The organism is Moraxella cuniculi DSM 21768 (assembly GCF_900156515.1).
Taxonomy (GTDB): Bacteria; Pseudomonadota; Gammaproteobacteria; order Pseudomonadales; family Moraxellaceae; genus Moraxella; species Moraxella cuniculi.
The window spans coordinates 1-57,671 of record NZ_FTNU01000006.1 but is presented as its reverse complement, the minus strand read 5'-3'; the positions used below and the strand labels follow the sequence as shown (position 1 = coordinate 57,671).

Below are 57,671 nucleotides of genomic sequence, written 5' to 3'. Positions count from 1 at the left end.
ATTGGCTTTGTCCTGCCCTGCAATATCAGGTGCCGAGCCATGTGAAGGCTCATACAAACCCTTGCCATTCTCATCAAGGCTTGCCGATGGTAGCATACCAATAGAACCCGTCAGCATTGACGCTTGGTCGGAGAGAATATCGCCAAAAATATTGCCTGTCGCCACCACATCAAACTGCTTGGGAGCCTTGACCAATTGCATGGCAGCATTATCCACATACATATGGCTAAGCTTGACATCAGGATATTCTTTTGCAACTTCGTTAAAAATCTCTTTCCATAATTCTGTGGTTTCTAGCACATTTGCCTTATCCACACTGCACAGTTTTTTGCCGCGTTTTTGGGCAGCCTCAAAAGACACTTTGGCGATACGGCGAATCTCACTTTCGCTATAACGCATGGTATTAAAGCCTTCTTTTTCGCCTTTATCGTTGGTGATGATACCACGAGGTTCGCCAAAATAAATATCGCCCGTTAATTCACGCACAATCAGAATATCAAGTCCAGACACCACCTCTGGCTTGAGCGTAGAGGCATTGGCGAGCTCTTTATAAAGAATCGCTGGACGCAAGTTGGCAAATAAATTCAAATCCTTGCGAATGGCAAGTAGTCCCCGTTCTGGGCGTAATGGACGCTCCAAATTGTCATATTGTGGAGAACCCACCGCCCCAAGTAATACCGCATCGGCTTTACGCACGATTTCTTGGGTTTGGGCTGGATAAGGTGAGCCATACGCATCATAAGCCTCGCCACCCAATTTGGCATATTCGTAACTAACATCTAGCCCGTTGGCGATGAGTTTGTCAAGCACTTTGACGGCTTGGGCAACGATTTCAGGTCCGATACCATCACCGTTTAGGATTGCAATGTGTTTTGTCATAAGGCTTTCCTTTTCAATATCATCAATAAATAGAATCTGGATTGTTTGATTTTTCCCATGTTATCATTTCTTGGATAAGTTGCATTGACTGTGTATCTTCATTCCTTAAACGAGAAATGGTATTCGTCATTGTAATAGATTGATACTTATTCTTATTTGTTTCAAAGTCTGAATAATAAATAATATTATCCTTATCAATCTGCCTAAAATGACGAAACCAGATTCCCAATTCTGGAATAACTTCACGAATATAATTATAATTACTCGTTACTTTAACAACCGCAATTGGATTATGATGAGCAACAACCAAAACAATATCGCCAATCTTTATATCTTTTGCAAAAGGCAAATAAGTTTTTTGATAACCCAAACTATCATCATTTTGTAATGTCAATAAATCGCCAGCATTACTCTCTTTTTTAAAATCCAAACCAATAAAACCTTTGGCAATACTAGTGTGGGCATAAAAACTTGAAAATGTACTATCATCTGGGTGTAATTGCATACGCCAATATTGAATACTCATAAAAAGTCCTTATAAAAATCAAGCTGTCAATTCTTTAAACACCCACGGTCTGTCCGCACGGGCTTTTTCTTCAAACGCACGAATTTTATCAGCATCTTGCAAAGTCAAACCAATATCATCCAAGCCATTTAATAAACAATGTTTACGAAATGCGTCCACTTCAAAATTATATTCTTTGCCACTTGGCGAAATCACTTTTTGATTTTCTAAATCCACCGTCAGCTGATAGCCATCATTTGCCAAGCATTCTGCAAACAGTACATCAACCTCATTTTCGCCCAAAATCACAGGAAGCATACCGTTTTTAAAACTGTTGTTATAAAAAATATCCGCATAACTTGGTGCAATAATGGTTCTAAATCCGTACTCATTTAATGCCCACGGTGCGTGTTCACGACTCGAGCCACAGCCAAAATTGGCACGAGTAAGCAGGATTGTCGCACCAGAATAGCGGTCTTGATTTAATACAAAATCAGGATTTTTTGGGCGTTTGCTGATATCCTGCCCCAAATACCCTTCGTCCAAATACCGCAACTCATCAAATAAATTATCGCCAAAGCCTGTGCGTTTGATGGATTTTAAAAACTGCTTGGGGATAATCAAATCAGTATCCACATTGGCACGGTCAAGCGGTGCAACAATGCCAGTTTCGCTGATGTATTTTTTCATTATCTTTTCCTTTTAATCTTTTACCAACTATAATAAGCTGTCAAGCTGGCTGTTGCCAATACTTTGCCATTTAAATTGAAGCCCAAAACCGCAGGGCTGATGGTATTTGGCAAATCCAGCACTTCATTTAACGCGTATAGGGTAAAAATATAGCGGTGCGGTTTGTCGCCCTTTGGGGGAAATGCCCCAATAAAACCTGCCAAACCTGCATCATTTTGCAATTCGATAACGCCATTGCCAAAATCATTAGATTTGCCTTTTGGCAATTCACGCCAATCAGCAGGGATATTAAACGCATTCCAGTGCCAAAAACCCGAGCCTGTTGGTGCATCAGGGTCGTACATTGTCAGCACAAAACTTTTGGTTTCTTGTGGGGCGTTTTGCCATTTAAGATTTGGGCTGATGTTATTGCCTGCATACCCCCAAATGTTGGCAACATAGTCGTTTACCAGTGTGCTGTTTGGAGCAATGTCATCGCACGATAGTACCATTTCGCCTTGAATTTGTGCAGGTTGGCGGACTTCCAAATAAGGGTTTTGGGCTAGGTTGTTCATTGCACTATTCCTTTTGGTTGATTAACAAAATTTCGTTTATATAGCCGATGGCTTTCAATATTTGCCTGTGCATCTTTAATATCCCAAATTTGTAATTCCCAAGGATAATAAAAATTACTGGCGTTTTTAAAATAACTATGAATGCCAATATAGCCGTCCACATCACGCAAATACCAATTTTTGAGTTGATATTTATCTTTGTATTCGTCCAAATGCGTTAAAATTTCACCGATACATTCGGACGGCAGAATCACTCTTGCTCCAAAAATATCATTTAAGATATTATTAACAGGATATTGATTTTGTCTTGCCAAATAGCGGTTAATTTTATCAAAAATGCTTTCGGCAGTTTTTACCCGATAATAAAAATGAATGTCTTTGATATCAGCAAAAAACAAATAATCATTAATCGCTTCGTGCAAATTCAGCCGATACGACAAAATATGTTCGGTTGGCACATTGGCAAGTGTTCGTGATAAATTCACTTTCTCAACCTTGCCTGTTTCAAAATAATCGGTTGAATATTGGGCGTGAATTTGGTTAATTTCACGAATTAAGCGTTCGGTTTTTTCCAAATAATTCATTTTTATTTAAGATAAATTAAGCTCATCATCAAGACACTTTAACACATACCTTTGACAGTCATCAAGTGTTTTAAAATACTTAACATCATCGCCGTATAATCCCAATCCATTCATTTTTATTAATCCACATCTCATCACAATTAATGGTATTGAAGCGGGTAATTAATTTGGAGAAATTTTTTTGACTTTTGGGGTGATGGCATTAATTTTTAATCACAATATCCTGCCTAAACTCTGTAATCATTTTCATAAAACAAGCATAATTACATCTTTAATTTGTGCATTAAATACCGCACCATTTCCCCTCTCTAAATAAGACAATCATAGCACAGATTGTCTTATTTTTGCCTTATACCACCGCTCGCACATCCACAAAATGCCCATAAATCGCTGCTGCTGCTGCCATTGCAGGGCTAACAAGGTGCGTGCGTCCGCCATTGCCTTGGCGACCTTCAAAGTTGCGGTTGCTGGTACTGGCACAATGCTCACCTGCTTGCAATTTATCGGCATTCATCGCAAGGCACATTGAACAACCCGGCTCACGCCATTCAAAACCTGCGTCAATAAAAATCTTATCCAACCCCTCATCTTCGGCTTGTTTTTTTACCAAACCAGAACCCGGCACAATCATCGCTTGCTTAATGCTGGCAGCAACCTGCTTTCCTTTGGCAATCGCCGCCGCCTCACGCAAATCTTCAATGCGTGAATTGGTGCATGAGCCGATAAATACGCGGTCAAGAGCGATATCAGCAAGCGACTGCCCTGCCGACAGACCCATGTACTGATAAGCACGAGACCAGTCGTTTCTTTGTACATCATCTTTGGCATCTGCCAGTGTTGGCACGCTTTGGTTGATACCAATAACCATCTCAGGAGAGGTTCCCCATGATACTTGCGGCTCAATCTCTTCGCCCTGCATGACAATCACCGTATCAAATACGGCATCATCATCAGAATGCAAAGTATGCCAATAGCTGACAGCCTTGTCCCAATTTTCGCCCACTGGAGCATGCGGACGACCTTTGACATAGTCTATTGTCTTATCATCAACCGCCACCAAGCCCACTCTGGCTCCTGCCTCAATCGCCATGTTGCACACTGTCATGCGACCTTCGATGGACATATCACGGAACACCTGACCGCCAAACTCTATCGCATAACCTGTACCACCTGCTGTGCCAATTTTGCCAATGATTGCCAAAACAACATCTTTTGGCGTTACGCCCTTACCCAATTTACCATCAACACGCACCAGCATATTTTTCATTTTTTTGGCAACAAGGCACTGAGTCGCCAATACATGCTCAACCTCACTTGTGCCAATGCCGTGAGCCAAACAGCCCAAAGCCCCATGCGTGGCGGTATGGCTATCACCACACACCACTGTCATGCCCGGCAAAGTCAGCCCCTGTTCAGGCCCAACCACATGCACAATGCCCTGACGAATGTCATTGATGCCAAATTCGGCGATATTAAACGCTTGGCAGTTATCATCAAGCGTTTGCACTTGAATTCTTGAAGTATCGTCCTTGATGCCTGCGATGCCCTCTGCGCGCTCTTTTTGCGAGGTTGGTACATTGTGGTCTGGCGTGGCGATATTTGCCGAAATACGCCATGGCTTGCGTCCAGCCAATTGCAACCCTTCAAATGCCTGCGGACTGGTTACCTCATGCAACAAATGGCGGTCAATATAAATCAAACTTGAGCCATCATCACGGCTTGCCACCAAATGATCATTCCACAATTTGTCGTATAAAGTTTTGCCTGCCATATTAACTCCACGGTTAGCTAATCACTTAATTGTCAGTATAAGCGGTTTTTAATAATAAAACAAATTTATAATTTTTTAAAATTATAAAACTTTTTGGAATAATTTTCACCAGTTAATCCACATCATTATAGCAAATTTGCCCACACTTGACAAAAACACAGGCAAAAACAAAAAACCAAATCAATGACGATTTGGTTTTTTTGGCTTATTTTGGTGGTGGTCCGTATCTGTTTTCCGTCTGATCGCCTTCGATGGCAAGTAAGGCAATCAACGCTAAAGTACCAAACAATGGAATCAATGATAACAAATACCACCAGCCACTTTTGTTGGTGTCATGCAAGCGTCTTGCACCAACAGCAATTTCTGGTATAAAAAATGCCAAGCTTGCCAATATGGTAATAACAAAATTAAAATCAGGACAATCGTCAGATTCACAGTACTCCAGTGCATTTAAAAAAGCATCATTGAATAATATTGCATCTAAAAATATTGCTGCAATCATAATTAAAGAACGGGACAGAAAAAAGAACCAATATTCTTTGCGTCTTGCTCGACCGCGAAAATTGGCATAATTTTTCATGCATTTGACAAACCAATCAATAAGGTTATATTCCTCTTCCGATCTCTGCTCTTGGGACATCTGATTTAGTACAACCGCCCCTGTTTGCCCACCAAGTGCCTGATAAATATCTATCGCTTGCCAATTTTCACCGATGGCAAAATCAACGATCATGCCTCGCTGGGGGGGGTGGCAATACGCCATTGTTCGCCAGAGAACTTATAACGATTTCCGTCATCGGCAGTAATAATGCCCGTATTGGTTTGAATGGAATAGTCAAGTATTTTTCCTTGCATAATACACCTATGATTTGCTGTTAAGTAAAAATAAACTAAGAATACCTTAGCCTAACAATGCTAAGATACTTTTAGTATGAAGTCAAGCCAAATTAAGCAAATTTACCCCTATGATTTATCAAGCAGTCCATGGTATACCGCCAACCAAGACATTAATGCCAATCACCGCAGTTTTGGCTTCTCGTTGCCAATATCCACCGACACAAACAATTGCTTTTTTATAAATTCGAAAAAGCAGCACATGGTATTACTTGTGCTATAAAAACAGTTTTATTAAGTTGCACAATTATCAAATTATCGCCAATGGTGAAATATACGCTTGATAAATTTGCATTACCAAAAATTTTCATTGCAAAACTTTTTGGAATACTTTAAGCTATAGCCATCACTAAATATCTGTATGCTTATTTGTACGACTGGACACCGCCATGAACACCATCAATCTTGCTACTTTTGTTGCCGTCATGCAAACAGGTAGCATCTCTGCCGCTGCCGAAAAACTATACATCACCCAGCCTGCTGTCAGCAAACGAATCAAAAACCTAGAAGATGAATTTGGCACTGTGCTGTTTGATACCGTTGGTCGTAGCATTATTCCAACGGATGCCGCCCATGATTTATTGCCCTATGTGCGTCGCTGGCTTGATGATTACGAAACCTGCAAAGCAAGCCTACAGCACGCCAAAGAAACCGTTTCAGGTCGCCTAACCATTGGCACCAGTCATCACATCGGGTTGCACCATCTTGCCCCTGTGCTAAAGCGATTTATCCAAACCTACCCTGCTGTGCAGCTGGAGGTACGGTTTGTTGATTCTGAAGAGGCACACAAATTGGTGCTAGAAGGCGAGATTGCTTTGGCATTTTTGACACTGCCACCAACCTTTGACAGACGGCTCAATTATCACACACTGTGGAGCGATCCGTTGTATTTTGTTACAGGGACGCTTAGCCCTTTGGCACAAAAGTCCAAAGTCAGCCTAATGCAGCTGGCACATTATCCTGCCATCTTGCCCGCTGCCAATACTTTTACCAGCCAGATTACGCTGGCGGAATTTGCCAAATATAATTTGCGACCCTATGCCACCATGAGTACCAATCCGCTAGAATCCATTCGTATGCTGGTATCTGTCGGCTTGGGCTGGTCGGTGCTACCTGAGACGCTCATTAATCAAGATTTGATTAAAATTGACATGGCAGAAACCATTGAATTGCAGCGACATCTAGGGCTGGTTACCAATCCAAACCTAACACGCTCCGCCAGTATGCAAGCACTCTTATCCATTTTATCCATCGCACCATAATGTCGCCTAACAATTCATCGAGCAAACCTGTCGCCTATGGCAGTGATGAATAAAGCATATCGCAACAAAAACAGGCCATTGTCAGCCTGTTTTTTGGTTCAAAAGCCAGATAATTGACGCAGTGCCGCCTTTAGCAGAGCGGAAGTATTGGTAGCGTCCTCAACTTGGGCTTGGGCAAGTTTAATGGCAGCTTGGGCTTCTTTTTCTTTGTAGCCAAGATTTAATAAGGCACTTTCAACCTCGGCAATTGCCTGCATACCACCATCGGCAACATCGGTAAATAAATGCTCGTCAGTGGTTATATCGCTAGCAAATTCGTTGAGCTTGCCCTTAAGGTCTAAAATGATGCGTTGGGCTGTCTTTTTGCCAATGCCCGGCACACGCACCAATGCCACATCATTATCTCGCTCAACGGCTTGCCTGATTTCGGCAGCGGTCAAGGTTGATAGCATTGCCAGTGCCATTTTTGCACCCACGCCGTTAATCTTGATGAGTTTGCGAAACACATCACGGTCTTGTTTGTCAATGAATGCAAACAGACTCTCGGCATCTTCACGCACATGGTGATGCACATACAAAGTCAAAGTTGCACCAACGGTCAGCTGGTAAAATGACGGAATGGGCAACTCCAGCTCATAACCCACGCCACCAGTTGTCATCAGACAAGCAACAGGTGCATTCAGATATTGCACCTGCCCTGTGATACTGCCAATCATTTGTAATATTCAACCATTTTTTCTAGGCTGATTGGGCGAATCTTGCTGGCATTACCTGCTGCACCAAATGCCTCATAGCGTGCCTCACAAATCTCCTGCATTGCCTTGATTGAGGCTGATAGATATTTGCGTGGGTCAAATTCCGCTGGGTTTTCGTTCATGAATTTACGAATCGCCCCTGTGCTTGCCAGACGCAAATCGGTATCAATATTGATTTTGCGTACGCCATGCTTGATTGCCTCAACCAATTGCTCAACAGGCACGCCATAAGTTTCGCCAATATTACCGCCATTTTCGTTGATGACTTTTAGCCATTCTTGTGGTACAGAGCTTGAGCCATGCATGACAATATGCGTATTTGGCAAAGCAGCATGAATTTCTTTAATGCGGTCAATTGCCAAAATATCCCCTGTGGGTGGACGCGTGAATTTATAAGCACCATGCGATGTTCCAACAGCAATCGCCAACGCATCAACATTGGTATCAGCAACGAATTGACGAGCTTCTTCCACCGAGGTTAATAGCTGACTGTGGTCAAGCACCCCTTCGGCACCCACACCATCTTCCTCGCCTGCCATACCTGTCTCAAGACTGCCCAAAACACCAATCTCACCTTCAACCGATACGCCACACGCATGAGCCATTTTGACCACTTCACGCGTAACAGAGACATTATACGCATAATCAGCAGGCGTTTTGCCATCTTCTTTTAGTGAACCATCCATCATCACCGAACTAAAGCCAAGCTGAATCGAACGCTGGCAAACTGCTGGACTGGTACCATGATCTTGGTGCATAACAACAGGAATGTGTGGCCATTCTTCAATGGCTGACAAAATCAAATGACGCAAAAAAGGTGCACCTGCATATTTGCGAGCACCTGCCGATGCTTGCACAATCACTGGCGAATTGGTTTTGTCCGCCGCCATCATAATGGCACGCATTTGCTCAAGGTTATTGACATTAAATGCTGGCAAGCCATAGCCATGTTCAGCAGCATGATCCAGCAGTTGGCGTAATGAAACGAGTGCCATAATTCTCTCCCGAATTTAATAAGTAACTTGATTAAAATTTATCAAAATCTCTGCAAAATCATCAAAGATGAATGCCATTATTATACCACATCAATGGTATTTCATACAGTGTTTTCTACCCAGTTGATTGCCTGTACAAATACAATAAAAGCCAACAAAATGCTGGCTTTTTTATCAGAGCTTGAATCAGTACTGCTGATCTTCAGGTGCTCTTGCTTCGGCAGATTGACCATTTTCTGCGTTACCAGTTGCTTCGGTAACTGCAGCACCGATATTTTTGGCAGCTTCCGAAGCGGTTTCGGCAGCATTTTCTACAGCGTTGGTTGTTGTTTGAGCAGCATTTTGTGCAGCGGCTTCAGCCTCTTTGGCAACTTGTTCTGTGCTTGCTTTTACATCAGCGGCAGCAGAATCAGCAGTTTGTTTGGCTGAATCTTGGGTTTGTTGGCTGCAAGCTGCCAATAGCAACGCCGCCACTATTGCAAATAAACTCTTGTTCATACTTCATCTCTCTTTGCTTGCCCTGCATCGGCTTATGATACCCTTGGGTAGTTTGGCGATGATTTGGCAAAATTAACTAAATGCTATTAGTTTAGTCATACCCAACCAATTTGACAAGTACAATAGTAAAAATGCAACAAAAAATAACAAAGCATTAATTTACCATTAAGTTTGGCAAATATCTGGTGGCTTTTGTACAAAATTACAAGTGGATTAATGCCAACTTATCCAGCCTTGCTGTCTGATTTGGCATAAAACAACCACCCGCCTTAACTGGCTTGCAAGGCAGCAATTGCAGGCAAAGTCTTGCCCTCAACAAATTCCAAAAACGCCCCACCGCCTGTTGATAAATAATCAACACCATCAGCAACTTGATACTTGTCAATCGCTGCCAGCGTATCACCACCACCTGCGATACTAAAGCCCTGACTGTCTCTGACGGCAAACGCCAATATCTGCGTACCTGTGCCAAATTTATCCACTTCAAATACCCCAACAGGACCATTCCATAAAATTGTAGCGGCATTGTGAATATGCTGGGCAATCAACTCGGCACTGTCTTTGGCAATATCTAAAATCATCTCATCATCAGCAATATCATGCACAGATTTGACTTGGGCATCAGCCTTGTCCAAAGAGCCCAAAAAGTCATCAAAGTTGATTTGTGATTTTTTGGCAACCACGACCTCTGATGGCAGCAAAATATTGGTTTTTTGCATGATTTGCTTAGCGGTTTCTACCAAATCAGGCTCATATAATGACGCACCAACATTCACCCCTGTGGCAGCAAGGAAAGTATTGGCAATACCGCCACCAACAACGATACTGTCGCATTTTTCGGCAAGACTTAATAGCACATCAAGTTTGGTTGATACTTTCGAGCCACCAACAATTGCCAGCACAGGCGATTGCGGATTATCCAAAGCACGCGACAAAGCAGATAATTCAGCAGCCAGCAGATTGCCTGCACAAACCGCCTTGGCTTGACCCTTGGCGGCACGAATCACCCCTTCGGTTGAGGCTTGGGCTCGATGAGCCGTGCCAAAAGCATCCATGACAAACACATCGCACAAGTTGGCATACCGCTCGGCAAGTTTGTCGTCATTTTTCTTTTCGCCGACATTAAAACGCACATTTTCAAGCAAAACCAACTCGCCTGCAGCAATTTCCACACCGTCCAAATAATCTGTCTCAAAGCGTACTGGCATATCCAGTGCCGCCGCAAGATAGTCCGCCACAGGTTGCAATGAATATTTTGCCTCAGGCTCACCTTCAACTGGGCGACCCAAATGCGATGCAACCAACACGGCGGCATTTTTTGCCAATGCGTCTTTTAAGGTGGGCAGTGCCGCCTGCAATCGCACATCACTTGTGATGACGCCGTCTTTGATTGGCACATTCAAATCCTCACGAATCAGCACGCGTTTGTTTGACAAATCTAACTCATTCATGGCAACGATGGTCATAGGTTATCCTTATAAATTAATAAAGCAAAACTAATGAAATGATATAATACAATCAATCCGATTATAAAAAATTTTTATAATCCTTGCAACCGTTGTTTTGGGCATAACTGATAAACAAGCAAAAATCATCAATGCAAATTATCAAGCCCAATATCAACCAATTATAAAAATAAAATTCACTGATTGTTTAATTTAACTAAACCTGAAAAATCGCCCCGTCCGCCAAGCGATATGCCACCAAATTACCGCCCCAAACACAACCACCGTCCAAAGCACGCACAAATTTGGTGTCTATTTCGGCTCGCAAAGCTGCCCAATGCCCAAATAAAATACGCCGCTCACGCACCACAAACCATTCAAACCACGGACGAAAATCAGGTGGCATATCATCATCAAGCGTCTGCTTGAATGAAAATTCCAACAGCCCTGATTCGCTGCACAGACGCATACGGGTTAAGTAGTTGGCGATGGCACGCATTCTTTTGTAGCCGTTTAATTTATCCGACCATTCATCTGATTTTTTGCTGTATAAATTAGGCAGCAGTCTATCAAGCTGCTTTAGGCTGCCGCTAAGCTGATTTTGTAGCTCTTTGGCGTATTTTGCCGCCTCGCTGATGCTCCAATTGGGCGGTATGCCAGCATGCGTCAGGACGGTTTTGTTGTCAGGAAAAACAAGCAGTGACTGGTTGCGTAACCAATTAAGCAGCTCATCGCAATCTTTTGCTGCAAAAATCGCCTCCGTCTTGTCTTTGGGCTTGACTGGCAAGATGCCTCGCCATGTGGCAATTAAAGTAATGTCATGGTTGCCAAGCACTGTGGTCAATGCCCCCATGTCGGACAATTGCTTGGCTTGGCGTAAAGTTGCCAGCGAATCCTCACCTCGTGCAACAATATCACCTGCAAGCCACAATTTATCACAGCCTGCATCAAATTGTATCACCTCAAGCAGCCGATTAAACGCTGCATGACAGCCTTGTAAATCACCGATAACATAGTGATGGCGGTATTTTTTTGTATGATTTTTCATGGATAGTCTGTATTTGTTCGGTGAACCAAGTCAATTGATACGCTTGGCAACCAAGTCAGCAAGTGCAACAAATTCTGCCACGCCCAAGGTCTCGGGTCTGGCTTGTGGATTGATGGCAATCTGCTCAAAATCTGTCTCGTCAAGCGTTGGCAATAAGGCACTCGCCTTAAAAATAGCACGCAAAGTCTTACGGCGATGATTAAACGCCTCACGCACCACAAGCGAAAACACTGCTTCATCTTTGGCAGTGATGGGCTTATTGGCAAATGGTGTTAAGCGAAAAACGGCACTGGTAACTTTTGGCGGCGGATTAAACGCTCCATTTGGCACAGTCAGCAGATATTCCGACTGGCAATGATATTGCATAATCACCGACAACCTGCCATAGGCCTTGGTATTTGGCTCGGCAGTGATACGATCAACAACTTCTTTTTGGAGCATAAAATGCATATCACAAATCACATCGGCAAATTCCAACAAGCGAAACAAGATTGGCGTTGAGATATTATATGGCAGATTGCCCACCACACGAAACGCCCCTTTGCCTTGCTTAATGGCAAGCTCTCGATAATCAATATCCATGGCGTTATCATTAATGATGGTGAAATCAGGGTGGCTATTTGCACCAATGTTGATTTTTAATTGAGCTGCCAAATCTCGATCAAGCTCAATGACCGTCATGCCATCAACCTCCGCCAACAATGGCTCGGTCAAAGCCCCTAGCCCCGGCCCAATCTCAAGCAAATTATCCTGCCTATTAAGCCCAATCGCTGCAACAATTTGACCAATAACCGTGGTGTCATGTAAGAAATTTTGACCAAATCGCTTTCTGGGTGCGTGTTTTGCCTGCTGGGGAGATTTTGGAATGATATGTGCCATGGCTAAATTAACTAATTATAATAAATGATATAAAATTTTATCAATAAACCACGACAGATGGGTTTTGGTATCGCAATCGTGGCAAAGGTGATAAATGACAGTCTCAAGCTGATTTTATCGACACTGGCTTGGCTTATGATAGCATGATTTGCTGATTTTTGCTGAACTGTTTGGCAAATGATTGTACAAATCAGCCAGCGGTCATCTTTTGGGCATAATTAATCGCCTGCCATAGACTTGAACTTGATGCACCACCTCGCCCTGCCAAATCCAATGCCGTGCCATGATCCACCGAAGTACGCACATAAGGCAGCCCCAGCGTGATATTTACCGTATCGCCAAATCCGTGCGATTTTAGGGGAGCAAGCCCCTGATCGTGGTACATGGCAATAACCGCATCACAGCTATCCAGATGCGGCTTGGTAAACAATGTATCAGCTGGCATGGCAAACGAGACATCGATACCAGCCGCTTGCATCTGTGCCAATGCTGGGTTAATGATGGTCAGCTCTTCATCGCCCAAATGCCCTTGCTCGCCTGCATGGGGATTTAGCCCGCAGACTAAGATTTTTGGCTTGGCAATGGCAAATTGTTCGACCAGTGCCTGATGGGTGATTTGTACGGTTTTGATGATTTCATCAAAATTTATGGCATCTGCAACTTGTCTTAGTGGCAGATGAGTTGTTACCAAAGCAACCTTCATGGCTGCATTGGCAAGCATCATCACCACCTTATCACAGGCTGCCTTGTGCATAAAATATTCTGTATGTCCACTAAATGGCGTACCGTTATCAAGCAAAATGCCAGCCTCAATCATCACTGATTTTTGGATTGGGGCGGTGATGATTGCAGCCACTTGATTTGCCATTGCCAACTGATGAGCCAGCCTTAGCTGTTTTTCAACCATGATGGCGTTGGCAGGATTTAACTCTGATGGTTTTACCTTTTCATGGCAAGCTATGTTCAAAATCACCACATCGCTACTTTTACTAGAATAAAACAAATCATCGCCTGTCTCATGCGGTATTTTGCTTGGGTAATCTGATTGCTCAAACCAAGCTGTGGGCAATTGCTCAATCCCATCAGGCACATCAATGATAGACCATGCTGGCAAGCGATCAATCACCCCTGCCGCCTTTAGTTGTTTGGCACGCTCGTATAAGGCGACAGCATCAGCAGCAATCAGCCATCGCCCTGTTAATTTGGGCAAAATATCCAGCACAATATCCATGCCAATCCCAGCAGGCTCGCCTGTGGTAATAAGCAAAGGTTTGTTTTGCGACAAAGCGGGCTGGCACAGAGAGGATTTTGGCAAATTTTGGTAGGCTGCTGACATTTTTTGGCTATCCGATGGTGATTTTGTGGTACAATTTGCCAAGACAGTTTAGCACTTTTTTTGGCAAAAATCGACAAAACACCCAGCAAGGACATGACATGACCCCAGATAATGACAAGCCAGATGGTCTGATGAGCCGCCAACCGCCACATAATATCGAAATGGAGCAGTCGCTATTGGCGTCATTGATGAGCATTCCAGAGGCTTTTACAAATATCGAAACCATCGTCAGCAGTGAGGATTTTTATGGTGAGCGGCACAAAAAAATCTTCGATGCCATCAATCACCTAGCCAACATCAATCAGCCCTACGATGCCTTGATGGTGCATGATTACCTTGAGCGAGTAGGTCAGCTTCAGCAGGTTGGTGGTGAGGAATATTTGGCAACCATCAACCAAAGCACGGCGAACTTTTTTAATCTTATCAGTTATGCTGAAAAGGTAAGAGAGCTGTCCATTTATCGACAGCTGATTGGCTCGGCAAATAATATGCTCGCCCTTGCCTATCACCCAAAAAAACAAACCGCCACGGAGATTTTGGATACCGTTGAGGCGGATATTTTTCGCATTGGTGAAAGTTTTGCCAGAGGCTCAAGCAAAACAGGGCCGCAACGCATTGATGATGTACTGGTCAATGTAACCAACCAACTACAAGAGCTGCGTACTCGTCCCAATGGTCTGATTGGGGTAAATACAGGCTTTGAAGAGTTAAACAATAAAACCTCAGGCTTTCAAGATGGCAATCTGATTGTGCTGGCTGCCAGACCTGCCATGGGCAAAACCGCATTGGCATTAAACTTTGTGCAGGCTGCCTTGATGGAAAATAAAGCCGCTGCGGTATTTTCTATGGAAATGTCAGCCGAAGACATTGCCATACGAATGTTGGCGGCATGGGGAGGCATTCATCAAGGGCGACTAAGTTCGGCAAATATGCAAGAAGATGAATGGGCAAGATTAATGAACGCCATGACCCTATTACAAGAAAAAAATCTCTACATTGACGCTCGTTCAGATCTTAGTCCATCAGAAATACGCGCCAGCTGTCGCCGCATTGCCAAAAACCACCCAAATGGACTGGGCATGGTGATGGTTGATTATATGCAATTGATGCGTGTGGCAAATCTAAGCCACAATAAAGTTGCCGAAATTGGCGAAATTTCTCGCAGCTTAAAGGGCTTGGCTCGTGAGCTAAACTGCCCTGTCATCGCTTTGTCGCAATTAAACCGTGCCGCTGATGACCGCCCCAACAAACGCCCCATGCTGTCAGACATTCGAGAATCTGGACAGATTGAGCAAGATGCCGACTTGGTTCTGTTCGTTTATCGAGAGCATTACTACAAACAAGATAAAGATGAACTAAAAAATATCGCCGAATTAATCATCGGCAAAAACCGCCGTGGCGAACGAGGCACGATACCGCTGAAATTCTTGGGAGAATATGCACGCTTTGAGGATTTAATCCCTTCAGAGCTGCCCAGCGATTATGTGATGGAAGAATGATTTTCCCAGCAAACAAACAAGCCAACTGCCAGCCATGTCATCACAAGTTTGGCTAACTCACATCAACCTTATCAAGCAATAATACCATGAGAAGTACGACAATCACCATACACCCAGACGCACTGACACACAATCTGCAAGTCATCAAAAACAAACTGCAACCAACCACCAAAGTCTTGGCGATGGTCAAGGCCAATGCCTATGGTCATGGTATCGAAGCTGCTCTGCCTGCCTTGTCGGCTGCGGACGGCTTTGGGGTGGCGTGCATGAGCGAGGCTATGGCAGTAGCAAATGCCCTGATGGTTGCCAAGCCCGTTATTCTTATCGAGGGCGTATTTAGTCAAGCAGAATGGCAGCTCGCCATCGAAAAAGATTTTGGCTGCGTTGTTCACCATAATCAGCAGCTAAATTGGGCATTGCAAAATCAGCCCCAAGCCACCGCCCTGTGCCGCACCATTTGGCTAAAATACAACACAGGCATGAGCAGACTGGGATTTGATGACACTACCATTATTGATGCAGCCAAGGCACTAAGCGATGCAGGCTATCGGTTGATTTTAACCAGCCATTTTGCCTGTGCTGATGACAAAACCCACCCACTAAATGCCGTACAGATTGACAAATTTAACGCCGCACTGGCACAGATTCGCAAATTTGCTCCCAATACACAAGCCTCTTTGTGCAATTCGGCAGGTGTGTTTAATTTTGACACAGTGCATTATGACTGGGTGCGTGCAGGCATCGCCCTGTATGGCTCAAAGCCAACCGCACAGCACCAAGCCAGCGAACTTGGGCTAAAACCTGCCATGACCGTATCTGCACAAATCATGGCAATCCATGAACTGACCAAAGGTCAAAGCGTTGGCTATGCTGCCTTGTGGACGGCAAGCAATGATTGCCGCATTGCAGTGGTGAGCATTGGTTATGGTGATGGCTATCCGCGTGTGATTGCAGATGCTCATGTTGGTATCATTGATAAGAATAATCAACTACAACACTGCCCCATCGTTGGGCGAGTGGCGATGGATATGCTGATGGTTGATATTAGCAATATCGAAGCCGAACTGGGTGCAACTGTAATTTTGTGGGGCACATCACCACACATTGATGAGATTGCCGCCCGTGCAGGCACCATTGGTTATGAGCTGATGTGTCGGCTCACCACTCGCCCAACACGACAAATTAAAACAATCAATGAGTCGTTGTGATACAATAAAACTTCAAAATCATCTAAGGAGATATATGAAATACTCAATCAACACGCTGCTGATATTGGCCACACTGTTAAGCACTGGTTCAGCTTATGCCAAATTAACAATTGATAATGATGCTCGCCTAAAAATTGGTGCAAACGCCAGTTTTAACGCCACCGCCTATGCCAGCAAAAACCAAATCACCCTGATGCCACAAGCATTCTATGACAATAACCGTGTGTACATTGAAGGTGCTGAAGCAGGTATCTACGCCCTAAAAGACAATCGCCAGCAGCTGCGTCTTGGTGCCAGCTATGATGGCCGTAGCTTTAGCCCAGATGATGCAGATACTTCGGCACTTAGGCAACTTGACAAGCGCCAATGGTCAGCACTGGCACACGCCAGCTATATGTACATCACCGCTTATGGTGGCCTGAAGGTCAAAGCAAGCACCGATTTATTAGACAGACATGGCGGTCAAACAGTCGCCCTATCACACTTAAGCAAATTCACCAAAGACGCATGGACCATCTATCCTGAAATTGGTGCCGTTTGGCAAAGCAAAGACTACAATCAGTACTACTATGGCATCAGTCCCAACGAGAGCCTGCGTACTACTTTGCCAGAATATCAAGCAACTTCTGGCTGGTCGCCATTTGCAACCGTTACCGCCAATTATCAGCTCAATGACAAAATCAGTCTCTTTGCCAATCAGCGACTGGAATTGCTCTCAAAAACCCAAAAAGACAGCCCGCTGACAGATGGCAGTATTGATAGCAAGACACGCATCGGTGTCAATTATCAATTCTAAAGCACAAAAAACCACCGAACTTTCGGTGGTTTTTATTAAATCTTGATAATCAATCTTCAGATGCCTTAAGTTGGATATAGTTTTCGATACCCATATCCTCGATTAGCTCTTGTTGTGTATTTAGCCAATCTTCATATTCTTCATTGCCATCTTTTAGTTTTATCAAAATCTCTCTTGAGACATAATCACGATTTTCTTCACAAACGCCAATGGCATCAACCAGTACATCATGCTTGCGTTGCTCAAGTTTTAGGTCGCACGCCAAAATTTCAGCGACATTTTCGCCAATCAACAACTTGCCAAGCTCTTGCAAATTTGGCAAGCCTTCAAGCAATAAAATTCGCTCAATCAGCTCATCAGACCATTTCATTTCTTGAATGGACTGCTTATAAAACGCTTCATTTAGCTCATTAATGCCCCAGTTTTTGACAATGCGTGCGTGCAAAAAATACTGATTAATCGCAATCAATGACTGTCCCAATACCAGATTTAATGCACGGATAACTTGCTTATCACCTTTCATAACACTCTCCAATCAATGTGCTGCGGTTGGCTGTGTTGGTTCAGCAGTTACGCTTTGTAGGTAGTTTTGCAGCCCCATCAAATCAATCAGACGCAGCTGTTTTTCTAGCCAGTGTGCGTGATCTTGTTCGGTATCTTCTAGCTGACGCACCAGCATATCACGCGTTACATAATCTCTCTCCGCTTCACAAAGGGCAATGCCTTCTTTAAGATGCTCTTGTACACTATGCTCCAAATCCAAATCGCTTTTTAGCATACTTGGTACATCATGCCCAATGTTGATTTTGCTGACCTGCATATTTGGCACACCGCCAAGCATCAAGATGCGTTGAATGATCAATTGGGCGTGCAGCGTCTCATCTTCCATTTCATGATAAATGCGATCGTACAATTTGCCAAAATGCCACTCGGCATACATTTGCGAATGAATAAAATACTGATCTCTTGCACCCAGTTCGCCGCCCAATAAAAAGTTCAGATAATCAATGACTTTTTGAGATGATTTCATAATATGACTGCCTATGTTGGTTGATGTGTGATTTGCTGATTGCTCATCAAATCAAATTTATGTGGCGTATGATAACACACAAATGCCCAAAAATAAGCCAAATTTTGTAAGGTTATTGAACTGCGAACGCTTCACACTCTGACGATTGCTTGCAAATGCAATAAAAAATCATCTACAAACCAACCCAGAATCCATGCGTTAATAACAGAATAAGCCATTGTTTTTATTGAATTTTTTGATAATTTTAATAAGAATTATTTTAAAAAAGAACACCACAGCTGACAATGATTATCCATTCGGTGAATGTCGGCTGTGGTGATTGATATTTTTATAGATTGGTTTTGTATTTTTGGTAACAATTGGGCAACAATATTGCAAGCCCTGCAAATCAACTTGCCATAACATCGATGCCGATGGCACAGGCTTTATGCTCTTCAACCAAATCCTGCACCATTGGTATGCAGCAACCACAGCAAGTGCCAACAAGCAGCGTCTCTTGCAAACCCTGCACACCATCTACGCCAGCAGCCAATGCGGTTTTGATTTGGGTATCTTTGACATCATGGCAGATACAAACATACATCAGATAAGCCCCTTATATAGCTATTGCACACTGATTGGTATTTATCAAGCGTGCCAAAACTCATTTACAAAAGCAAAGAATTCTCTTTTGTCCTTATATTAACAATAACCGTTCGTATTTGCAAATATTTTTTGGCTAAATTTATCAAAATATCAAAAAATCATCAAATCACGCCCTGTTGTGATATTTTTGTATCATTTACTGGTTTTTTGGTGGCTTTATCTGTACAAAACCAACAGCAATCGCTAAAATGTTTAATGGGTATTTTATTGGCACAAAAATAACAGAGATAACAACAATGACAACATTAAAACCATTACTGACAACACTTGGCGGTGTATTTGCCATCAGTGCCATTTTGTATGCAAGCCCAGCCCAAGCAAACTGCACCTTGCCAGCGGTCAAGCTCTCTGGCAGCTTTGAAAAAATCACCTGCACAGCTGACCCCAAGACGCTTTTGGCAAGCACCGCAACAGGCAAGCCTTTGGCGTTACTTGATGACACAGGTACTGTTTTGGCAGACTTGTCCGCCTATCAAGCGGTATTGCCCATGAATTTTCAGGCAAACTTATTGCCTGTATTAAAAAATAATAAGGTTGGTTACATTGACCGCCAAGGTAGGGTTATTATCGGCTTTGATTATGATAAAATGCCCACAGGTGATTGGGCAAGAGCTGCCAGCGATGAACGCATCATCACCTATGCCAATGGTCGCTATGTCATCATCAGCACAATCGGTCGCTTGATTCGCACTTTTGCCCCCAGCGTCAGTCAAATTGATGATTATCAAGCAGGGCAGGCAAGCGTGATACAAGATGGACAGCAGTTTAGCATTGATAAAAATGGCAACAGAACCAGCAAAAAGCCACTGATGATGCTTGTTGCCAGTACGGCAAATGTATCATCGGTCAGCAGCCAGCCACCAACCAAGATTGCACAAGCTGGCACGCCAACCCTGCCAAACATCAGCCAAACCCCTATCGCAGGCATAAGTCAGCAACGCAGCAATACCCGCACCCTAATCAAACAGCAACAAAATGGCAAATGGGGCTTTGTTGATGAAAAAGGTGTTCTGCAAGTGCTGTATGCCTTTGATGAAGTGCGTGATTATACCGAGGGATTAGCAGCGGTCAGACAAGGTGAGCTTTGGGGCTTTATTGACGAAAAAGCCGACTTGGTAATCCCTTTTCAATTCCCCCAAAGTGGTATTAATCAAGGTATCATGCCAATCAACCCCAGAGAGTCGCTCAAGTTTGAGCACGGCAGAGCATGGGTTGGCAGTCAAACTGGCGGTAAAAAATTATGCATCAACACCAAGGCGGAGGCGGTTGATTGCCTTGTGCGGTATTAAGACAAACAATCCAGCCAGCCCTGCTTGGCACAACAGATTATGGGTAGTTTATGATCAGTGTTTTTGACTTATTTAAAATTGGTATCGGCCCTTCCAGTTCGCACACTGTCGGACCGATGGTTGCTGCCAATCGTTTTTTGCAATTGCTTGGCGATGATTTGCCACAGGTGCAACAAATCACCATTGAGCTATACGGCTCACTGTCTTCAACAGGCAAAGGCCATGCCACAGACAGTGCAGTTTTGCTTGGCTTGCTTGGGCATGAACCACGCAGTATCGACACCACCAAAACAGCACAATATCTAGAGCCTATCTATCAAGACAATCAACTGAATCTGGCTGGGCGACACAAAATCAGCTTTGATGCCAATCATCATCTACTTTGGGACGATACCGCCCTGCCTGCCCACCCAAATGGTATGCGTTTGCTGGCCAAACTCAATGATGGCAGGCAAATAGCACGCACTTATTATTCTGTTGGTGGCGGTTTTATTAAAGATGAACAGCAGCTCACCAGCGAGACTAAGCAAGAGGACACAGTTAAATTTACCTATCCGTTTAACAGTGCCGAAGAGCTGGCGATGCTATGCCAAACACACAATCTGGATATTGCCAGCCTAATGATGGCAAACGAAACCACCCTGCGTGATGAAGAAGAAATAAAAGCATATTTAAATGAAGTTTGGGACACCATGCAAGCCTGTGTTACACAAGGGTGTAAAGTTGATGGCATCTTGCCCGGTGGATTAAATGTCAAACGGCGTGCCAAAGCTCTGTACGAGCAACTTTCCAAAGAGTATGGTTATTCTGGCAATGGTGGCTTGCTGGCAATGGACTGGGTTAATTTATACGCACTTGCGGTCAATGAAGAAAATGCCGCAGGTGGCAAAGTCGTTACCGCCCCAACCAATGGTGCAGCTGGCATCATTCCAGCGGTACTGCATTATTATCGTGGTTTTATCCCTTCATTTAACTATCAGGGCGTACGAGAGTTTTTGTTGGTGGCAGGGGCAATCGGTGCGTTAATCAAGCAAAATGCCTCAATTTCAGGAGCTGAAGTCGGCTGTCAAGGTGAAGTTGGTTCAGCCTGTGCAATGGCAGCGGCAGGCTTGGCTCATGTGCTAGGCGGTACGGTGGCTCAATGCCTAAACGCTGCTGAGATTGGTCTTGAGCATAATCTGGGGCTAACCTGCGACCCCATTGCAGGACTGGTGCAAGTGCCATGTATCGAACGCAATGCCATGGCATCTGTCAAGGCAATCAATGCCGCTCGCCTTGCCTTGCGTGGTGATGGTAGCCATCATGTTTCTTTGGACAAGGCAATCGCCACCATGAAAGCCACAGGCATGGACATGATGGATAAATACAAAGAAACTGCCAAAGGCGGACTTGCCATTCATGCAACTGATGCCGCACAACGCATTGAGATTGTCAATATCGGCACAGGCTTTAGTCAATGTTAAAACAGACCAAGCCGAATATGCAAGCTTGCTTGACTGCGTATAAATCCGCCTCTTTTGAGCATGGTTCTTATAAAAAAGCCCTGAATAACAGGGCTTTTTAAACAAACTTGTAAAGCTGATTATTGCTCGGCAGTCTTTGAGATAACTTTGTTCAAAGACCATGCAGGAACAACCTTACCTGTTTTTTGATCCAAGAAGCGTTCTTGTTTCAAATCAAGCACATAGCGATAGCCAGTTTCGTACTCAAAACCTGCAATTTCACCACTTAACACATTATAATTGCGATCAAAAGTACGGCGATACTGCAAGCATTCGGCTTGTACGGTTTCGCCAGCTGTATTGGTCAGCTCACACACTGCCTTGCGTGGAGCAATCTCAACCTGAAAGCTACGCAAATCCTGCACTTGCACTTCTTGTAATTTGCCCTCGACCATGACTGCCTGTGTGTCATTCAGTGGTTTGCTGGCACAACCAGCCAACGCCACAGAAGCCAAAACTGCGGTTGCAAGTAGTTTTTTCATATCATTCTCCCTAGATAGTTTTCGGATAAATGCCAATCGGCACAATGAAGATATTGATTTGTTATAAATCATATCTGTCATTTATCCTATCATACTTTGGGCGATTTTTGCAAAAATTTTGCTGCATTTAGCACAAGATAAACTTAAGACGCCCAAGTTTGGCAGTTGTTATTTTGATACAATCAAGTTATCAACACAGCCAACAGCCGCACTCTACACATCACACAGCATGCTCATAAAAGTAGCCTTAGCTGCTTTTTAAAGGGTGATTACAGCCCTGCTTCTTTTTCGGCTGCCTCGACCGTTTGGCGAATCAAAGTATTAATGGTCATCGGGCCAACACCTCCCGGCACAGGCGTATAAGCCGATGCAATATTGTCAATGCCTGATAGTTCAATATCACCACAACCGCCTGTATCAGTCGGGTGAAACCCTGCATCAACAACCACTGCACCTTGTTTAATCCAATCTTTTTTGATAAGTTCTGGCACGCCAACAGCACCAATGACAATATCAGCCTCTGCGATATATTTTGGCAAATCTTTGGTGCGTGAATGACAAATGGTAACGGTACAGTTGGCATTTAGCAACATCATCGCCATAGGCTTGCCCAAGATGGCACTGCGACCAACCACCACAGCGTGCTTGCCCTCAAGCTCAACATTATAATGTTGTAACAAGTGCATAATGCCTTGTGGCGTGCATGAGCCATAGGCAGACTCACCCATTGCCATACGCCCAAAGCCCAAGCAAGTAACGCCATCAACATCCTTGTCAAGGCTAATGCGATCAAAGCACGCCCGCTCATCAATCTGTGCAGGCACGGGGTGTTGCAACAAGATGCCATGCACATCAGGATTGGCATTTAATTCGTCAATTTTGGCAAGCAATTCGTCAGTGGTTGTATTGCTTGGCATTTCAACACGGATACTGTCCATGCCAATGCGTTTGCAAGCATTGCCTTTCATACGCACATAAGTGGCAGAGGCTGGGTCATCACCAACCAAAATAGTTGCCAAAATCGGTGTGCGACCTGTTTTTTGTTTTAAGATTGCAACGCGTTCACTCAATTGATTTTCAATACTGCTTGCCAATGCTTTGCCATCTAGTACTGTAGCCATAATTTGCTCACTTTGCTGGGTTTTGGAATAATTATCAAAGAATTATTATAGTCAATTTGTGCGTTTTTTGCCAGTCAATTTTGCTCGCCCACTGTCCTCGTTTGGCATGATTTGCAACACAACAGCACCTGATGACAAAGTGGCTTGCACCACACCACCTTCGGCAAGATTGCCAAACAATATCAGCTTTGCCAGTGGCTTTTTAATTTCTTGCTCAATCAATCTTGCCATAGGGCGGGCACCCATTGTTTCATCATAGCCCTTTTGTCCCAAATAATCACGCACCTCATCGCTGATGCTTAGCTGTATCTTTTTGTCAGCCAACAAATCCTGCAGCTGATTGATAAATTTATCAACAATACAGCCAATCACTTGGCGATTTAGGGCGGCAAAATGCACAACTCCATCAAGACGATTGCGAAACTCTGGGCTAAACGCACGGCGAATTGCCTCTTGATTGTCATGATGATGGTTTGATTTGGTAAAGCCCATCGGATTGCGAGACAGGCTATCAGCCCCCACATTGGTGGTCATGATGATGATTGTCTGCCGAAATGAAACGGCACGACCATTATTATCGGTCAAGGTGCCATGATCCATGACTTGTAGCAATAGATTAAAAACATCACTATGTGCTTTTTCTAATTCATCAAGCAGCAGTACACAATATGGATTTTGCTGAATCTTTTCGGTCAAAAGACCGCCCTTATCATGCCCAACATAACCAGGTGGTGCACCAATGAGCCGTGAAGCCGTATGTGCCTCCATGTATTCACTCATGTCAAAACGCACCAAAGGCAAGCCCAACAATTGTGCCAACCGCTTACTGATTTCGGTCTTACCCACCCCTGTCGGCCCTGCAAATAAGAACGCGGCAATTGGCTTATCAGGGCGGTTTAGTCCAGCTCGTGCCAACAAGATGGCATCGCTTAATCGCCGAACTGCCTCATCTTGCCCAAAGATGAATTCTTTAAGATTATTATATAGATTTTTTAATATATATTTTTCGTCTTGATTAACTAAACTTGGGGCAATGCGTGCCATTTTTGCCACCACTTGCGTGATGATTTTTTCATCAATAATAACAGGATTGGGCTGTGTGGTATTATTGGCTTGTTTGACATTGGTGGAATTATTTGCCAAACCATCGCGTAAACGAACAAACGCCCCTGCTTCGTCCAAAATATCAATCGCCTTATCTGGCAAAAACCGTTCGTGCAAATGCTTGACAGATAACTCCACCGCAGCCGTGATGGCATCATCGGTATAGCAAACTTGGTGGAATTGCTCATAATGTTCTTTTAAGCCCTGCAAAATCGCCACAGCTTGTGCCGTGGTTGGCTCGGTAATGTCAATTTTTTGGAAGCGGCGAGACAGTGCATGGTCTTTTTCAAAAATTTGACGATATTCAACAAAAGTCGTTGAGCCAATGCAACGAATCTGCCCTCTGGCAAGTGCAGGCTTGATAAGATTAGAAACATCAAGCGTGCTATCCATAGATGAGCCTGCACCGATGATGGTATGAATCTCGTCAATGAACAAAATCGCTTCGGGCAATTTTGTCAGCTCATCGAGCAATTGTTTGATGCGATCCTCAAAATCTCCACGAAATTTTGTACCTGCAATCAATGCTGCCATATCCAGTGCATAAATCGTCGCACAAGCAAGCATCGCAGGGGCTTTGTCATTAACAATCAACCACGCCAAACCTTCGGCAACTGCCGTCTTGCCAACGCCTGGGTCGCCAACCAAAATGGGGTTGTTTTTGCGGCGGCGAGAGAGAATTTGAGCCGTGCGTTCTATCTCTGCTGCACGCCCGATAAGCGGATCAATGCCGCCCTGCTTGGCGATTTTGTTGAGATTTTTGGTGTATTTTGCCAAAATATCATTATCGGAGTTTTCTGACACGGTGGCAAAGGGGTTGTCAGTTTGGCGTTTGTCTGCTGAGATTTGCCGTCTCAAGGACAACAAAGTTAGCCCGTAGCCTCGCAGCAATTTGCTGGCATAGCTGCGTTCTTCTTTGATAATCTCAACCAATGCGTGTTTTGGCAGCAGGTTTTGACCACTGTCTTGTGCATACAACACAAGCTGGGCAATAAGGCGAAGATAAGCCTTGCTGGGTGTGGGTTTGTCCACTTCGGCAACAGGGACAAAAGCCGCCAAATATTGCTCCAAAGCCACTGTCAAATGAGCAATATCCACACCGCACGCCTTTAATGTCTGAACACTGTCATCATCTTGACAAAGCCCCAACAACAAATGCTCCAAAGTGATGAATTGATGGCTGTGCTGGCTTGCGATTTGTTCGGTCAAATGCTCAATGTGGCTAAAATCATTATCTGACATGGTTATCCTTAAGCATATCTTTTAGGCTTGTTCAATGCTAATAAATAATGGAAATTGCTCCTGCTCGGCAAGTGATGTCGCCTCATCAACTTTCATTTCGGCAATTTCATAAGGCAGTACCGCCACCACCGCACGCCCCGTCTGGTGTATCTGCATCATCAGCTGATAAGCCTGCTCAATCGGTTTATCAAAAACAGCGTTTAGCAAAAATACCACAAAATCCATCGTTGTATAATCATCGTTGTGCATGATAACAGCATACAAATCAGGCATCTGCCAGTCGCTTTGGGTCTGGCTGATAACATCAGTATCGGGCATGGTTTGAGGTTTAATCTGTGTCATAAAGGCATGATGATAATTAACAAAAGATTGGCTAAATACTGCTTATTTTTAATGCAAAAACAGGCAAAGCAACGCCCTGCCTGTCTGCTTACCCTTGTGATTATTCGCTTTTGACGATTGGGCGTTGGCTGGCATTTGACATGGCAGCGGTTGCTGGCGGTGCATCGGTAATCAATTTACCAATTTGCCAATTATACAGCTGTCGTACCTTTTGTGTGCCTGCGGTCAATTCCAATTTCATTTGCTTTGGCACAAAGCCCTCTGGCATGATAAAACGGCCACGAATATTGGCAACGCCACGCACATCATAGCTAGATGGCTCAAGCGGAATCTCCACCATGCTGGTTTCGTTTAATAAAGTCAGCTTGGGGAACATTTTTACCGCCTTGCCAGAAATATCCAGCATTGCCACATCAAAACGGTATTCAAAAGTATTCTCAGGCAACGAAACAATCTCTGACGCCAAGATATTTAACGCCACACCACCCTGCTCTGCCACCGAAGTTTTGAGCAGTTCATTGACTTGCTCAAGCTGCAAATTGGTCGTCTTTAGCGATTCAATATCGGTACGCAAACTCTCAAGCGTGGCACGGCTAATGTCTCGCTCTTGGGTGGCGGTGGCAATGTCTTGCTTAAGCTTGGCATTTTCGGCAGTCAGCTCGCTGACGCTTGCCACAGCTTCATTATTGGCAGTCATCGTTCTTTCGACACTGTACAAGCCTTGGCGATAGCCAAATTTATAGCCAATCACCGCAACAATCAATGAGGCAAAAATCAGAGCAATCAAAAACAATGCCAAAATTTGGTTGGTTGAACCACGCTGATTTTTTGTGGTTGAAATAAAAACTTGCTTCACGGTAAAACCTTGAATTGATATCATCAAAAATAGCGATATTATAACAAACATTGGCAAAATAAGAATAACTATTTTTATCAGCTACGAAATTTATACAAATCATTCTCATTCATCATTCAATCCACGCCGCTTGCCAAGCAAGATTTGCATAATTAACAAAAAATAATTACAATGACAACAGGCTTGATTGCCAACTTTGCCATTTGTGCGTCATTTATCAATAAGGAAAAATATGCCCACTGCCCAAGCCATTAGCCCACAAAGCCTATGTGATTTTTGTGATACGCTCTTATTTGCTGATGAATTTCGTGATTACTGCCCCAATGGCTTGCAGATAGATGCAGGCGTGCCAATCAACAAAATCATCACAGGCGTTACTGCTTGTCAGGCACTCATAGACCGAGCGATACAAGAAAAAGCTCAAGCCATCGTCGTGCATCATGGCTATTTTTGGAAAGGTGAAGACGCGGCAATCACTGGCATGAAAGCAAAACGCATCAAAGCCCTGCTTGAACATGGCATATCATTAATCGCCTACCACCTGCCGCTTGATGCCCACCCAGAGATTGGCAACAACCGTGCTTTGGCAGATATGTTGGATTTGACCATCACAGGTGCATTATATCCACACGAAAAGCACCCTGTTGGCAATATCGCCACAAGCAAACCAATAAGCTCAGTGCAGCTTGCCGAAAAAATCACCCAAGCATTGGCTCGCAAACCGCTACACATCTGTGCTGGCTCGCCAGATAGAACATTACAAAAAATTGCACTATGCACAGGCGGTGCACAAGACATGATTGAGCAGGCAGCCAAGATGGGCTGTGATGCCTTTATTTCAGGGGAGATTTCCGAACGCACCACACACATGGCACGCGAGCTTGGCGTGGATTATTTTGCCGCAGGGCATCATGCCACCGAGCGTGGCGGTATCATGCGACTAACAACCGTGCTGGCGGAGCAATTTGACATTGGCGTACAGTTTGTTGATATTGACAACCCTGCTTAGTTTGCTTCAATTACCCAAATCGCTTCGTTTGATAAAAATTTGGGCAACTTGGCAATTTAGCTGCATTTGTACAGATTGTTAATCGCATGATTTATTGTGATTTGCCCAATAATCCCGATAAATACTTGTAATTTATCAAAACATCCCAATAACCAACAAAAAACTTATGCAAGGATAATTCATTGAGCATCGTTCGTACTGTCAGCACCGACCTAAATCCGCACAAATTACGCATCGCATTTGGCGAATATAATAAACACTTAAAATACATTCAAGAACGACTACAAGTGCAAATCACTCACCGCCAAGACAAATTCATCATTACAGGCGATTTGACCGCTGTTGAACGCAGCGAATTTATTCTTGGCAAACTTATAGAGCTTGCTGACGAAAAAGATGACATTACAGGCGATGAGTTGCATTTAATTGTCCAATCAAGCCTTGCCAGAGAGCATGACGCTCAAGATAGCCATGATTTGACCGCTGTATCTTTGCGAACACGCAAAGGCAAAATCACCCCTCGTGGCAGTAACCAGCAGCGATATGTCAAAAAGATTTTGGCATCTGACATTTCTTTTGGGGTCGGGCCTGCTGGCACGGGCAAAACTTACTTAGCGGTTGCTTGTGCCGTGGATATGCTTGAGCGAGGCGAAATTGAACGCATTTTATTGGTGCGTCCAGCGGTCGAGGCAGGCGAAAAATTGGGATTTTTGCCTGGTGATTTGACACAAAAAATTGACCCCTATTTGCGTCCTTTGTATGATGCTTTGTACGAAATGCTGGGCTTTGAAAAAGTGGGTAAATTGCTAGAGCGGCAAGTGATTGAGGTTGCACCGCTGGCATACATGCGTGGTCGCACACTCAACAACTCATTTGTGATTCTCGATGAGGCACAAAACACCACGCCAGAGCAGATGAAAATGTTCTTAACGCGACTTGGTTTTGGTTCTCGTGCCGTCATCACAGGTGATATGACACAGGTGGATTTGCCACGAGGTCATCAATCAGGGCTTGCCCAAGCCATCAAAATCCTCTCTGGCATTGAGGAGATTCACATCACTCGCTTTGATAGCAAAGATGTGGTCAGACATCATTTGGTACAAAAAATCGTCCAAGCCTATGATGCTTTTGACGAAGCAGAACAAATCAGCCGTGCCAACAAAAAATCCCAGCAAGCTGCCAAACTTGCCAGCAATATCGAAGAGACCGATGATGAGTAATACCGTTGAATTGAGCTTTGCCGAAACCATTGCTGCCGATATACAACAAAGTTATCATGCCATTGATTTGGAAAAAATTGCACGCACAACATTGACAGCAATGACGGATAAATTGCCCAATGTAAATTTTCGCTATTTTGCCGAATTGGACAGTTATTGGTACAAACCAAAATTGCTGGATATCTATATCGTTGATACCAACGAGGGTCGCAGGCTAAATCTACAATCACGCCACAAAGACTATGCAACCAATGTGCTGTCTTATCCCAGTGATTTACCTGCTGATGTTTTGCCATTGTTGGACGAGGTGCATCTGGGTGAGTTGGTACTGTGCCACGAGGTCGTTTGCCAAGAAGCAATCGGTCAGCACAAACAATTTGACCATCATCTAACGCATTTGGTGGTGCATGGTATCTTGCATTTATTGGGATTTGATCATGAAATCAGCGAACAAGACGCTGATGAGATGGAGCAATTTGAGATTGAAATTCTGGCCAAACTTGGTATCAATAATCCCTATCTTGCCCAAGATTAGCTTGAAATCTGGCAATAAAATAAAAAAATTGCCAAAAAAATGACTTCATCAGCACATCTTCGGCACACTTTGTATCTACTACCGTTGCTACCTTCCGGTCCTGGCGGGGTTCATAGTACACAGTTGCGAAGCTACCGATGAAGCCAAGAGATATTATAACAAAAAATCAATTTTTTGCAAGTGTGTTTGTGAATTTTTTATCAGGCATTGTCAGCATACGATATCACAATGGCGAAATTTAGCAAACATTCGTCTGAAAAATACTCTTGCTATATTAATAACAAAAATTTTGCCATTTTATAAAATTCATCAACAACACCAAGGTATCACCCTGATTGTGTTAATTTGTGTTACAATATGTAATAAATCAGCATAACAGGATTAAACATGACGGACAAGCACCACACTCAAAAAGCATCAGACAGTGCCATGTATTTTACCTTGTGGCGATGGCATTTTTATGCAGGTATATTTGTTGCACCATTTTTGATAATCTTGGCAAGCACAGGTCTTGCAATGTTGCTTTTGACAAATATTTCTGGCAAAGATTTGGACAGAACGGTGGTAAATGTACAAGCCACAACCGCCACCATTGAGCAGCAGGCAGCCAGTGCAATCAACAGCGTAACGGCACCAGATGTGGCGAATGCACAAGTGGTTCAGTACATTAGTCCCCGTGCAGCGGATACGGTCGCCCTGTTTCGCATCAAGGCCGAAAAAAATGGCGGCAGTATTGATAATATGGTGCTTGTCGACCCGTATACCGCCACTGTCATTGATAGCTTTCCTCGTCAGAGCAACTGGTATTATGTTTTTGATAGCATTCATGGAGACATTCTGCTTGGTACGGTTGGGGATTATTTACTAGAAACCGCCGCCTCTTTGACCATTTTGCTAATTATTACAGGGTTGTATCTTTGGTGGCACAGGCAACGCAATCTTAAGACAATGCTGCTACCCAAAGCCCAGCCCAAACGCTCATTATGGCGAGTGATTCATGGCACACTTGGTAGCTGGGTGTCGGTCATTCTGCTGTTTTTTTGCATCACGGGCTTGGCGTGGGCAGGTATTTGGGGCGAAAAAATGATGCAGGCATGGAATCAATTTCCCGCTGGCAAATGGGGCGTTGAACCCCTGCCTCAGTCCGCCTTGGTGGTTGATTTTGCCAAAAAATCCACCCCAAGAACCAACAGCAATCAAGCCACAACCCATGAAATGACAACGCACGGCAAAAGCCTAAATGATGGCGGCAGCAAAGATGCCCCATGGGTACTTGAGCAAACGCCAATGCCCATCTCCAACCAAGCCAACAAACAAGCCAGTTTGCCCACTTTAAACAGCATCAATCAGCAGGCTCAAATGCTGGGTTTTCAGGGACGCTATCAAATCTACCAGCCCAAAGGCGAAACTGGCGTTTGGACCATCAGCCAAGACTCCATGAGCTATGACATGGCAAGTCCAACCGCCGACCGCACGGTGCATATTGACCAATATTCAGGTGCTGTATTGGCGGACATACGCTTTGATGATTATAATGCCATGGGCAAATTTATGGCGGCAGGAATTGCCCTACACATGGGAACATTGGACTGGTGGAGTGTATTGGCAAACGCTGTATTCTGCTTGCTGGTGATTGTGCTGTGCATTGCAGGCTATGTGCTGTGGTGGCAACGCCGTCCAACTGCTGGCTTACGCAGTCTCAACCCGCCTGCTCGCAACAAAGTCGCCAGTCTGTCGTGGCAATTTGCCATCATCTTGCCACTGCTTGCTGCACTTTTCCCCACCGCACTGGTGGCAGTCATGGTAATCGCCTTGCTTGATTGGTTGCTAATCAGTCGCATTGATTGGCTAAAACAGCTGCTCAAATAACCATCTGACACGCCGAAGACACATGGCTAAAGCTACAGACACACTTAGCCATGTGTTTGGCTCTACACAAAAAACCATGGTGATTATCATACTGTCAAGAAGCTGGGTGTAAGGCAACATCGCAAAAACAACCCATCTCTAGACCGCCAATTCATCACAAAGCAGATTTAATGTATCAAAATCAAATTTAATGGCAAGACTTAAGTAAAGCCATTATACAAGCCAATCTTGACGGCAAATTTAACTTAAAAATTTTACCCACAAAATCAGGCAAATCACGGCTGTGTTGGTACAAAACTTGCCAGCTGCTCACCAAAGCCCGCCACTACTGTTGGCGTATCAATCACACGGCATTCTGCCAATTGAAAAGATACTGGCTCTTTGTCCAAAATTTTGCCAGTCAGATGGGCAACGATTGGCATATGACACACCACCACGACACATTTATTATCATCGCCAAACATGGTGGTGATGGTACGGTCAATGTTACTAAGTGCCACATTGGCATCATCGTCTGGCGTGATGCTATCTAGTGTGATGAATTTAGGTGATGGCTGCATGGTGGCAAGTTGTTCAAGGATAACCTTTGCCGTTTGCTCTGCACGGTTGTAAGGGCTTGAGATAATCAAATCTACCGTATGGTGCTGGCTGATATATTCTGCCGTTTGCTGTGCTTGCACACGACCAAATTCCGTCAAATCACGCCCTGCATCATCAGCACAATAAGCGGTTGCCTGTCCATGTCTTACCAAGATTAATTTCATAAATCACCCTAAAATGTGTTGGTTTGATTGCATTGTTGTCAAATTGGTCAATTATTCATCAATCGACCGAGATTTGTTGGCACTGCTTTTTAGCACTTCGCTAAACTCACGGCTAAGTCTGGCATTACTCTCATCATGCGGCAAAACAAATTCTACATCGCTGCGAAAACCTGTTTCCATCAGGTTTAATGCCACGCCCAAAGCCGCCTTGTCTTCGTACAACACTGCGTATAGTGCGTGGGTGATTGGCATATAAACACCCAATTCTTTGGCACGGATATGCACCTGCTCAATGGTATTCACCCCTTCGGCAGTTTGTCCCAATTTTTTCACTGCCGCCTCAAGGCTCATACCCTGCCCCAACATAAAGCCAACACGATAATTGCGACTTAGCACCGAGTTGCAAGTGGCGTACAAATCCCCCACCCCTGACAATCCCAAAAAGGTCAGTGGATCAGCACCCACTGCCACACCAAAACGGCTCATCTCCGCCAACGCCCGAGTTAGCAGCATGGCTTTGGTATTCTCGCCCACCTCGTACGCTGCCGCCATACCCATGGCAATGGCGTAAATATTTTTTAATGCCCCGCCCAGCTCAACACCTCGAATATCATCGCTGGCAAAAACACGGAAAAATGCACCGTGCAACGCTGTTTGCACCGCTTTGCGTAACATCTGTGATTGTGATGCGATAACCGTTGCCGAGGGCAGATTATCCATAATCTCTACCGCCAAATTTGGGCCGCTCATCACGCCAAAATTCACCTCTGGCAGCACCTCTTGGATAATATCACTCATCAGAGCAAAACTGTCTTTTTCCATGCCTTTGGTCAAAGAAATAACCGCTTGATGGGTGATAAACGGCTTGATATTTTCTAGCGTTTCTCGAAATGCCGAGCTTGGTACAGCAACAAAAATCACATCCGCACCCATGACTGTTGCTTGCAAATCATGGCTGAACTTTAAGCGTGTATCCAGCTTATGGCTGGGCAGGTATTTTTTGTTGATATGGGTTTTGTTCAGTGATTTGACCGTGCGTTTATCACGCACCCACAAGGTGGTATTTGCACCATTTTTTGCTGCCAAATTTGCCATCGCCGTACCAAAACTCCCCCCTCCCAAAAAAGCAAATTTTAACAGTGTCTGTGGCGATGGCTCAGATTTTGCCTGCTGCAAAGTTTGGAGCGTTTTGACCGTTTGCTTCTTTTTTAGACCTGTCAGTTGAGCAATGCTGTCAAAAATTGGCGTGCCAGTCAAGCCAGAATGCTTAATGGCACTGACCGCATCATCGGCAGCATTGACAATTTTTTGCACTTTGGAGTTTTTGTTGGCGGATTTACGCAATTTCATGGTTTTTCCTTATTTTGGTGTCATGGGCTTTGGCTATCCATTGGCAATCACAGCAATATTTGCTTAATTTATAAGCAAATCATTGATACAATGATTGCCAAACCACCAACGATTCATCATGATTTATAAGTTACAAACTCACTCAAATCAACATCATCGCGATTGGGCATCTGCACCGTGCTTGAGCCTGTATAAATAAATCCACAAATAGTGTCTGCCTGACCCACCCCAAAATACGCCTTCACCTCTGGCAGATTGCACAGTGGCCCTGTACGCCACACAGTGCGATAGCCCAGCGATTCTAGTGCCAATAAGAGATTTTGAGCTGCCGCTCCTGCACTTAATAGTTGCTCAAAAGGCGGAACTTTTTCGTGCGTTTTTAGGGCGGTTGCCAGCGTGATAATCATGGGTGCCCGCAGTGGCATATTTAAGATTTTTTTAACTTCTGCTTCATCAATCACTCTGCCATCAGCTTGTGCTTGTTGCTGTGCTGCTTGCAACAATACCTGCCCAAACTCCACCAGAGCATCGCCAGTTAATACCGTGAATTTCCAAGGTTTTAGCTGTTTATGATCAGGTGCTGCCATCGCTGCCAATAAGGCGGATTCCAACTCGTCTTGGTTTGGCATCGGCAATTCCAATTTGCCAATACTGCGTCTTTTGTGAATTATATCTAAAGTATCATTGCTCATTGAATATTCCTTTTTTATAAAATACACCAAAGTTAGCCCAAGCGATGTTCGGCAGATAAATAATCCTCGGACTGCATCTCAAGCAAGCGTGAGCGTGTGCGTTCAATCTCAAATGCCAATCGCTCGCCTTGATATAGCTCAAGAATGGATTGCTCGGCACGCACCAATAATTTGACACGGCGATCATAAAATTCATCAACCAAATAAATAAATCGGCGTGTCGGATCCATCAAAGTATCATTTAAAAACGGCACATTATCCACCATGACCGTATCAAAATCATGAGCAATCTCAATAAAATCCGCCGCTGAGCGTGGCTGCATACACAAGGCACGAAAATCCACAAGCAGCATTGTTTCGGTGCGTTTGATGATTTCAATCTGGCGACCACCTATGGTAATCGGTGCATGACTGATGCTCTGTCCACCTGCCAAAGTGTCAAATCGCTGAGCAAGCCAGCCTGTTGTCTCATCTGATAATGGTGAAGTGTATAATTTAGCTTGTTTTAACAATCTAAGGCGGTAATCAATGCCAGCATCAATGTTCATTACTGTGGTATGCTTTTCGACTTGGGCAATGGCTGGCAAAAATCTATCTCGATGAATGCCGTTTTTGTATAAGCCTGCAGGCTCAATATTTGAGGTTGCAACCAAAGTAATGTCTCGCTCAAACAACATGGTGAACAAATCACCCAAAATCATCGCATCAGAGACATTGGAGACAAAAAACTCATCAAAACAAATCACCACCGCCTCATTATGGATAATATCGGCGACTTTTTGTAGCGGGTCGGTTTGTCCTTGCAGTGCCACCAATTCCTTCTGCACTCGCTGCATAAAATGATGAAAATGCATACGCATCTTTCGCTCGATTGGCAAGCTATCATAGAACATATCCATCATCCAAGTCTTGCCACGACCAACCCCGCCCCACATATAAAGCCCCTTTGGCATCTCGGTTTTTGGGCGGAATAAATTGGCAAACCAGCCTGAACTTGGTTTTTGTGCCTTGATAATCTGATGGTGCAAATTATCCATATAAGTTACCGCTGCCAACTGAATGGCATCTTCGGCAAACTCACCTGTTGCCAAGGCGGCATGATAACGCTGTAGTGGCGTTTGCACAGTCATGGTATTTTACCCTTTTTTAGATTTTTTTAAATAATTATCAACAAATAATCCTATGGAAAGATTGGCATTCATGGCAAAGTATGCTGCTGCAACGCATCTCTTAGCTCAACCAATTTGCCATGAAAAAAATGCCCAGTCGTCAGTACCGTATGTGGCAGCTGCCTATCTTGGACGAATTTGGCAAGGCTTGCAGGGCTAACCAATTCATCTTGATCGCCATAAATTACAAAACTGCGATTGGCTTGCCACTGCGTTGTCTGCATACCCTGACGCATGATCGAAGGAGCAACCAATGCCAGATTGTGCAGCACGACATCATTAAACTCATCAGAGGCTGTGATTGCACTTGCCAACTGACAAGCAATATAACCCCCCAAAGCTAAAACCACCCAGCCACAACTTGCGTGCAGGTGTGCATGACAACGCATATCGCAGCACCGTCATGGCATCATCAAGCTCGCCCATGCCCGTGCCAACACTGCCCGTTGAGCGACCAACACCACGAAAATTAAAACGAATCGTATCCATGCCTGCATCACGGCAGAATCGGTACATGGTGCTAACTACCTTGTTATTCATCGTGCCACCTTGGGTGGGATTGGGGTGGCAAATCACCGCCAAAGCATCACTGGCACAACGCTGTCCACCCTGCCAAATGCTATCCACTTCCAGCACACCGCTGGGTGCATCGATTAAGGTGATTTGTTGTTTTGTGGTCATAAGGCATCTGATATAAATACAAATATCTATCATTATAGCACAATTTATCCAACAATTTCACAAACGGCAGCAAGCCAAACTCTAAGCTCACACAAGTATCGTTCATAACGATAAACCGCTGTCTGCATTTGGACAATCAATTTGTATAAATGCGTAATAATTTCACAAAAAGCCGACAAGCAAACGGTAGCAATCATGTCAATAATCCATTATGATAACTAACAAATCCCACTTTATTACCAAAGGAGTCATCATGAAACTTGCCCTTATGCTAGTGGCGGCAGCCGTATTGACCGCTTGTGCCAGCACCAGCGACACCAGCCCTGTCATCACACGCCAAGACGGCACCAAAGAAACCACAGGACTTGGCTCAACCAAAGCCAAAGCACAACAAGCCGCCATCACTGCCGCAAACAAACAATGTGGCAACAAAAGCGTCATCGTCCTATCAGACAGCAGCACCTACAATGGCGTACTTGATGAAAAAACAGGCCGCATGATTGAACAAGGGGTTGGGGTTGTCAGTGCTGTTTTTGGCAAAGCCACACCGAACCTAAGCCGTAATGATGACTATGAATACACCATCAAATTCCAATGTCGCTAAACTGATTATTTGACAGCGGACAAACCGTCAATCTAGAAAAATTACGCAACAAAAAACAGCCCTCATCAACGAGAGCTGTTTTTTGTTTGGCTGTATTGCCAAAGAATATTAGCGAGTGCGTGGATAAATCTCATCTGCACCAAAGAAATAAGCGATTTCACGCTCAGCAGAGGCAACAGAATCTGAACCATGTGCTGCATTCTCGTCAATGCTCACGGCAAAATCAGCACGAATGGTGCCAGCTTCAGCTTCTTTTGGGTTGGTTGCACCCAAGATTTCACGGTGTGCCAATACAGCATTTTCGCCTTCTAGCACTGACACAACCACAGGTCCTGAAGTCATAAAAGCAACCAAATCAGCAAAGAAGCCACGCTCTTTATGCTCAGCATAAAAACCTTCGGCATCTGCTTGGCTTAGGTGCTTGTATTTGATGGCAACTGGTTTTAGCCCTGCTTTTTCAAAGCGTGCGATAATCTCACCGATGTGATTTTTGCCAACGGCATCTGGCTTGATGATTGATAAAGTGCGTTCGATAGCCATGTTAAATTTTCCTTATGCTATTGATGAATGAAATTAAAATAACCTTAAGTTTTTTACAATTATAGCAATTTTTTTGTGTAGTTGCCATAAAATTTCATCATGTGATTGGATTTTATTTTTATGGCAAATTTGGTATAATGGCGGTCTATGAATTATTTTTAAAGATGTAACCATGTTAAAGAAACTTTGTATCAGTGCTTTGGCAATGATTGCAGTGCCTGCACTTGCTGATAGCTATTGGCAATATGACGGTCAAACTGTGGTTAGGCTTGAAGCAAATGGCAACGACAGGACATTTTATATTCATAAAGCCAGTGCCAACTTAAGACGACAAGGTGTACCAAGCGGCGTGATGCTATTTGATGGGCAGCGTAACGGTTATCGCTATAGCGGTACCGCTTATGCCTATCCAGCTGCCTGTAGTTATGGTGTGCCATATTATGTCAGTGGCCCTGTGTCAAAAAACCAAACCAAAGTTGTGATGACAGGTCGGCGTCCACTTGATTGTAATGGCTCAAAGACCATACCAGTTACCATGACTTTTACTTATTTATATTCAGATTAATTATCAGGAATCATTATGGGCTTTAATTGCGGTATCGTAGGCTTGCCAAATGTTGGCAAATCAACACTGTTTAATGCACTTACCAAAGCAGGTATTGCAGCAGAGAATTTCCCATTTTGTACCAAAGACCCCAATACTGGCATTGTCCCTGTGCCAGACCCTCGCCTAAAAGCATTGGCAAAAATCGTCAATCCCGAACGCACCATTGCAACCAGCATGGAGTTTGTTGATATTGCAGGCTTGGTGGCAGGAGCGAGCAAGGGCGAGGGTATGGGCAACCAATTTCTTGCCAATATCCGCGAGACAGATGCCATCGCTCATGTGGTACGCTGTTTTGATGATGACAATGTGATTCATGTTGATGGGCGAGTCAATCCCCTATCAGACATCGAAACCATCAACACCGAGCTTGCCTTAGCCGATCTTGACGCGGTAACTCGTGCCATCAGCAATCTGAACAAAAAAGCCAAAGGTGGCGACAAAGACGCACAGGCAGCGTTGGCAGTATTCCAAAAACTTGAACCACTGCTTGCCGATGGCAAACCTGCACGCATGGCAAAACTTGATGACGATGAGAAAAAACTCATCAAAAGCTATGGACTTATCACCCTAAAACCTGTCATGTACATTGCCAATGTTGCCGAAGATGGCTTTGAAAACAACCCCTATCTTGATGCTGTGCGTGAATTTGCCGCCAGTGAAGAAGCGATTGTAGTGCCACTTTGCAACCAAATCGAAGCAGAAATCGCCCTGCTGGACGAAGCAGACAAAGCCGAGTTCCTCGAAAGTTTGGGCATGAGCGAAGCAGGTTTGGATCGTGTGATTCGAGCAGGTTATGAGCTGCTAAACCTTCAGACCTACTTTACCGCTGGCGTTAAAGAGGTGCGTGCATGGACGGTCAAAGTCGGTGCTACCGCTCCTGAAGCTGCTGGCGTGATTCATACCGATTTTGAGCGTGGCTTTATCCGTGCCGAGGTGATTGGCTATGATGATTTTATCGCCCATGATGGCGAAAAAGGTGCCGCCGCCGCTGGTAAATCTCGCCTAGAAGGCAAAACCTACATTGTCCAAGATGGCGATGTGATGCATTTTCGATTCAATGTCTAGGCAAATCAAAGCGTGTTCTCTTGACACGCTTTTTTTGTGCATTTTTGCAGTTATAAAGCAATCACCCCGCCCTTTTTATTGCCTATCAAGACAAAAACAACCATGTCAATTCATTAAATCTTAATAATTAAATCAATAACTTATTGACAACACTTGCAACCAATTGATTTTTTATTCATAATATACACTTATACACTCAAATAAAACAACAATCAAATGGATGCACTATGACCATCGAAAAAGCAACCAATCGTGAACAAAAAAAACGGCAAACTCGCCAAGCATTTTTTAACGCTGTGCTTGACTTGTGTATGAGTGGTCAGGGGTATAGCTCAATCAGTTTGCGGCAAGTTACCCGTGAGGTTGGCGTTGTACCGACAGCATTTTATCGACATTTTGATGATATGGAAAGTCTGGGCAAGGCACTGGTTGAAGATGAATTGGGTGTTGCTCTTGCCATGTTGCGTGAGCATATGCAGCTTGGGCGTAAGCGTAGCTTTGATAGACAAATTGCCAAAAGTGTGCAGTTGTTTTTTAAGGCGGTCAATGCCCAGCCTCGCTACTGGCAATTCATCGCCAGTGAGCGATTTGGCGGCTCCGAAGCGGTACGCCGTGCCATCAGTGAGCAAATTGCCACTTTTGCCAAAATCATGAGTGAAGATTTGGCACTGCAACCTGCTTTTGAGCATATCAACAGCTATGATCGCTATCTGCTTGCCGAAACAGGGGTGAATTTGTCCTTTTCTTGGATTATTGATTGGCTTGATTTGACACATACTCCAAATTTTATGGACGAAGACGAACGCCCATCAGCCGATGAGCTTGACGAAAAAAAACAAGCCATGCTACGCCACTGCACACGCCAAATGCAGATGGTGCTATACGGAGCTTATAATTGGAAATCCAGCGAAGAGACGCTGCTTGACGAACAAATCCAAAACTAACCGCCTTATTTTAAGCTAAGGTTGGCCAACTGCCGACCTAGGTATTTTTGCCCCTTGTATCTGCATTTATGAGCCCAAGCATGACAACAGCACCAAAATCAATCCTAAACTCCAGCCCAAATCAGGTAGCCCAGCACAGCGACACGCAAGCTGTCCAAGCCAAGCCTGCTGCCCCTATCAAGCCCAACGACATCATACCTTGCAAAGACAGCTATGAAGAGCCAAACCATATCCTGCGAGTAATCTCTATCAATGTCAATGGATTGCGTTCGGCACACAAAAAAGGTTTTTTTGAATGGCTCAAAAACAGTGGTGCTGATGTGGTGTGCATACAAGAATCACGCATCACACACGCCCAGTGGACGGAGGATTTTCGCCCTACAGGTTGGCATACGCATTTATTCGCTGCCGAACGAGCAGGTTATGCTGGAACTGCAATTTATAGCCGCTTGCCATTTGTTGCTATCCAAGATGGCTTGGGCTTTGAGCTTGCTGACAGTCAGGGTCGCTTTATCATGGCGACATTTGATTTATCCACCCATGGCATTGATACGCCTGTGCATATTGCGTCTTTGTACTTACCCTCTGGCTCATCAGGCGATGAAGCCCAAGCACGCAAAGATTTATTTTTGCAAGAATATCGCCAAATTCTCAAGCAGTGGCGTGAGCAGAATAAATCAGTGATTATCTGCGGTGATTATAATATTGTCCATAAACGCATTGACATAAAAAACTGGTCAGGCAACCAAAAATCATCAGGCTGCCTGCCTCATGAGCGTGCATGGCTTGATCATATCTATGATGAGCTGGGTTATGTTGATACATTTCGCAGCGTAAGGCATGATGCTGATATTTATTCTTGGTGGTCAAATCGTGGTCAAGCCCGTGTCAAGAATGTTGGCTGGCGTATTGATTATCAAGTCTGCTCGCCTGACTGGCACAAACGCACAGTGGGTGCTTGGGTATATAAAGACAGCTGGTTTAGCGACCATGCACCTGTGATTATTGACTACCGCCTATCGCCATAACCACTCAAGTGCCAGCTGTATTCTTGTTTTATCCTGTAAAAAACAACTGGCGTATCTGTCAGCTGATGGCTAATTTATCATTTTTAATAACAAATAATTCACATTATCAATTAAAAATGATAGCAATTTATTCAACAGTTAAGTAAAATATCCTACAATTATCATTTTGGCTGAAATATCAATGATAATACAAACAGCCAACCAACAAAGGGATTTGTACCGCCAATAAAATTGCGGCTGAATATGCAGCACTCATAACAGGCTGTACAAGTACATTTATTTTTATCATTTTTAATCAAGGAGTAAGCATGTATACTTTTTTAGCCATGCTGCCAATTCTTATTGTATTTACGCTGCTGGTGGTTATGCGACTGCCAGCCAAATACGCCATGAGTCTGGCTTATGCAGCAACTGCAGCACTGTCCTATTTTGTGTGGCAGACCAGCGGCAACCAAATCGCAGCTGCCACCATACACGGTGTTTTGACCGCAGTTAATGTTTTATTTATTGTCTTTTCAGCAATTTTAATTTTAAACACCTTAAAGCAAAGTGGTGCCATCACCGCCATTCGCCGTGGTTTTATGGATATCTCGCCTGACCGCCGCGTCCAGATGATTATTGTTGCATGGTTATTCGGCTGCCTAATCGAAGGCTCAACAGGCTGGGGTACGCCATCAGCCGTTGCCGCTCCGCTACTGCTGGCACTGGGCTTTCCTGCAATGGCTTGCGTGATGGCGGTACTGATTATCCAATCAACGCCCGTTTCATACGGTGCGGTTGGTACGCCGCTGCTTATCGGTGTAAATTCTGGCCTTGAGAACAAAGAAGATGTCGCCGCCGCCCTTGCCAATGCTGGCATGGACTTGCCTGCTTATATTTTTAATATCTCGGGCAATGTTGGCTTTATTCATAGCGTGGTAGGATTTTTAATTCCATTAATTTTGTGTGGATTTTTGACCTTATTTTTTGGTCAAAAACGCTCATTCACCGAGGGCTTAAAGGCAGCACCTTTTGCCATCTTTGCAGGACTTGCCTTCACCATTCCTTATTACCTAACCGCCAAATTCATCGGCCCTGAATTGCCATCAATCGTTGGGGCTGTGGTCGGCATGGCATTGGTGATTCCTGCCGCCAAGCGTGGATTTTTGGTACCAAAAGAAACCTTTGATTTTGCACCAAGAGAAACATGGGCAAAAGAATGGGTCAGCGAAATTGCCGTTAGCGAAACCCAAAACCAGCATACGCCGAACATTTCTGTTGCTCGTGCATTTTTGCCCTACCTTATCATCATCGGCATTTTAATCGCCACTCGCACCATTGCCCCACTAAAAGCATGGCTAACCAGCGATGGCAATTCCATTATCTTTGCCAATATTCTAGGCACAAGCATCACCAACAAAACCCAACTGCTATACTCACCTGCCACCGTGTTGTTGCTGGTTTCTATGATTTGTATTGTGTTGTTTGGTATGAAAGCCGACATGGTGAAAAAAAGCTGGTCAGACTCTGGCAAAACCATGATTGCTGCCGCACCTGCCCTGCTGTTTTCTGTGCCGATGGTGCAAGTATTTATCAATTCAGGCACTGCACCTGATGCCGCTGTACAAATCCTAGCCATGCCAAAAGTGCTTGCAACTTCGGCAGCGACGGCGTTTGAGGGTATGTGGCCACTGTTTGCACCTTGGATTGGCTCACTGGGAGCGTTTATTGCAGGCTCAAACACCGTTTCTAACATGATGTTTGCTCATTTTCAATGGGGAACTGCTACCCAGATTGGGCTTGATGTCATGCAAGCTGCACAAGTTGTCTCGCTGCAAGCGGTTGGCGGTGCTGCAGGCAATATGATCTCGGTGCATAATGTGGTTGCTGCCTGTGCGGTGGTTGGCTTGGTCAATCGCGAGGGCTATGTCATTCGCAAGACGCTCATTGCCATGGTTTATTATGTGCTACAAGCAGGCTTGGTTGGTATGGCGATTATTTTTAGCCCCATTTGGTGGCTTGCTGCAATCATCTGGCCTGTGTTGTTTTTGGTATTGCTTAGCCGTGTTCGCATAAAAAATAGCTAAGCGATCAGCCTAACATGATGAAGTCTTGCCAAAGGCTTCATCATGAACAAAATTAGCACTTGCCGTTTTATGGCAAAAGCAAGTAAAATAGCCGTGCTTAATTTTGATTTAATTTAAAAACATACGCTTGATGTGTTGTCTTTACCCAATAAATTAAATTGAGTATTTTTTTAAATTAAATTAACCATTACAAATTCTCCGCTCTGTTGGGCTGGTGATTGTTTGATACTTTTAATAAATTCAATATTTAGAGGCTTGTTATGACCGACCTAAGCAAAATTACCGAAATCGAAGATTTACGCCGCATTGCCGAACGCAAAGTACCGCGTATGTTTTATGACTATGTGGACTCTGGCTCGTGGACACAGACCACCTATCGCAATAACGAAACGGATTTTGATCGCATCAAACTGCGTCAGCGGGTGCTTGTGGATATGGAGGGTCGCTCACTGGCAACCCAGATGATAGGTCAAGATGTCAGCATGCCTGTTGCCATTGCACCGACTGGCTTTACGGGCATGATGTGGGCAGATGGCGAAATTCACGCTGCCCGTGCTGCCGAAAAATTTGGCATTCCGTTTTCGCTATCAACCATGAGTATCTGCTCAATTGAAGATGTTGCCGAAAATACCAGCAGACCGTTTTGGTTTCAGCTGTATGTCATGCGTGATAAAGAATTTATGCAAAATCTAATCAACAGAGCCAAAGCAGCACATTGCTCGGCACTTATCTTAACTGCTGACTTGCAAGTGCTGGGACAACGCCACAAAGACATCAAAAACGGTCTGTCCGCACCACCAAAACCAACCCTAAAAAATATCCTAAACCTCATGACCAAGCCGCAATGGTGCTACAATATGCTTGGCACCAAACGCCACACTTTCCGCAATATCGCAGGTCATGCCAAAGGTGTATCTGACCTGTCAAGCCTATCAGCATGGACCGCTGAACAGTTTGACCCAAGTTTAAGCTGGGACGATGTTGCTCGCATTAAGGATTTATGGGGCGGCAAACTTATCATCAAAGGCATCATGGAGCCAGAAGATGCCATCATGGCAGCCCGTTCTGGTGCCGATGCCATGGTTATCTCAAATCACGGTGGCCGACAACTTGATGGTGCTCCTTCGTCTATTGCCGCCCTAGCCGACTGTGTGCAAGCAGCACATTCAGAGAATGCCAATTGTGAAGTTTGGCTTGACAGTGGCATTCGCTCTGGTCAAGATGTCCTAAAAGCCATTGCACTGGGGGCAAAAGGCACCATGATTGGTCGTGCCTTCTTGTACGGCTTGGGTGCTTATGGCGAAGATGGAGTGCGTCGTGCTTTAGAAATTCTTTATAAAGAATGCGATGTAACAATGGCATTTTGTGGCCATACCAACATCAATACCGTCAATACCGACATTTTTGTCAAAGGCACTTACGAAAACCTCAAACTTAGCAATCCGCACATCAACCCAATCCGCTGGTGATGACAAGCAAAGCACAAAAGCCAAGATAGCCTCTTGGCTTTTTGTTTGCTGATTGACTCATTGATTTTATCACGCAGGGTGCGATTGACAAATCAGCCCAAAGCAAAACAATCATTAACCATCATGCTGATAATATTTCTAGTTTCTCGTGCTTGATGACTGATATTGTGATAAACTAGGGCAAATTTTTAAGCAGCAAATCACATCATGAATACAACCATTTTACCCAACGAAGAAATCCGCATCAGCCAAGGCAGCACGGTGCTGCTGCATTTTGAGGTGAGCCTAACCAATGGCACTATTATTGATTCCACCTTTGACAGAGCAGAGCCTGTACAATTAACCATCGGTGATGAAAGTTTGCTCGCTGGCTTTGAAAAGGTGCTGATGAACCTAAAAGCAGGTGATACTCGCACCGCACATTTGTCAGCAGATGAAGCCTTTGGTCAATGGAATGCAGAAAATGTCCAAACTTTTGCCTATGCACAATTTGCCCTTAGCGAACCCAATCCGACCGTTGGCATGATGATGGAGTTTGCCGACAAGGGCAAAAATTCACTGGTAGGTGTCATCAGTTCAGTTGATGATAATGAAGTGCGTGTGGATTTTAATCACCCTTTGGCAGGGCAAGATGTGCTGTTTAAAGTACAAATTTTTAAGGTAACGCCCAAAGACCAGTCAGCCCTACAGATACGATAAGCATTGCAAGCATTCGGCTGTCTTTATTTTATGTCATTGATTTGTTACAATAAATAGCCAAAATCAATCACTTAAACATGGTGAGCGATTGCGACAATAAAATTTAGCAAATCGCCATTTATGCTATATATTGTGTTAAATTTGTCAAAGTTAAGAGAAAATTGTGCAAGACAACAAAACAGCTCCATATCTTGACCCCAGCTCGGTTGGCATCGTAAAGCCGCAGGTTTTGCGATTTGATGAGCCACTGACGCTAGAATGCGAACGCATACTGCCCAGTTTTGAGCTGGTTATCGAGACTTATGGCACGCTCAATGCCGACAAATCAAACGCCATCTTAATTTGCCATGCCCTATCTGGCAGCCATCATGCCGCAGGTTATCATTCGCCTGATGACACCAAAGCGGGCTGGTGGGATAGCTTAATTGGCAATGGCAAAGCAATTGACACTTCAAAGTTTTTTGTTGTTTGCCTAAACAATATTGGCTCATGCCATGGCTCAACAGGGCCAACCAGCCAAAACCCCGCCACTGGAACCATTTATGGTGCTGATTTTCCACTCATTACCATCAAAGATTGGGTAAAAACTCAAGTCATGCTTGCTGACCGCTTGGGCATTGCCAAGTGGCACGCTGTGGTTGGCGGATCAATGGGTGGCATGCAGGCATTGCAATGGTCGGTTGATTATCCTGATAGGCTGGCTCGGGCGGTTATCATTGCCAGCACGCCCAAACTGTCTGCACAAAATATCGCTTTTAATGAAGTGGCTCGCCAATCCATCTTGTCCGACCCTGATTTTCATCAAGGGTGGTATCTGCAACATGGCACTTATCCTCGCCGTGGGCTTATCTTGGCACGCATGGTTGGCCATATCACCTACATTACCGAAGAGGCGATGAAAGCCAAGTTTGGCCGTGATTTGAAATCTGGCAAATTCATGTACGGCTATGATGTTGAGTTTCAGGTAGAAAGTTATTTACGCTACCAAGGCGAACGCTTTAGCAAAAATTTTGATGCCAATACTTATCTGCTCATGACCAAGGCACTGGATTATTTTGACCCAACTCGCGATTATGCCGATGATTGCTTATCTGATGAAGAAGCATTAAAACAAACATTGGCACGCACTCAATGCCAATTTTTGGTCATTTCATTCAGTACCGACTGGCGATTTAGCCCAGAGCGTTCGATTGAACTGGTGGATGCACTCATCGCCAACCAAAAATCAGTCAGCTTTGTCAATGTTGATGCACCGCATGGTCATGATTCATTTTTGTTTGATATTCCTCGCTATGTCAATGCCGTCAAAGGCTTTTTGTCCGCCCCATTTATTGACCAAACACACGCCACAAAACAACCCAAGGTGAGATATGAATAACATTGACCATCAACTTGCCGAAAAATGGATTCGCCCCAAGTCTCGCGTGCTTGATTTGGGCTGTGGCGATGGAACTTTACTTGCACATTTACAAAAAACGCTTGATGTGCGTGGCTATGGGCTAGAAATTGATGAGCATAAAATCAACGAAGCCATTGGCAAAGGCTTAAATATCATTGAACAAGATCTTAATGATGGCTTGGCACGCTTTGCCAATGATAGCTTTGATACGGTGGTAATGGCTCGTGCCTTGCAGGCGGTCAAGGCACCAGACCAGTTGCTTATTGATATGCTGCGTGTCGCCAAAGAAGGCATCGTTACTTTTCCGAATTTTGCCTATTGGCAAAACCGTGTATATCTGGGTATTAAGGGCATTATGCCGATGAGCGAGACACTGCCACACGAGTGGTATAACACGCCCAATATCCATCTTTGCACCTTCAAAGACTTTGAGCGACTGTGCGATGAGAACAATATCCGCATCCTAGATACGGTTGCCATCAGCAATAAAGCAAACCAGCGACTGTCCGCCACCATCGCCAACAAGCTGGTAAAATCGCTGCCAAATTTGCTTGCTGATGTGGCAGTATATCGCATTGCCAAAGGATAAATGTTACTAAATGTTACAATGCTAAACTTATCATTGAACAAAAGTTGAGATTAACTCAAAAAAATATTATAATATCGTTTTGAACTCAGTTTATGATAAATTCAGCTTGGTATGATGAATTAATAAGCAAGTTGAGTTTAATAACGGTTTTATTACCACCAAAACAAATATTGTATTATTAATTTTTTATTAATAATTTATCATCTGTCGCTTGCCATTGCCATAGGATATGACCATGAAATTGCTAAAAATCGCCCTGCTCACTGGTGTACTTAGTAGTGCAGTAGTTACACACGCCCAAACAGCAACCAATGTTCGTTTTGAAAGCATGGATATTTCCAGTCTGACCAACCATGCTGCCAGCGGCAATCATCATGCCCAATTTTTCCTTGCCAAACGCTTGCAAAAAGGTGAAGGCATTGCCAAAGATGCCAGCAAAGCTGCCTATTGGTACACTCGTGCCGCCGAGAAAAATATTGCTCCAGCCCAGCTAAATCTAGGCATTATGTATCTGCGTGGTGAGGGCGTAAAAGCAGATATGGCAACGGGTCGTGCATGGCTTGAGCGAGCTGCCAATTTGGGCGATAATCGTGCCAGCTATGCACTGGCAATGATTGACGAACAACAACAGCGACTGGTTGATGCCTATAAATGGTATGATCTATCAACCCGAGATGGCATGCTTGATGACACCGTCAAAGATCGTGCCAAAGCCAAAGTTAGCCAACTGGCACTCAACTTATCCTCTAGCGAGATCGAATCTGCCAAACGCAGTGCCAATGCATGGTTTCAAAACCAATAATTACCCAAAATAAAAAGCGGTTTCTGACCGCTTTTTTTGTTTATCAAACTAGGGAAGTATTAAAAACATTGGCAGCCGTGATGACCATTAGCCATCGCTTGATATCAGCTTGGTAATTGGCTAAAAGTGGCAAATCTCTGTCGCAAATTATCTTGCCAAGCTGGTTATCTCATAGCATCTTTTGGGCTTAGTCCGTACTTGGCAGTCCAGCAATAATCAAGCCAAAAGAGACTTATCAATTTAATCAGCCTGACTGCCAATAGTCACTTTATTTATTCGGCACCAGCAATACTTGACCGATACGCAAACTGTCGGTTGGTTGCAGATTGTTCATTTTTGCCAGTTCGGCAACACTGATGCCATAACGGCGTGCCAGTGAAATCAACCCATCGCCCGCCTTGACGGTATAGTTGCTCGTCAGTTTTGGCACTTTGATACTTTGACCAATGATAAGATTGGCATTGGTGCTTAAGTTGTTGGCAGCTGCCAAACTTGCAATTGAGACACCGAAGCGATTGGCAAGACTTGTCAAACTATCGCCCGCCTTGACCGTGTAATTTTCTGTTGCATTGCTAGGGCTTTGGCTGCTTGGATTATTTGTGCTAGCACTGTTTACTGTACTCGTTGCCTGCACCCCTGCTGGCAATCTTAGCACTTGCCCTATCAGCACGCCATCGGTGATGGCTAGGTTATTTTCATTGGCTAGGGCTTGTAGGCTGATGTTGTATTTACGAGCAATGGCGGTTAGGCTTTCACCAGATTGTACACGGTGGGTGGCAGTTGCTGTGTTGCGTGTATTTTGAGTGCTGTTGGTTTGGTTGTTGGTTGTGGTGGTTTGTGGTTTGACTTTGCCAGCAACCAACCAAAGTTTTTGACCAATGCGAATGTGAGCATCTGTTGCAAGGTTATTATAACTTGCCAATTGACCAACGCTTAAGCCATTAGCTGCTGCAACAGAAGTTAGGCTATCGCCTGCTCTGACGGTGTAGCTGTCGGGGCGTGTGGGCTGTTGAGAGGTTGTTGATTGTGCCTGCACCCCTGCTGGCAATCTTAGCACTTGCCCTATCAGCACACCATCGGTGATGGCTAGGTTATTTTCATTGGCTAGAGCTTGTAGGCTGATGTTGTATTTACGAGCAATGGCGGTTAGGCTTTCGCCAGATTGTACACGGTGGGTGGCAGTTGCTGTGTTGCGTGCATTTTGAGTGCTGTTGGTTTGGTTATTGGTTGTGGTGGTTTGTGGTTTGACTTTGCCAGCAACCAGCCAAAGTTTTTGACCAATGCGAATGTGAGCATCTGTTGCAAGGTTATTATAACTTGCCAATTGACCAACACTTAAACCATTAGCTGCTGCAACAGAAGTTAGGCTGTCGCCTGCTCTGACGGTGTAGCTGTCGGGGCGTGTAGGCTTTGGCTTGCTCTGCTCTGCCTTTGGTCGTGCTGTGGTATTTTGGCGAGACGCTGGTACCACTGGCGTCTGGGCGGGTTCAGGCTCTTGGGCAGGCTGCGTGTGGTTTTGGGCAGGTGGCAACTGCTCAGCACTCACAGTCTGTGGACTGTTGGTAAATTGGAGCGTCTTGGTCTCACCGCGTGCATCCAGCACTGACTGACCTGTCTGCACAGCATCCAGCTGAATATTACCATCTTGTGGGTTGATTGCTTGCACAGGTTCGCTGGCACTGGCTTCAATTTGTGCTGCAATAAAATCCCTCTCTGCTGCCGACAATGGTGGCTCTTGCACAATGGTATTGTTTGGCGTAACTTGTGCGATGGTGGTTGGCAGAGTATTTGAGGCAATAAGCTCCTGTTCAGAGCTGGCATTGACCGCCGCACCTGTCTTTGGTGCCACATAGCTGATTGATTGTGCTGGTGCGGTCGCAATATAATCACCACCAAAGCCAAAGCCTTTTAGTGCTGACAACTGGGCATCAACCGAGCTTGGCAAGCTGTCTGGGATAACGATACGATTCGGGCCAATTTCATCAACAATCTGATTGAGCAATGCTGGGTTTAGCAGTCTTAATTCATCGGTTGAGATGCCTGTAACTGTCGCCACTTCTGCAAGACTTACGCCATAATTGACAGGCACGGTGCGAAAATGGTTGTGATTGGCAATGGCGGGCAGATAAATGCCATAAGTATTTGGTGATTTGACAATTTGTGCAACCGCCAAGAATCTTGGAACATAATTCATGGTTTCTGTAGGCAGTTTTAATGACCAATAATCCGTTGGCAATCCTTGCTCTTGATTTGCCTTGATGGCACGAGAGACACGACCCGGCCCTGCATTATAAGCCGCCAATGCCAACTCCCAAGAGCCAAACTGGTTGTATAAGCTGGTCAAAAAATCATAAGCCGCTCGTGTAGACTCAATCACATCACGGCGACCATCGTAGCTTTGGCTTTGATTTAGCCCATAAATTCGCCCCGTGCTTGGGATAAATTGCCACAGCCCTGCAGCGGCTGCATTACTGGTCGCTGATGGATCGTACGAACTTTCAATAATCGGCAGCAATGCCAATTCAGAAGGAATGCCACGGCGTTCGGCCTCTGCAACGGTGTGATACAGATAGCGAGAGGCTCGTGCAGTCAGTCTGTTTAGGTAACTTTGGCGTGTATAAAACCATGATTTTTGTGATTCGATGCGAGCATTATTAATCTCACCAATACGATAGCCACGACGAATCCTATCCCACAAATCACCATAGCGTTTGACCGCAAGCTCATCACCCTCCACCATAGACATATCGGTAGCTTGCAGTAGGCTCTCAAGTGCATCAAGCATATCAGGATTTAGCACGCCTGAAGTATTTGCGTCAGTGCCTGGCTGAGTAATGACAATGGGTGATTGTGGTGTACGCAATACAGGTTGCGTGCTGGCAGGTTTGTTGGTACCTGTGCTGCTACAAGCAACCAAAATACAAGACGAGATAGCAAGGCTAAGAGGTTTTAATAAATGCTGGCTTGGCTTGGCTTGGCGAAATTTTGTCATTCTTCTTGTATCCTATGGCTATGCTCAAAAATGCTAAAATATAAATGTTCAACTTGGAACATTAAGTCAATCAAACATATAATAATGCCCTATTTTTGCCATTTTGGCAACTGTTTTGGCAGAAAAATACCGCTGGCATTTGTCATAATCACAACAAATAAACCTGCGGTAGTAATTGTGTAAGTTTTTTGTATTAAGCGGTTGCTCTTAGTCTATTGTAACCTGTGCCACCGAACGAAGCAAAACAGTATTATTGCCAGTTTGCGAAAGTGTGGCACGAGATACTGTCTTTACGGTAATGGGCTTGCCATCTTGAGTCCAAGTTTCGGTAGTAACAACCTGAGCCCGTGCCTGATTGCCTGTAGTTACAATATCACTGATGTCAATGCGATATTGATAACCTGTAGATTTTGCCCAGCTTTTTTGGAGCAATTGCAAATAACCCTCTTTGTCCAAAGAGCTGGTTTTGCCATTGCGTGATAATGAAATAATGGCATCATCGGCAATCAAGCGTGATACTTGGGCGATATTTTGAGCATTGGCAGCACTGCTAATGGCACTGGCATAGCGGTTGATGTCAGACTCACTGATGGCATAGGCGTTGGTGGTGATTAAACTTTGCACCCCCAATGCACCAACAAACAGACCAAGGCTCAGCCCCTTGCTGATTGGTTTGCCAGCAAGTTTACCAACCAAGCCCAATGTACCTGTCAAAACGCTGGCAGCAGCAGCCTTTTTAAAAAAATTGCGAGTGCCACTTTTCATACAACAACTCCTTAATGAGCGTGTCAATTATATCAACAAAACCAAATTTGGCTTTATTATGAATACATTTGAGATGATTTTAGCCGAAATGTGCAGGCTGTTTTGTAATATTTTGTTGCAATTATAGATAATCCTTGTGTCTAAGTTGCATGGCTTGTTATGGTAAGGTTTCGTCTTCTTCAAGTTTTGCTCCCAAGCGAGCCATACGCCTATCCATCAGCTGCCGTGCCAAAGCCTGCATATCATCAACGCGATCAAACTCATCAACAATCTCAAGCCCAAGCAGCGTCTCAAGCACATCTTCTAGGCTAACCAAGCCTTTTACTTCGCCAAATTCACCAACTGCCAAGGCAATATGCACCCGCTCTTTTAGCATTAAATCTAATAAGTCAAATAACTTCATCTTAGCAAAAACAAAGTTAATCTCACGGCGGAACTGCTTGATTGGCGTGTGTATTTCTTGGTTGGCTTTGGCGATTAATAAATCCGACTTCAACACAAAACCTGTGGCATTGTCCAAATCCTCATCAAAGACTGGAAAGCGAGAAAAAGGCAATTTTGGGTATTTTGCAAACACATCGCCAACGGTCATATTTTCGTCAAATGCCGTAACCACCGAGCGTGGCGTTAGGATATCCTCCACATTAATCACGCCCAATGCCAGTGAGTTTTTGATGATGCGAGATTCCATTTCGCTCATCTGCCCTGAACTTTCGCCCTGATTGGCAAGTGCCAAAAACTCATGGCGGTTAAAGCTGCTTTCTTGATTGCCACGAGTCAGCCAGCGAGAGATTTTTTCGGTAATCCAAATAATCGGCAACAGCAAAATATTAATCGTGCGGACATAATGAGCAACCGCGATGGCAAAACGCCGCCAGTAAGTCGTGCCAAGCGTTTTTGGGATAATCTCTGTGCCGATTAAAATCACCAAAGTCAGCACCGCACTAAAAACACCAAACCACGCATTGCCAAAAATAATCACCGCCTGTGCTCCAGCACCCAATGAGCCTAAAGTGTGAGCGACTGTATTAAGCGTCAAGATTGCCGAGATGGATTTTTCGATATTGTCTACCTTAACATTTTTTAATAAGGCGGCATTTTTTGGACTGTTCTCCTCTAAAGTGTCAATATAACTGGGCGTCATCGTCAAAAGCACAGCTTCAGAAACTGAACACAAAAACGACACAATCAAAGATAAGCTAATAAAAAAGATAAGCAAAATGACATTGAGCTTTGTGCCACCAAATTCAAAAGAAGCGTATGCCACAGTTGGCAAAATCAGCACAAATAACAAAGCAAAAAGGCGAGAAATTCTCTGTCGTGGTTGGGGCATATAAATAAAAAATTGCAAAAATTAGCTCCCATATTAAGTGAAAATGCAAAAAACTGCAAGTCTTGATTTAGAAATTTGCCATCAATTATCAAGCGTGTCATCTGGCAAAATCACAAATCAACAACCTGCATTGTATTAGTTTGATAAATCAGCTCAAAAAATCCATGCCAGTTATGTAAAAATATGCTATGATAAAAGTTATTTTTTCTGCATTTTCTTAGACTGGCACAACTGCCAGACAACAAAAGTGCAGAGCAATCATTTGTGGAAAATTGGCACATTTTGCCAAAATAAATTTTGGAGTTTTTATGCTAGAGTTGTTAATTAACACCGCCTATGCCAACACGGCTGCCCCAACCACACAATCAACTTTTATGAATTTGTTGTTGCCTGTGGCATTTTTTGCAATTTTTTATTTTTTGATTATCCGTCCACAGTCAAAACGCAACAAACAGCACAAAGCCATGGTTGATGGCCTAACAGTAGGTAATGAAGTGGTATTTGCAGGCGGTTTGATTGGCCGCATCAAAAAAGTTGAAGGCGATTATGCAGTCATTACTTTAAATGATAATACCGAAGTAAAAATCCAGCGTGCCAGCGTCTTGATGGTACTGCCAGCTGGTACGATTGACAATATCTAATCTACAGCCCAAGTCTCTTGACTTGGGTGTCCTGTGCTGATGTGGCATTTGGCGTTTGCCATGAATTACTTGATTGACAAATTTTAACCAATCAAATCATCGCTGCATCAGCAATACTCTCACCAACCAATAAGAATATTGTATGCACTACCCTGCTTGGAAATACATATTAATCGCTGTGGTGCTTGCCATTAGTGGCATTTATGCACTGCCGAATTTATACCCTGATGAGCCTGCCGTACAAATCACAGGTGCAACTGCTGGCACGCAACTGTCTGCCGATGTACTGACACAAGCTGAAAGCCTACTAAGCAAGGCGGGGCTTAGCTATCATAATGGCAGTTTTGAAAACAACAGCGTCCTTGTTCGCTTGCCCAATGCCGAAGAGCAGCTCAAAGCTCAAGAGGTGCTGCGTCGTGATTTGGGCGATCAATATGTCATCGCTCTAAACCTTGCCCAAACCACCCCACAATGGCTAAAAAATCTCGGTGCCAAACCGATGAAGCTGGGTCTGGATTTGCGTGGTGGCGTGCGTTTTGTTCTGGAAGTGGATATGGCAAAAGCACTGGAGCAGCGTTTGGCAACTGCAAGCCAAGACGCTCGCCGAGTGCTGCGTAGCGAACAAATCCCTGTACAGAGTATGCGTACCACCAATGACGGCATGGTGCTCACCTTTGAAAACAATGACAATCGCAACCGTGCACAAACGGCATTACAAAAACAGCTGGGAGCAGATTTTACCCTGCGTCCTTTTGCAGACAGCGAAGGAGCGGCATTGCAACTGGCGTATACCGAAGCTAAGCTACAAGAAATCAATGAATATGCCGTTGGTCAAAACTTAACCACTTTAAGAAATCGTATCAATGAACTGGGCGTGGCTGAAGCCTTGGTACAATCACAAGGCAGCAATCGCATTGTTGTTGAATTACCGGGCGTGCAAGATACAGCCGAAGCCAAGCGTGTCTTGGGACGCACTGCCAATCTTGAGTTTCGTATGGTTAGCGAGGCTGATGCAACCTACAGTGGTGGCATTCCGCCTGCAGGTAGCGAAGCCTTTCCTTTTGGTACGCTGGACGGTCAGCCGATGCTGCTTAATCGCCAAGCCATCATCACGGGTGAGCGAGTACAAGGGGCACAATCGGGTCTTGACGAAAATGGCCGTCCGCAGGTTGCCATTACGCTTGATACCAATGGCGGTCGCCTAATGCAAAATGCCACTCGCACCGCTGTCGGCAAACAAATGGCGGTTTTGTTTATTGAAAATAAACAACGAGTCAGCTTCGAAGAAGATGCCAATACAGGCAAACTTATCGAAACTCGCACGCCATATACCGAGACACGCATCATCAACCGTGCCACCATTCAGGCGGTGCTTGGCTCGCAATTTGTAATTACTGGACTGGATTCAGAAGCGGATGCTGCCGAACTTGCCCTATTGCTGCGTTCTGGTGCTTTGGCGGCACCGATGTATTTTGTCGAAGAGCGTACCATCGGTCCATCGCTTGGACAAGATAATATTGACAAGGGTCTGTTCTCTACCCAAATTGGCTATCTGCTCGTCTTTTTATGGATGATTGTGTTTTATCGTGCTTTTGGAGTGATTGCCAATATCGCCTTGGCGTTTAATGTGGTGATTATGGTTGCCATCATGTCGATTCTTGGTTCGTCTTTGACTCTACCAGGGATTGCAGGGATTGTATTGACCATCGGTATGGCGGTCGATGCCAATGTGTTGATTTTTGAGCGAATTCGTGAAGAGCTTGCCAATGGCGTGCGTCCCAAATCTGCCATTGTTGCAGGTTTTGACCGTGCCTTTAGCAGTATTTTTGATGCTAATATCACCACTTTGCTGGTTGCATTTATTCTCTTTGCCATCGGCACAGGTCCAATTAAAGGCTTTGCGATAACACTTGCCATTGGTATCGTCAGCTCGCTATTTACCGCCATTATTGTAACGCGTGCGATGATTCAGCTTTGTTATGGTTATCGTAAAAATTTAACAAAACTTAGCATTGGTTAGGAGTCAAAGATGAGTAATGAGTACACCCCAAACGACCCAATTGGTGCTAATCAGCCCCCTCGCCGTCGTCGCGCGCCTCGTCGTGATGGCAAAGGAGCAAATGCAGCCACCAATCAAAACACCCTTGCCGACCAAGCCATCATCGCCGACCAAGGTGATGAGGCAGCCGTCAAGGCAGGTGGCGTCAAGCTAATCGCCAATCAACGCATCATTCCTTTTATGAAAATTGAAAAGCCAATGATGATTCTGTCGGCACTGCTGGTGCTTGCAGGGATTGCAGCGATTATCATCAAGGGTCTTAATCTGGGTCTGGATTTTACAGGTGGTGTTTCTGCCAATGTTTCTTATCAGAATCCTGTCGAACAGACGCAGGTCGTGCAAGCACTGGCGGATAATGGCTATCCTGATGCTGTGGTTCAGTATCTTGGCACTCGCCAAGAATTGCTGCTGCGTCTACCACCGCAAGATGCCTCAGCTGAAGATCTAAGCAGTAACTTGGATAAAATCTTGGACTTATCTGGCAATGCAGCCACGATTGACAGCATTAGTATTATCGGCAGTCAAGTGGGTAATGAGATTTATCTTAACTCGCTGCTAGCACTGTCAGTGGCACTGGGTATGATGCTAATCTATGTTGCTACGCGTTTTCAGTTCAAACTTGCTCTGGGTGCTGTGCTGGCTTTGTTTCACGATGTCATCATTGTTGTTGGTTTGTTTGCCATCATGGGCTGGCCGTTTGACTTGACGGTATTGGCTGCAGTGTTGGCACTGATTGGTTACTCGGTGAACGATACCATTGTTGTCTACGACCGCATTCGTGAAAACTTCCGCCGTGTGCGCGGCTTAACCCCCAGACAAGTGCTGGACTTGTCATTAACCGAAACGCTAAGACGCACCATCATGACTGTTGGTACAGTCTTTGTTGTGGTGATTGCCATGCTGTTTTTGGGTGGTGATGGACTATACTGGTTCTCGGTGGCGTTGTTCATCGGTCTGATTGCAGGCACCTATTCATCAGTATATATTGCCAGCTCAATACCGCTGATGCTTGGTCTGTCTCGCGAGGATTTTGTGGTAAAAGTCAAGCCAGAGTTTGAAGAAGAAGTTGTTGTATTTGCCGATCCAGAGTTGCAAAACAGCAAAGACTAATACCAAAAAACAAAATACGCTCAAATTTTTGGGCGTATTTTTTATTGTGCAAACAACCAAGCAAAAAACATCGCAACCAATACAAACACCACAAATCACCCGACACATTAGCCAAATAACTTAGCAGCATTCATCGTATGTTTAATGACCATCTGCATTACTTGGCAACACTTTGTCATAAGTCCATTTTTGATTATGCCATAATCCTGTGATAGATTGGTATTTGTTTCAAGCAGTGTTTTGATAATTACCATGCTTGCTACTGACTGGATTTTATTTTTGGATAATTCTGCTGGTAAATAATCAATTTTATGACAAAACCAGCACCAGCATACATTCTGCCATAAAAATACCCCAATGCTTCTGAACCGACCCCCAAATCTTAGACACAAGATTAAAGGTTAGGTTGATAAAGCTAAGTGGTTTGACCAAGGACTAAGCTTCTGTATCTGACAGGAC

56 protein-coding genes, 1 other RNA gene and 1 pseudogene (1 of these 58 running past the window's edge) are annotated in these 57,671 nt (G+C 44.4%); 24 read left to right on the top strand and 34 right to left on the bottom strand.

Translation table 11 applies throughout. From position 1 onward, the window contains the following. From leuB to BW928_RS12155, 8 genes and pseudogenes are all read right to left on the bottom strand, one after another. A protein-coding gene (gene leuB / locus BW928_RS05010; protein ID WP_076555146.1) for a 3-isopropylmalate dehydrogenase crosses the window boundary here: on the bottom strand, positions 1 to 879 show its 5' portion. The gene continues 192 nt to the left of window position 1, outside the view; only the first 879 of its 1,071 coding nucleotides appear in the window; it begins with the start codon at positions 877 to 879; its stop codon lies beyond the left edge, outside the window. 22 nt (positions 880 to 901) lie between these two features. Then, on the bottom strand, positions 902 to 1,405 hold the full coding sequence (locus BW928_RS05005; protein ID WP_076555145.1) for a hypothetical protein: 504 nt from the start codon (positions 1,403 to 1,405) through the stop codon (positions 902 to 904). Positions 1,406 to 1,423: 18 nt separating this feature from the next. Beyond that, positions 1,424 to 2,074, bottom strand: coding sequence for a 3-isopropylmalate dehydratase small subunit (leuD, locus tag BW928_RS05000; RefSeq protein ID WP_076555144.1), 651 nt, complete (start codon positions 2,072 to 2,074; stop codon positions 1,424 to 1,426). Between the two features lie 20 nt (positions 2,075 to 2,094). Next, positions 2,095 to 2,628, bottom strand: coding sequence for a YbhB/YbcL family Raf kinase inhibitor-like protein (locus BW928_RS04995; protein WP_076555143.1), 534 nt, complete (start codon positions 2,626 to 2,628; stop codon positions 2,095 to 2,097). Beyond that, positions 2,625 to 3,212, bottom strand: a complete 588-nt coding sequence (locus BW928_RS04990; RefSeq protein ID WP_076555142.1) for a nucleotidyltransferase family protein — start codon at positions 3,210 to 3,212, stop codon at positions 2,625 to 2,627. The genes BW928_RS04995 and BW928_RS04990 overlap by 4 nt, the downstream gene beginning before the upstream one ends. A 349-nt stretch (positions 3,213 to 3,561) precedes the next feature. After that, positions 3,562 to 4,983 carry a 3-isopropylmalate dehydratase large subunit gene (gene leuC, locus BW928_RS04985; RefSeq protein ID WP_076555141.1) on the bottom strand — a complete coding sequence of 474 codons (1,422 nt, stop codon included), beginning with the start codon at positions 4,981 to 4,983 and terminating at the stop codon, positions 3,562 to 3,564. A 205-nt stretch (positions 4,984 to 5,188) separates the two neighbouring features. Beyond that, positions 5,189 to 5,602: pseudogene (locus BW928_RS12160) on the bottom strand (DUF805 domain-containing protein); the annotation flags it as partial. Between the two features lie 110 nt (positions 5,603 to 5,712). Next, complete coding sequence (locus BW928_RS12155) at positions 5,713 to 5,838, bottom strand: hypothetical protein (protein WP_311195264.1); 126 nt, start codon at positions 5,836 to 5,838, stop codon at positions 5,713 to 5,715. Between the two features lie 428 nt (positions 5,839 to 6,266). Between BW928_RS12155 and BW928_RS04970 the strand changes: the two genes are divergently transcribed. Continuing rightward, complete coding sequence (locus BW928_RS04970; RefSeq protein ID WP_076555139.1) at positions 6,267 to 7,139, top strand: LysR family transcriptional regulator; 873 nt, start codon at positions 6,267 to 6,269, stop codon at positions 7,137 to 7,139. Positions 7,140 to 7,237: 98 nt separating this feature from the next. Here the strand turns inward: BW928_RS04970 and ruvA are convergent, their stop codons facing one another. From ruvA to pdxA, 7 genes are all read right to left on the bottom strand, one after another. Further along, positions 7,238 to 7,855 (bottom strand): Holliday junction branch migration protein RuvA, encoded by a 618-nt coding sequence (gene ruvA / locus BW928_RS04965; protein WP_076555138.1) that lies wholly within the window; start codon positions 7,853 to 7,855, stop codon positions 7,238 to 7,240. Next, on the bottom strand, positions 7,852 to 8,889 hold the full coding sequence (fba, locus tag BW928_RS04960) for a class II fructose-bisphosphate aldolase (RefSeq protein ID WP_076555137.1): 1,038 nt from the start codon (positions 8,887 to 8,889) through the stop codon (positions 7,852 to 7,854). The genes ruvA and fba overlap by 4 nt, the downstream gene beginning before the upstream one ends. Positions 8,890 to 9,075: 186 nt before the next feature. Beyond that, a complete protein-coding gene (locus BW928_RS04955; protein WP_076555136.1) occupies positions 9,076 to 9,387 on the bottom strand; it encodes a lipoprotein in 312 nt (103 codons plus the stop codon). Between the two features lie 269 nt (positions 9,388 to 9,656). Then, the gene (locus tag BW928_RS04950; protein ID WP_076555135.1) at positions 9,657 to 10,853 is read right to left on the bottom strand and encodes a phosphoglycerate kinase; all 1,197 of its coding nucleotides are present in this window, start codon (positions 10,851 to 10,853) and stop codon (positions 9,657 to 9,659) included. A 196-nt stretch (positions 10,854 to 11,049) separates the two neighbouring features. After that, positions 11,050 to 11,880: a symmetrical bis(5'-nucleosyl)-tetraphosphatase gene (locus BW928_RS04945; protein ID WP_076555134.1), complete on the bottom strand. Its 831-nt coding sequence runs from the start codon at positions 11,878 to 11,880 to the stop codon at positions 11,050 to 11,052. A 30-nt stretch (positions 11,881 to 11,910) separates the two neighbouring features. Beyond that, positions 11,911 to 12,759: a 16S rRNA (adenine(1518)-N(6)/adenine(1519)-N(6))-dimethyltransferase RsmA gene (gene rsmA, locus BW928_RS04940; RefSeq protein WP_076555133.1), complete on the bottom strand. Its 849-nt coding sequence runs from the start codon at positions 12,757 to 12,759 to the stop codon at positions 11,911 to 11,913. 190 nt (positions 12,760 to 12,949) lie between these two features. Then, entirely contained in the window at positions 12,950 to 13,990 is a 1,041-nt protein-coding gene (gene pdxA / locus BW928_RS04935) for a 4-hydroxythreonine-4-phosphate dehydrogenase PdxA (RefSeq protein WP_227516553.1), read from the bottom strand. Positions 13,991 to 14,193: 203 nt separating this feature from the next. On the opposite strand from pdxA, the gene dnaB reads away from it, so the two are divergent. The 3 genes from dnaB to BW928_RS04920 all read left to right on the top strand — a co-directional run bounded on the left by dnaB (position 14,194) and on the right by BW928_RS04920 (position 17,598). After that, entirely contained in the window at positions 14,194 to 15,594 is a 1,401-nt protein-coding gene (gene dnaB / locus BW928_RS04930; protein WP_076555186.1) for a replicative DNA helicase, read from the top strand. 86 nt (positions 15,595 to 15,680) lie between these two features. Further along, entirely contained in the window at positions 15,681 to 16,802 is a 1,122-nt protein-coding gene (alr, locus tag BW928_RS04925) for an alanine racemase (RefSeq protein WP_076555131.1), read from the top strand. A gap of 34 nt (positions 16,803 to 16,836) precedes the next feature. Next, on the top strand, positions 16,837 to 17,598 hold the full coding sequence (locus tag BW928_RS04920) for a MipA/OmpV family protein (protein WP_076555130.1): 762 nt from the start codon (positions 16,837 to 16,839) through the stop codon (positions 17,596 to 17,598). Between the two features lie 49 nt (positions 17,599 to 17,647). On the opposite strand, the gene bfr (BW928_RS04915) is transcribed toward BW928_RS04920, so the two are convergent. From bfr (BW928_RS04915) to BW928_RS04905, 3 genes are all read right to left on the bottom strand, one after another. Next, on the bottom strand, positions 17,648 to 18,121 hold the full coding sequence (gene bfr, locus BW928_RS04915; protein WP_076555129.1) for a bacterioferritin: 474 nt from the start codon (positions 18,119 to 18,121) through the stop codon (positions 17,648 to 17,650). Between the two features lie 12 nt (positions 18,122 to 18,133). Beyond that, a complete protein-coding gene (gene bfr / locus BW928_RS04910) occupies positions 18,134 to 18,628 on the bottom strand; it encodes a bacterioferritin (protein WP_076555128.1) in 495 nt (164 codons plus the stop codon). 388 nt (positions 18,629 to 19,016) lie between these two features. Beyond that, on the bottom strand, positions 19,017 to 19,211 hold the full coding sequence (locus BW928_RS04905) for a (2Fe-2S)-binding protein (protein ID WP_076555127.1): 195 nt from the start codon (positions 19,209 to 19,211) through the stop codon (positions 19,017 to 19,019). A 298-nt stretch (positions 19,212 to 19,509) separates the two neighbouring features. On the opposite strand from BW928_RS04905, the gene BW928_RS04895 reads away from it, so the two are divergent. Together BW928_RS04895 and BW928_RS04890 are read left to right on the top strand one after the other, a co-directional pair. Beyond that, positions 19,510 to 20,562, top strand: coding sequence for a WG repeat-containing protein (locus BW928_RS04895; RefSeq protein WP_158078428.1), 1,053 nt, complete (start codon positions 19,510 to 19,512; stop codon positions 20,560 to 20,562). A 50-nt stretch (positions 20,563 to 20,612) separates the two neighbouring features. Further along, entirely contained in the window at positions 20,613 to 22,025 is a 1,413-nt protein-coding gene (locus BW928_RS04890) for an L-serine ammonia-lyase (RefSeq protein ID WP_076555124.1), read from the top strand. A 119-nt stretch (positions 22,026 to 22,144) separates the two neighbouring features. Here the strand turns inward: BW928_RS04890 and BW928_RS04885 are convergent, their stop codons facing one another. The 5 genes from BW928_RS04885 to BW928_RS04865 form a co-directional block, all read right to left on the bottom strand. Further along, positions 22,145 to 22,546 carry a DUF4377 domain-containing protein gene (locus BW928_RS04885; RefSeq protein ID WP_076555123.1) on the bottom strand — a complete coding sequence of 134 codons (402 nt, stop codon included), beginning with the start codon at positions 22,544 to 22,546 and terminating at the stop codon, positions 22,145 to 22,147. 269 nt (positions 22,547 to 22,815) lie between these two features. Then, on the bottom strand, positions 22,816 to 23,667 hold the full coding sequence (gene folD, locus BW928_RS04880) for a bifunctional methylenetetrahydrofolate dehydrogenase/methenyltetrahydrofolate cyclohydrolase FolD (RefSeq protein WP_076555122.1): 852 nt from the start codon (positions 23,665 to 23,667) through the stop codon (positions 22,816 to 22,818). 51 nt (positions 23,668 to 23,718) lie between these two features. Beyond that, on the bottom strand, positions 23,719 to 26,013 hold the full coding sequence (locus BW928_RS04875; RefSeq protein ID WP_076555121.1) for an AAA family ATPase: 2,295 nt from the start codon (positions 26,011 to 26,013) through the stop codon (positions 23,719 to 23,721). Between the two features lie 21 nt (positions 26,014 to 26,034). After that, the gene (locus BW928_RS04870; protein ID WP_076555120.1) at positions 26,035 to 26,355 is read right to left on the bottom strand and encodes an ATP-dependent Clp protease adaptor ClpS; all 321 of its coding nucleotides are present in this window, start codon (positions 26,353 to 26,355) and stop codon (positions 26,035 to 26,037) included. A gap of 100 nt (positions 26,356 to 26,455) precedes the next feature. Next, the gene (locus BW928_RS04865) at positions 26,456 to 27,211 is read right to left on the bottom strand and encodes a hypothetical protein (protein ID WP_227516550.1); all 756 of its coding nucleotides are present in this window, start codon (positions 27,209 to 27,211) and stop codon (positions 26,456 to 26,458) included. Positions 27,212 to 27,443: 232 nt separating this feature from the next. Between BW928_RS04865 and BW928_RS04860 the strand changes: the two genes are divergently transcribed. The 3 genes from BW928_RS04860 to ybeY all read left to right on the top strand — a co-directional run bounded on the left by BW928_RS04860 (position 27,444) and on the right by ybeY (position 29,975). Further along, positions 27,444 to 28,220, top strand: a complete 777-nt coding sequence (locus BW928_RS04860) for a Nif3-like dinuclear metal center hexameric protein (RefSeq protein ID WP_076555119.1) — start codon at positions 27,444 to 27,446, stop codon at positions 28,218 to 28,220. Between the two features lie 182 nt (positions 28,221 to 28,402). Next, the gene (locus BW928_RS04855; protein ID WP_076555118.1) at positions 28,403 to 29,440 is read left to right on the top strand and encodes a PhoH family protein; all 1,038 of its coding nucleotides are present in this window, start codon (positions 28,403 to 28,405) and stop codon (positions 29,438 to 29,440) included. Then, entirely contained in the window at positions 29,430 to 29,975 is a 546-nt protein-coding gene (gene ybeY / locus BW928_RS04850) for an rRNA maturation RNase YbeY (RefSeq protein WP_375537529.1), read from the top strand. The genes BW928_RS04855 and ybeY overlap by 11 nt, the downstream gene beginning before the upstream one ends. A 43-nt stretch (positions 29,976 to 30,018) precedes the next feature. On the opposite strand, the gene ffs is transcribed toward ybeY, so the two are convergent. After that, positions 30,019 to 30,115: signal recognition particle sRNA small type (ffs, locus tag BW928_RS04845), an RNA gene on the bottom strand. 247 nt (positions 30,116 to 30,362) lie between these two features. Here ffs and BW928_RS04840 point away from each other — a divergent pair. Further along, complete coding sequence (locus tag BW928_RS04840) at positions 30,363 to 31,844, top strand: PepSY-associated TM helix domain-containing protein (RefSeq protein ID WP_076555116.1); 1,482 nt, start codon at positions 30,363 to 30,365, stop codon at positions 31,842 to 31,844. Between the two features lie 275 nt (positions 31,845 to 32,119). Here the strand turns inward: BW928_RS04840 and sixA are convergent, their stop codons facing one another. The 6 genes from sixA to BW928_RS11925 form a co-directional block, all read right to left on the bottom strand. Then, positions 32,120 to 32,608 (bottom strand): phosphohistidine phosphatase SixA, encoded by a 489-nt coding sequence (sixA, locus tag BW928_RS04835; RefSeq protein WP_076555115.1) that lies wholly within the window; start codon positions 32,606 to 32,608, stop codon positions 32,120 to 32,122. A 51-nt stretch (positions 32,609 to 32,659) separates the two neighbouring features. Then, entirely contained in the window at positions 32,660 to 33,958 is a 1,299-nt protein-coding gene (locus tag BW928_RS04830; RefSeq protein ID WP_076555114.1) for an NAD(P)H-dependent glycerol-3-phosphate dehydrogenase, read from the bottom strand. A gap of 116 nt (positions 33,959 to 34,074) precedes the next feature. Continuing rightward, positions 34,075 to 34,650 carry a nitroreductase family protein gene (locus BW928_RS04825; RefSeq protein WP_076555113.1) on the bottom strand — a complete coding sequence of 192 codons (576 nt, stop codon included), beginning with the start codon at positions 34,648 to 34,650 and terminating at the stop codon, positions 34,075 to 34,077. Positions 34,651 to 34,682: 32 nt separating this feature from the next. Next, the gene (zapE, locus tag BW928_RS04820) at positions 34,683 to 35,780 is read right to left on the bottom strand and encodes a cell division protein ZapE (RefSeq protein ID WP_076555112.1); all 1,098 of its coding nucleotides are present in this window, start codon (positions 35,778 to 35,780) and stop codon (positions 34,683 to 34,685) included. A 68-nt stretch (positions 35,781 to 35,848) separates the two neighbouring features. Continuing rightward, complete coding sequence (locus BW928_RS11930) at positions 35,849 to 36,133, bottom strand: alpha/beta hydrolase (RefSeq protein WP_227516549.1); 285 nt, start codon at positions 36,131 to 36,133, stop codon at positions 35,849 to 35,851. Beyond that, positions 36,108 to 36,500 (bottom strand): alpha/beta hydrolase, encoded by a 393-nt coding sequence (locus tag BW928_RS11925; RefSeq protein ID WP_227516548.1) that lies wholly within the window; start codon positions 36,498 to 36,500, stop codon positions 36,108 to 36,110. Before BW928_RS11925 ends, BW928_RS11930 begins: the two co-directional genes overlap by 26 nt. A 253-nt stretch (positions 36,501 to 36,753) precedes the next feature. Between BW928_RS11925 and BW928_RS04810 the strand changes: the two genes are divergently transcribed. Further along, on the top strand, positions 36,754 to 37,104 hold the full coding sequence (locus tag BW928_RS04810) for a hypothetical protein (protein WP_126331228.1): 351 nt from the start codon (positions 36,754 to 36,756) through the stop codon (positions 37,102 to 37,104). Positions 37,105 to 37,212: 108 nt separating this feature from the next. Here BW928_RS04810 and ndk read toward each other — a convergent pair whose 3' ends face one another. Beyond that, entirely contained in the window at positions 37,213 to 37,644 is a 432-nt protein-coding gene (ndk, locus tag BW928_RS04805; RefSeq protein WP_076555110.1) for a nucleoside-diphosphate kinase, read from the bottom strand. 172 nt (positions 37,645 to 37,816) lie between these two features. Here ndk and BW928_RS04800 point away from each other — a divergent pair, with 172 nt between their 5' ends. The 10 genes from BW928_RS04800 (at position 37,817) to BW928_RS04755 (ending at position 48,312) form a co-directional block, all read left to right on the top strand. Then, a complete protein-coding gene (locus BW928_RS04800) occupies positions 37,817 to 38,209 on the top strand; it encodes a hypothetical protein (RefSeq protein ID WP_076555109.1) in 393 nt (130 codons plus the stop codon). A gap of 15 nt (positions 38,210 to 38,224) precedes the next feature. Then, on the top strand, positions 38,225 to 39,316 hold the full coding sequence (gene ychF / locus BW928_RS04795; protein WP_076555108.1) for a redox-regulated ATPase YchF: 1,092 nt from the start codon (positions 38,225 to 38,227) through the stop codon (positions 39,314 to 39,316). Positions 39,317 to 39,543: 227 nt separating this feature from the next. Continuing rightward, the gene (locus BW928_RS04790; protein WP_076555107.1) at positions 39,544 to 40,260 is read left to right on the top strand and encodes a TetR family transcriptional regulator; all 717 of its coding nucleotides are present in this window, start codon (positions 39,544 to 39,546) and stop codon (positions 40,258 to 40,260) included. Positions 40,261 to 40,451: 191 nt separating this feature from the next. Next, complete coding sequence (locus BW928_RS04785) at positions 40,452 to 41,288, top strand: exodeoxyribonuclease III (RefSeq protein ID WP_076555184.1); 837 nt, start codon at positions 40,452 to 40,454, stop codon at positions 41,286 to 41,288. Between the two features lie 308 nt (positions 41,289 to 41,596). Beyond that, entirely contained in the window at positions 41,597 to 43,354 is a 1,758-nt protein-coding gene (locus BW928_RS04780) for an L-lactate permease (protein WP_076555106.1), read from the top strand. Between the two features lie 260 nt (positions 43,355 to 43,614). Continuing rightward, positions 43,615 to 44,823, top strand: coding sequence for an alpha-hydroxy acid oxidase (locus BW928_RS04775; RefSeq protein ID WP_076555105.1), 1,209 nt, complete (start codon positions 43,615 to 43,617; stop codon positions 44,821 to 44,823). Positions 44,824 to 45,030: 207 nt separating this feature from the next. After that, on the top strand, positions 45,031 to 45,522 hold the full coding sequence (locus BW928_RS04770) for an FKBP-type peptidyl-prolyl cis-trans isomerase (RefSeq protein ID WP_076555104.1): 492 nt from the start codon (positions 45,031 to 45,033) through the stop codon (positions 45,520 to 45,522). Positions 45,523 to 45,685: 163 nt separating this feature from the next. Then, a complete protein-coding gene (gene metX / locus BW928_RS04765; RefSeq protein WP_169835306.1) occupies positions 45,686 to 46,900 on the top strand; it encodes a homoserine O-succinyltransferase MetX in 1,215 nt (404 codons plus the stop codon). Continuing rightward, the gene (gene metW, locus BW928_RS04760; RefSeq protein ID WP_076555102.1) at positions 46,893 to 47,510 is read left to right on the top strand and encodes a methionine biosynthesis protein MetW; all 618 of its coding nucleotides are present in this window, start codon (positions 46,893 to 46,895) and stop codon (positions 47,508 to 47,510) included. Before metX ends, metW begins: the two co-directional genes overlap by 8 nt. 235 nt (positions 47,511 to 47,745) lie before the next feature. Then, positions 47,746 to 48,312: a tetratricopeptide repeat protein gene (locus BW928_RS04755; protein ID WP_076555101.1), complete on the top strand. Its 567-nt coding sequence runs from the start codon at positions 47,746 to 47,748 to the stop codon at positions 48,310 to 48,312. Between the two features lie 268 nt (positions 48,313 to 48,580). Here the strand turns inward: BW928_RS04755 and BW928_RS04750 are convergent, their stop codons facing one another. The 3 genes from BW928_RS04750 to BW928_RS04740 all read right to left on the bottom strand — a co-directional run bounded on the left by BW928_RS04750 (position 48,581) and on the right by BW928_RS04740 (position 53,402). Then, the gene (locus BW928_RS04750) at positions 48,581 to 51,304 is read right to left on the bottom strand and encodes a LysM peptidoglycan-binding domain-containing protein (RefSeq protein ID WP_076555100.1); all 2,724 of its coding nucleotides are present in this window, start codon (positions 51,302 to 51,304) and stop codon (positions 48,581 to 48,583) included. Positions 51,305 to 51,511: 207 nt separating this feature from the next. After that, the gene (locus BW928_RS04745) at positions 51,512 to 52,069 is read right to left on the bottom strand and encodes a DUF4440 domain-containing protein (RefSeq protein ID WP_076555099.1); all 558 of its coding nucleotides are present in this window, start codon (positions 52,067 to 52,069) and stop codon (positions 51,512 to 51,514) included. Positions 52,070 to 52,226: 157 nt separating this feature from the next. After that, positions 52,227 to 53,402, bottom strand: coding sequence for a CNNM domain-containing protein (locus BW928_RS04740; RefSeq protein WP_076555183.1), 1,176 nt, complete (start codon positions 53,400 to 53,402; stop codon positions 52,227 to 52,229). A gap of 308 nt (positions 53,403 to 53,710) precedes the next feature. Between BW928_RS04740 and yajC the strand changes: the two genes are divergently transcribed. The 3 genes from yajC to secF all read left to right on the top strand — a co-directional run bounded on the left by yajC (position 53,711) and on the right by secF (position 57,212). Continuing rightward, complete coding sequence (gene yajC / locus BW928_RS04735; protein ID WP_076555098.1) at positions 53,711 to 54,043, top strand: preprotein translocase subunit YajC; 333 nt, start codon at positions 53,711 to 53,713, stop codon at positions 54,041 to 54,043. A 142-nt stretch (positions 54,044 to 54,185) separates the two neighbouring features. Beyond that, on the top strand, positions 54,186 to 56,063 hold the full coding sequence (gene secD / locus BW928_RS04730; protein ID WP_076555097.1) for a protein translocase subunit SecD: 1,878 nt from the start codon (positions 54,186 to 54,188) through the stop codon (positions 56,061 to 56,063). Positions 56,064 to 56,072: 9 nt separating this feature from the next. Further along, positions 56,073 to 57,212, top strand: coding sequence for a protein translocase subunit SecF (secF, locus tag BW928_RS04725; RefSeq protein ID WP_076555096.1), 1,140 nt, complete (start codon positions 56,073 to 56,075; stop codon positions 57,210 to 57,212). The last annotated feature ends 459 nt before the right edge of the window (positions 57,213 to 57,671 follow it).

Bases quoted from the DNA above. Each gene is read 5' to 3' on its own strand.
- BW928_RS05005 (WP_076555145.1), bottom strand. From the start codon at position 1,405: ATGAGTATTCAATATTGGCGTATGCAATTACACCCAGATGATAGTACA.
- leuD (WP_076555144.1), bottom strand. From the start codon at position 2,074: ATGAAAAAATACATCAGCGAAACTGGCATTGTTGCACCGCTTGACCGT.
- BW928_RS04995 (WP_076555143.1), bottom strand. From the start codon at position 2,628: ATGAACAACCTAGCCCAAAACCCTTATTTGGAAGTCCGCCAACCTGCA.
- BW928_RS04990 (WP_076555142.1), bottom strand. From the start codon at position 3,212: ATGAATTATTTGGAAAAAACCGAACGCTTAATTCGTGAAATTAACCAA.
- leuC (WP_076555141.1), bottom strand. From the start codon at position 4,983: ATGGCAGGCAAAACTTTATACGACAAATTGTGGAATGATCATTTGGTG.
- BW928_RS12155 (WP_311195264.1), bottom strand. From the start codon at position 5,838: ATGCAAGGAAAAATACTTGACTATTCCATTCAAACCAATACGGGCATT.
- BW928_RS04970 (WP_076555139.1), top strand. From the start codon at position 6,267: ATGAACACCATCAATCTTGCTACTTTTGTTGCCGTCATGCAAACAGGT.
- ruvA (WP_076555138.1), bottom strand. From the start codon at position 7,855: ATGATTGGCAGTATCACAGGGCAGGTGCAATATCTGAATGCACCTGTT.
- fba (WP_076555137.1), bottom strand. From the start codon at position 8,889: ATGGCACTCGTTTCATTACGCCAACTGCTGGATCATGCTGCTGAACAT.
- BW928_RS04955 (WP_076555136.1), bottom strand. From the start codon at position 9,387: ATGAACAAGAGTTTATTTGCAATAGTGGCGGCGTTGCTATTGGCAGCT.
- BW928_RS04950 (WP_076555135.1), bottom strand. From the start codon at position 10,853: ATGACCATCGTTGCCATGAATGAGTTAGATTTGTCAAACAAACGCGTG.
- BW928_RS04945 (WP_076555134.1), bottom strand. From the start codon at position 11,880: ATGAAAAATCATACAAAAAAATACCGCCATCACTATGTTATCGGTGAT.
- rsmA (WP_076555133.1), bottom strand. From the start codon at position 12,759: ATGGCACATATCATTCCAAAATCTCCCCAGCAGGCAAAACACGCACCC.
- pdxA (WP_227516553.1), bottom strand. From the start codon at position 13,990: ATGGATATTGTGCTGGATATTTTGCCCAAATTAACAGGGCGATGGCTG.
- dnaB (WP_076555186.1), top strand. From the start codon at position 14,194: ATGACCCCAGATAATGACAAGCCAGATGGTCTGATGAGCCGCCAACCG.
- alr (WP_076555131.1), top strand. From the start codon at position 15,681: ATGAGAAGTACGACAATCACCATACACCCAGACGCACTGACACACAAT.
- BW928_RS04920 (WP_076555130.1), top strand. From the start codon at position 16,837: ATGAAATACTCAATCAACACGCTGCTGATATTGGCCACACTGTTAAGC.
- bfr (WP_076555129.1), bottom strand. From the start codon at position 18,121: ATGAAAGGTGATAAGCAAGTTATCCGTGCATTAAATCTGGTATTGGGA.
- bfr (WP_076555128.1), bottom strand. From the start codon at position 18,628: ATGAAATCATCTCAAAAAGTCATTGATTATCTGAACTTTTTATTGGGC.
- BW928_RS04905 (WP_076555127.1), bottom strand. From the start codon at position 19,211: ATGTATGTTTGTATCTGCCATGATGTCAAAGATACCCAAATCAAAACC.
- BW928_RS04895 (WP_158078428.1), top strand. From the start codon at position 19,510: ATGACAACATTAAAACCATTACTGACAACACTTGGCGGTGTATTTGCC.
- BW928_RS04890 (WP_076555124.1), top strand. From the start codon at position 20,613: ATGATCAGTGTTTTTGACTTATTTAAAATTGGTATCGGCCCTTCCAGT.
- BW928_RS04885 (WP_076555123.1), bottom strand. From the start codon at position 22,546: ATGAAAAAACTACTTGCAACCGCAGTTTTGGCTTCTGTGGCGTTGGCT.
- folD (WP_076555122.1), bottom strand. From the start codon at position 23,667: ATGGCTACAGTACTAGATGGCAAAGCATTGGCAAGCAGTATTGAAAAT.
- BW928_RS04875 (WP_076555121.1), bottom strand. From the start codon at position 26,013: ATGTCAGATAATGATTTTAGCCACATTGAGCATTTGACCGAACAAATC.
- BW928_RS04870 (WP_076555120.1), bottom strand. From the start codon at position 26,355: ATGACACAGATTAAACCTCAAACCATGCCCGATACTGATGTTATCAGC.
- BW928_RS04860 (WP_076555119.1), top strand. From the start codon at position 27,444: ATGCCCACTGCCCAAGCCATTAGCCCACAAAGCCTATGTGATTTTTGT.
- ybeY (WP_375537529.1), top strand. From the start codon at position 29,430: ATGATGAGTAATACCGTTGAATTGAGCTTTGCCGAAACCATTGCTGCC.
- BW928_RS04840 (WP_076555116.1), top strand. From the start codon at position 30,363: ATGACGGACAAGCACCACACTCAAAAAGCATCAGACAGTGCCATGTAT.
- sixA (WP_076555115.1), bottom strand. From the start codon at position 32,608: ATGAAATTAATCTTGGTAAGACATGGACAGGCAACCGCTTATTGTGCT.
- BW928_RS04830 (WP_076555114.1), bottom strand. From the start codon at position 33,958: ATGAAATTGCGTAAATCCGCCAACAAAAACTCCAAAGTGCAAAAAATT.
- BW928_RS04825 (WP_076555113.1), bottom strand. From the start codon at position 34,650: ATGAGCAATGATACTTTAGATATAATTCACAAAAGACGCAGTATTGGC.
- zapE (WP_076555112.1), bottom strand. From the start codon at position 35,780: ATGACTGTGCAAACGCCACTACAGCGTTATCATGCCGCCTTGGCAACA.
- BW928_RS11925 (WP_227516548.1), bottom strand. From the start codon at position 36,500: ATGACCACAAAACAACAAATCACCTTAATCGATGCACCCAGCGGTGTG.
- BW928_RS04810 (WP_126331228.1), top strand. From the start codon at position 36,754: ATGAAACTTGCCCTTATGCTAGTGGCGGCAGCCGTATTGACCGCTTGT.
- ndk (WP_076555110.1), bottom strand. From the start codon at position 37,644: ATGGCTATCGAACGCACTTTATCAATCATCAAGCCAGATGCCGTTGGC.
- BW928_RS04800 (WP_076555109.1), top strand. From the start codon at position 37,817: ATGTTAAAGAAACTTTGTATCAGTGCTTTGGCAATGATTGCAGTGCCT.
- ychF (WP_076555108.1), top strand. From the start codon at position 38,225: ATGGGCTTTAATTGCGGTATCGTAGGCTTGCCAAATGTTGGCAAATCA.
- BW928_RS04790 (WP_076555107.1), top strand. From the start codon at position 39,544: ATGACCATCGAAAAAGCAACCAATCGTGAACAAAAAAAACGGCAAACT.
- BW928_RS04780 (WP_076555106.1), top strand. From the start codon at position 41,597: ATGTATACTTTTTTAGCCATGCTGCCAATTCTTATTGTATTTACGCTG.
- BW928_RS04775 (WP_076555105.1), top strand. From the start codon at position 43,615: ATGACCGACCTAAGCAAAATTACCGAAATCGAAGATTTACGCCGCATT.
- BW928_RS04770 (WP_076555104.1), top strand. From the start codon at position 45,031: ATGAATACAACCATTTTACCCAACGAAGAAATCCGCATCAGCCAAGGC.
- metW (WP_076555102.1), top strand. From the start codon at position 46,893: ATGAATAACATTGACCATCAACTTGCCGAAAAATGGATTCGCCCCAAG.
- BW928_RS04755 (WP_076555101.1), top strand. From the start codon at position 47,746: ATGAAATTGCTAAAAATCGCCCTGCTCACTGGTGTACTTAGTAGTGCA.
- BW928_RS04750 (WP_076555100.1), bottom strand. From the start codon at position 51,304: ATGACAAAATTTCGCCAAGCCAAGCCAAGCCAGCATTTATTAAAACCT.
- BW928_RS04745 (WP_076555099.1), bottom strand. From the start codon at position 52,069: ATGAAAAGTGGCACTCGCAATTTTTTTAAAAAGGCTGCTGCTGCCAGC.
- BW928_RS04740 (WP_076555183.1), bottom strand. From the start codon at position 53,402: ATGCCCCAACCACGACAGAGAATTTCTCGCCTTTTTGCTTTGTTATTT.
- yajC (WP_076555098.1), top strand. From the start codon at position 53,711: ATGCTAGAGTTGTTAATTAACACCGCCTATGCCAACACGGCTGCCCCA.
- secD (WP_076555097.1), top strand. From the start codon at position 54,186: ATGCACTACCCTGCTTGGAAATACATATTAATCGCTGTGGTGCTTGCC.
- secF (WP_076555096.1), top strand. From the start codon at position 56,073: ATGAGTAATGAGTACACCCCAAACGACCCAATTGGTGCTAATCAGCCC.